The organism is Streptomyces sp. NPDC087906 (assembly GCF_055584925.1).
Map to the genome: position 1 here is coordinate 205,770 of NZ_JBVJLC010000012.1, position 41,673 is coordinate 247,442.

The window sequence follows — 41,673 nt, forward strand, 5'->3', positions numbered from 1 at the left end:
CGGCACGCCGATGACACACCGTCAGGTCATGGAGGCCCTCTCCGGGCTGCTCCTTGGCATGTTCGTCGCGATCCTGTCCTCCACGATCGTGACCAACGCCCTCCCCCACATCGTCTCCGACCTCGGCGGCGGCCAGAGCGCGTACACCTGGGTGGTGACCGCCTCGCTGCTGGCGATGACGGCGACCACCCCGCTCTGGGGCAAGCTCTCCGACCTCTTCAGCAAGAAGCTGCTGGTCCAGGTCGCCCTGATCATCTATGTCGCCGGTTCGGTCGTGGCCGGCCTCTCGGTCAACTCCGAGATGCTGATCGCCTGCCGGGTCTTCCAGGGCATAGGTGTGGGCGGTCTCTCCGCCCTCGCCCAGATCGTGATGGCCGCGATGATCTCGCCGCGCGAGCGGGGCCGGTACAGCGGCTACCTCGGCGCGACCTTCGCCGTCGCCACCGTCGGCGGCCCGCTGCTCGGCGGTGTCATCACGGACACCTCGTGGCTGGGCTGGCGCTGGTGCTTCTACGTCGGCGTACCGTTCGCGGTGATCGCCCTGATCGTGCTGCAGAAGACGCTGAACCTGCCGATCGTCAAGCGCAAGGTCAAGGTCGACTGGTCCGGCGCCTTCTCCATTGCCGCGGCCGTCTCGCTGCTGCTGATCTGGGTGACCTTCGCCGGCAACAAGTACGAGTGGCTCTCCTGGCAGACGTACGCCATGGTCGGCGGCTCCGTCGTCCTCGGCGCGCTCTTCGTCCTCATCGAGTCGAAGGCCAGCGAGCCGATCATCCCGCTGCGGCTCTTCCGCAACCGTACGATCACGCTGGCCTCGGTGGCCTCGCTCTTCGTCGGTATCGCGATGTTCGCGGGGACGGTCTTCTTCAGCCAGTACTTCCAGCTCGCCCGCGACAAGTCGCCGACCATGTCCGGCGTCATGACCATCCCGATGATCGGTGGTCTGTTCCTCTCCTCCACCGTCTCCGGGCAGATCATCACCAAGACCGGCCGCTGGAAGGTCTGGCTGGTCAGCGGCGGCTTCCTGGTGACGGCCGGGCTCGGCCTGCTGGGCACCATCCGCGTCGACACCCCGTACTGGCACATGTCGATCTACATGATCGCGCTGGGGCTCGGTATCGGCATGATGATGCAGAACCTGGTCCTGTGCACCCAGAACCAGGTGTCGGCCTCCGACCTGGGCTCCGCCAGCTCCACCGTCACCTTCTTCCGCTCGCTGGGCGGTGCGATCGGCGTCTCGGCGCTGGGCGCCGTCCTCGGCAACCGCGTCACGCACTACGTCAAGGACGGGCTGACCGCGCTCGGCCCGCAGGGCGCCGACGTCGGCAAGGCAGCCGGCAGCGACGGCACCATCCCCGACCTGGCCACCCTGCCCGCCCCGCTGCGGACGATCATGGAGGCGGCGTACGGGCACGGTGTCGGTGACGTCTTCCTCTACGCGGCCCCCGCGGCCCTGGTCGCCTTCCTGGTGACGCTGTTCATCAAGGAGATCCCGCTGCGGACCCGCGCGGTCGGCGACGTGGCGCAGGAGGCCGCGGCGGCGAAGGCCGCTGAGGCTCCCGTACCGGCGGGTGTCGGTGCGCCGGTGGACTCCGCCGGCTCCGCCGCTGTCGGCGCCGTACCGGCTCAGGCGACTGCGCCGGACCCGGCGGTTTCGTCGGCGGTTTCGTCGGCGGTCTCGTCGGCGGTCTCGTCGGCGGCGGAACTCGATCCGCAGGGCGGTACGCCCGTGCGGGGCGTGGTGCGCGGCGCCGAGGGCGCTCCGGTGCCCGCCGCCGCCGTCACCCTCATCTCGCTCGGCGGCACGCAGCTCGCCCGCGCGGTGGCGGGCTCCGAAGGCACGTACGCGCTGGGCGCGCCGGGCTCCGGCTCGTACGTCCTGATCGCCTCGGCCGACGGCTTCCAGCCGCAGGCGGCGACGGTCGTCGTCGGTGACGGGCCGCTGGCGTACGACGTGCTGCTGTCCGGTACGAGCGGGCTCAGCGGCTCGGTGCGCGGCGCCGACGGCGGGCTGCCCGTCGAGGGCGCGATGGTGATCGTGACCGATGTGCGCGGTGATGTGCTGGCCACCGGCAAGACCGTCGAGCAGGGCGAGTTCGCGTTCGGCGAGCTGGTCCCCGGTTCGGTGACCGTCGCCGTCAACGCGACCGGTTTCCGGCCGCTGGCCCTGCCGGTCGAGATCGGCGGCCAGGGCGTCACCCGGATCGAGGCGGTACTGCAGTCCGGTGCCTTCGTGCAGGGCACGGTCAGGGCGGGCGCGGCGCGGCGTCCGCTGCCCGACGCGCGGGTGACGCTCGTCGACGCGGCGGGGAACGTGGTCGCCACGTCGACGACCGGTGAGGACGGCGCGTACGGCTTCGCCGATCTGGACGCGGGCGAGTACACGGTCATCGCGACCGGCTACCCGCCGGTGGCCGGCTCGTTGACAGTGGCGGGGCGCGGGGTCGACGACCACGACATCGAACTCGCCCACCCCGGCGCGTAGTCGGGTCTCTTCCTGAAGGGAGACCGGGGCAGGCCGACCTTGTGGCCGCCTGCCCCGCGCGTCACCGCGCCACCGCGTCACCGCGCCACGCGTCACCGCACCACGCGCCATGGCGCCACGGCGTCACCGCGTAAAGAAAGAGAGAAAACGGGATGGGACTTCGCGCACAGGTTCGGACGCGGGACGGCTGGGCCGTTCAGCACGCGATCGTGACCATGACCGACATGACCGGCTCGCAGGTGCTGCGGGCGACGGCCGACGACGACGGAGGCGTGGCCGCCGATCTGGCGCTGGCGCCGGGTCCGTACACGGTGGTCGTGACGGCCGTCGGCTACGCGCCTGCGGCGGCGACCGCGCTCGTCACGGCGAGCGGCAGGGCCGAGGTCGGCACGGTCGTGCTGGCCAGGCAGGGCGGCTCCGAGCTGCCGCCGCCCGGCAGTTGGAGCCTGGACCCCGCGCACTCGTCGGTGAGCGCGGTCGCGCAGCATCTGGGGATCTCCAGCGTGCACGGCCGGTTCAAGGAGTTCGGCGGCCGGATCGAGATCGTCGAGGCGGGCGGCGGGTACGAGCAGTCGCGTGTCGACGCCGTCATCAGCGCGGCGAGCATCGACACCGGCAACGGGCTGCGGGACAAGCACCTCAGGTCGCCGGACTTCCTGGACGTCGAGCGCTTCCCCGAGATCAGCTACCGCAGTACCGGGCTGACCCCGGCGGGCCAGGACCGCTGGACGGTGCACGGGCAGTTGGCGCTGCACGGCGTACTGCGCGACGTGGACCTGGACCTGCGCTACCTGGGCAGCGGACCGGACCCGTGGGGCGGGGTGCGGGCGGCGTTCCGCGCGAGCACCGAGCTGCGCCGCGAGGACTTCGCGATGAACTACAACCAGGTCATGCAGGCGGGCATCTCGATGATCGGGACGACGCTGCGGGTGGAGCTGGACATCCAGGCGGTGCAGGGCGACCTGCCGCCGATGTGACGCCTGCCGTCACTGTTACGCCTGCCGCCACTGTGACACCTGCCGCCACTGTCGCACGGGTCCGTCGTAGGCTGCGCGGCATGGCACCGAACATCGCAACGAACACATCGGTCGACCGCGACGAGCTGCTTGAGTTCGTCCGGCCCAGGCACCGCGCGATCCTGCTGACCACCCGCTCCGACGGCCGCCCGCAGGGCTCCCCGCTCACCTGCGGCGTGGACGACTCGGGGCGGATCGTCATCTCCACGTACCCGGAGCGCGCGAAGACCCGCAACGCGAAGCGGGACGAGCGGGTGAGCGTGATCGTCCTGTCGGACGACTGGAGCGGGCCCTGGGTGCAGATCGACGGGACGGCCGAGGTGCTGGACGTACCGGAGTCGGTCGAGCCGCTCGTGGAGTACTTCCGGAACATCTCGGGCGAGCACTCGGACTGGGACGAGTACCGGGCGGCGATGGTGAAGCAGGGGAAGTCGATCATCCGCATCACCCCGGAGCGCTGGGGCCCGCTGGCGACCGGCGGCTTCCCCGCGCACCTGGCGCCGAAGGAGTAGCGCGGTCGGGTACCGCCGCTCGGGTATCCAGGGTGGTGCGTGCGGGGGCGTTCGGTGCGTGCGGGGGCTGAGCTCTGCCGTCAGCCCCGCGCGCGCATCGCCTCGATGCCGGCGATGAGCAGTTCGAGCGCGAAGGTGAAGTTCCGCTCGCGCATCTCCTGCACCGTGTCGCCGTCGCGCGGCGCCATGATGTTGCTGGCGCTCTCGAAGTCCCGCTGGAACGCGGGCTCTTCGCTGATCGTCCCCATGGCCAGGTGGAAGTACTCTTCCTGGCTCAGTCCCGCGTCGGCGCAGCGCTGCACGAAGTGGCCCTCGATCGTGCCGAATCCGTACACGAACTGGAAGACGGCCGCCAGCGCGCCCGCCTGTCCCTCGGTCCCGAGTCCGGTCCTGCTGAGGACTCCCTGCACGGCCGACGTGAAGACCGTCGCGTGCGGGCCGATGTTCAGATACCGGCCGACGAGCGGCGAGACCCAGTGGTGGCGGACCAGCACATCGCGGTAGCTGGCGGCGAGTTCGCGCATCTGGTCGCGCCAGTCCGCCGACTCGTCGGTCAGTTCGGGGACTTCGACCTCACCGAAGACGGCGTCAAGGGCCAGCTCCATCAGGTCGTCCTTCGTATCCACGTACCAGTAGAGGGACATGGCCGTCACGCCGAGTTCCGCCGCGAGCCGCCGCATGGAGAACTTGGCGGGGCCTTCGGTGTCGAGCAGCCGTACGGACTCGGCGGTGATCCGGTCGCGGTCGAGCCCGGTGGACTGCTCGGCGCCTTCCGCCTTGCGCGCGCCGCCACTGCCGCGGCGGCCGTGCTGCTTCCCCTCCAGCCAGACGCTGGTCCGGGGGGCCCGCTTGGTGCGATCGGCTTCCGACACCATGGATGAGCCTCCTCGGTTCCTGTCTGCCGGACGGGCGCCGCCGGAATCCGGACGTCCGCTGCTGAGATGCTATGCCGCTCCTGTCAGTGATAGTGCCCGCTCAGCGCGGCTCAACAGCAAGGACGCCGGTCCGTCGCGGACCGGCGTCCTCGGTGGCGTGCTGTCAGCTACTCGTGACGGTTACTTCTCACGGTTACTTCTGCTGGGTGAGGTCGTAGAGGGTCGTGCCGTCGACGGTGACTTTGTGGAAGGTGGCGGCCACCCAGGTGGTGATGGCCGAGCTGGCGGCGCCCCCGGGACCGCCGCCGCCCGCGTTCTCCCCGCCGCCGGTAGCCCCGGCCAGGAAGTAGTGCACCTTGCCGTCGGACACGTACTGCTTGAACTGCGCGAGGGTCGGGGACGGGTCGCTGCCGTTGAATCCGCCGATCGCCATGACGGGCCGCTGGGTGGCGAGTTGGTAGCCGGCGGCGTTCTGGGAGCCGATGGCAGCCGCCGCCCAGGTATAGTCGCCGGCGTTCTTGAGGAGCGCGGCCTTCACCGGGGAGCTGACCTTCGTACCGCCGAGCAGTCCGCCCATGCCGCCGCCCATTCCTCCGCCCATGCCGCCGCCCATGCCGCCGCCACGGGGGCCCGTTGCGGTGCCGCCGGGCGCCTGGCCCGCGCCCGGAGTACGGCCCTGCCCCGGGCCGGGGGCCTGCGCACCCCCGGCCTGCGGGCCGCCGGTCTGTGAGCCCCCGGTCTGCGGGCCGACGCCGGGACCGCCACCGCCGGGGGGCCTGCCGCCGCCTCCGAAGCCGCCGCCGGGGCCGCCCCGGGCCGAGGCGGGGCCTGCCGTGATGATCGACCCGGTGTGCGGCGTACCGACCGTGGACAGCGTGTACGCCAGCGGCCCGGCCAGCGAGGCGGCGACGGCGAGGACCGCCACGGCGAGGACCGCGCGCCGCCCGAGCAGGACCGTACCGAGCAGCGCGGCCGCCGCGAGCAGCCCGCCCACCAGCACCGCCCAGCGCAGCCACGGCAGATAGTCGGGGGTCCGGTCGAGGAGCACGTACGACCAGACGGCGGTGCCCGCGGTCGTCACGGTCAGCGCCAACGAGCCGAGCAGCCGGCCCCGTTCCTCCCACAGGACGGTGGCGCCCATCCCGACGAGGGCGGCGATGTAGGGGGCGAGCGCGACCGTGTAGTACTCGTGGAAGATGCCGGCCATGAAGCTGAAGACCGCCATGGTCATCAGCAGGGCGCCGCCCCACACCAGGAACGCGGCGCGCGCCGTGTCCGTACGGGCCGCCCTGCGGGTCACCAGCAGACCGGCGACGAGAAGCAGCAGCGCGGCGGGCAGCAGCCAGGAGATCTGGCCGCCGACGGTCTCGTTGAAGATCCGGCCGAGGCCGGTCTGACCCCAGCCCCTGCCACCGCCTCCGCCGGGGCCGCCGCCTCCGCCGGGGCCGCCTGCGGCGCCTCCGCCCGGGGCGCCGCCACCGCCGACGCTGCCGGTCTCGTCGCCGCTGATCCGGCCGAAACCGTTGTAGCCGAAGGTGAGTTCGAGGAACGAGTTGTTCTGCGAGCCGCCGATGTACGGGCGCGACGACGCCGGCCAGAGCTGCACGATCGCCACCCACCAGCCGCCGGAGACCACCAAGGCGACGGTGGCCAGGGCGAGTTGACCCAGCCTGCGGCGTACGGGAGTGGGTGCGCACACCGCGTACACCACGGCGAGCGGCGGCAGGATCAGGAACGCCTGGAGCGTCTTCGTCAGAAAGGCGAAGCCGACGGCGACGCCCGCCCACAGCAGCCACTTCGTCCGCGCGTCCTCCAGCGCCCGCAGGACGAAGTAGACGGTGGCGGTCATCAGCAACGCGAGCAGCGCGTCAGGGTTGTTGAAGCGGAACATCATCGCGGCGACCGGTGTCAGCGCCAGCACGAGGCCCGCCGTCAGCCCGGCGGTCGCGCTGAAGCGGCGGCGCACGGCGGCGTACAGCAGCGCGACCGTTCCGACGCCCATCAGCGCCTCGGGCACCAGGATTTGCCAGGAACCGAGGCCGAAGAGGCGTACGGACAGGGCCATCGGCCAGAGCGCGGCCGGGGGTTTGTCGACGGTGATGGAGTTCGCGGCGTCGGACGAGCCGAAGAAGAACGCCTTCCAGCTCTCGCTGCCCGCCTGGACGGCGGCGGAGTAGAAGGAGTTGGCGTAGCCGGACGAGCCGAGGTCCCAGAGCTGGAGCAGCGCGGCGGCCAGCAGGAGCGCGAGGAGGGCGGGCCGCACCCAGCGGGCGTCGTCGGCCCTGCCGCGCCAGAACCGGCCAGCGGCGGACGCGGCGGAGGCGGAGGCGGCCCGGGGCGGGCCGCCGTGGCGGTGGTGGGTGATGGTCGTGGTCATCGCGCGTTCCTCGGGTCGGGAGCGTGGGTGTCGACGCGGTCGGGATCGTCTGTGGTGGTCCGGCGGTCGGGGCCGTCTGTATTGGTCCGGCGGTCGGGGAAGACCCAGGCGCGCAGCAGCAGGAACCGCAGCACGGTCGCAGCGAGGTTGGCGGCGATCAGCACGGCCAGCTCGGTGGAGTGGGAGGGGGAGCCGGCCGCGGCGTCGAGCGCGGCGAGCGAACCGCTGGTCAGGGCCAGTCCGATGGCGAAGACGACAAGGCCCTGTGCCTGGTGGCGGGCGGCGCGGTCCCGGCCGCGCACACCGAAGGTGAGTCTGCGGTTGGCGGCGGTGTTGGCGACCGCGGAGACGAGCAGTGCGGCGGCGTTGGCGAGTTGTGGACACAGGGTGGCGCGGAAGAGGGAGTAGAGCAGAAGATAGAAGAGCGTGGACAGGGCGCCCACGAAGCAGAAGCCGACCAGTTGCCTGGCGAGTCCGCCCGGCACTCCCCCGATCCGGCGGTCCCTTGGGTCATCACCGAAGGGCCTCACGAGCCGGTCCAGCGGCAGCGCGCCCATCGCCAGCGCACGTCCCACCCGCCAGACGCCCTTGAGATCCTCGACGGCCGTGGACACGATCCGCACGCGGCTGTCGGGGTCGTCCACCCAGTCCACGGGCACCTCGTGGATCCGCAGCCCGGCGCGTTCGGCGAGGACGAGCAGTTCCGTGTCGAAGAACCACCCGCTGTCCTCGACCATCGGCAGCAGCCGTTCGGCGACGTCCCGCCGTATGGCCTTGAAACCGCACTGCGCGTCGCTGAAGCGCGCGGAGAGGGAGGATTTGAGGATGAGGTTGTAGGCCCGGGAGATGAACTCCCGCTTGGGCCCGCGCACGACCCGCGACGACCGGGCGAGCCGGGACCCGATCGCCAGATCCGAGTGACCGGAGATGAGAGGAGCGACGAGCGGCAGCAGCGCGTTGAGGTCGGTGGACAGATCCACGTCCATATAGGCGAGGACCGGCGCGTCGGAGTGTGACCAGACGGCCCGCAGTGCGCGGCCCCGGCCCTTCTCCTCCAGACGGCAGGCCCGTACGCGGGGCATCGTCGCCTCAAGTCGGGCCGCCACCTCGGCCGTGCGGTCGGTGCTCGCGTTGTCGGCGACGGTGATGCGGAAGCTGTACGGGAAGGTGCGGGCGAGGTGGTCGTGCAGCCGCCGCACACAGGGTTCGAGGTCCCGCTCCTCGTTGTGGACGGGGATCGTCACATCGAGCATGGGGGCGGTGTCCGCACCGACCGGGAGGTGTTCCCGTGCCGGGAGGGTGCCCCAGGGCGTATCGGTTCGCATGCCGTCGACACTCGCCAAGGGCGCTGTCAGGGCTGTGTGGTGAGGCTGTGCCCAGGCTGTGAGTTGCGGGATTCGCGGCCGGTTCCGGCAGCGGACGGCTCGGCGGCGGACGGCTCGGCAGCGGTGTCGGCCGGCAGCCGGACCGTGAAGACGGTCCGTCCGGGCGCGCTCCGTACGTCCACGCTGCCGCCGTGCGCGGTAACCACGGCCCGCACGATGGCGAGACCGAGGCCGGTCGACCCGGCGGCGCGGGAGCGTGAGGCGTCGCCGCGCGCGAAGCGCTCGAAGACGCGCGGCAGCAGGGCAGGCGGGATACCGGGCCCGTCGTCCTGTACGTCGAGGACGACCCACCGGCCGGCCTCGTGACGTACCCGCGCGGTGACGGTCGTGCCGGGCGGGGTGTGCGTACGGGCGTTGGCGAGGAGGTTGACGAGCACCTGCTGAAGACGGGAGGAATCACCACGGACGACGGCGCCCGGAGGCGCGGCTCCGGCGGCGGAAGGGACAGAGGCGGCGTCCTGGGCAAGGGGAGGGGCAGGGGCAGAGGCGGCGTCCGGGAGGTCGAGGCGCCAGTGGTGGTCCTGGCCTGCGACGCGTGCGTCGCTGACCGCGTCCACGACCAGGGGGGTGAGGTCGACGCTCCCGTACGACTCGCTCGCCGGCAGCCGGCCGGCGTCGAGCCGGGCGAGGAGCAGCAGATCCTCGACGAGCCCGGTCATCCGCTGCGCCTCGGACTCGATGCGGCCGAGGGCGTGCCGGGTGTCGGGGCCCGTCTCCTCGTCGCCGCGTCGGGTGAGTTCGGCGTACCCCCTGATCGAGGCGAGCGGGGTGCGCAGTTCATGGCCGGCGTCGGCCACGAACTGGCGTACGCGCGTCTCGCTCTCCTGGCGGGCGGCGAGCGCGGAGCCGACATGGCCGAGCATGCGATTGAGCGCGGCGCCGACCTGCCCGACCTCGGTGCGCGGATCGGCCTCCGCTGCCGGTACGCGTACGAGCGGGGCCACCTCGCCGCTGTGCAGGGGTAGTTCGGAGACGTGGGTGGCGGTCGTGGCGACCCGGCGCAGCGGTCGCAGCGCCACGCCGACGAGCACGGCTCCCGCGATGCCCGCCGCGATCAGTCCTGCGACGGTGACGCACACCTCGACCAGGACCAGGGTGCCGAGGGTGTTCTGGACGGAGGTGAGCGGTACGCCCACGAGAAAGGAGCCATGGCCGCTGCTCACGTACACGACGCGGTAGTCGCCGTGGCCGGGGAGCCGCAGCGTGTGCGGGGCGCCGTCGCGGGCGACGCCGGCGAGGGCGGTGTCCTGGTCGGCGGTGAGGGGCTGCCCGGCGATACGGGGGCCGAGGCCGCCGGTGTTCTGCTGGGTGCTGATCAGGGCGCGGCTGATCGATCCGGCGTCGGACAGTTCGGCGCCGACCGTGCCGACGGGCGCGCCGCCGCCCGTCACGATCTTGAGCGCGTCGTCCCGGTCCGGCAGCCTGACCGGCGCGTCAGGGCCGGCGCCACCGGGCGGTCCTGCGGCCCGCGCGGCTATGGCGTGGACCTGCTGGTCGAGCTGGTCGTAGAGGTACGAGCGGAAGGCGATCGTGGTGACCGTCCCGATCACGGCGGCGACCACGGCGATCAGCGCGACCGCCGACACCACGAGCCGGGTGCGCAGCGACCAGCGCCCGCGGGTGCGCCTGGTCCCTGTGCGGGTGCGTGTCCGCGTGCGGCCGGGCCGTATGCGGCTGGTCACTGAGGTGCGAGGCTCGGCTCGCCGGGCTTGATCAGATAACCGGCGCCGCGCCTGGTGTGGATCATCGGCGGGCGGCCCGCGTCGATTTTCCGTCGGAGATAGGAGATGTACAGCTCGACGACGTTGGCCTGGCCGCCGAAGTCGTACGACCACACCCGGTCCAGGATCTGTGCCTTGCTGAGCACGCGGCGCGGGTTGCGCATGAGGTAGCGCAGCAGCTCGAACTCGGTCGCCGTCAGATGGATGGACTGGCCTGCGCGGGTGACGTCATGGCTGTCCTCGTCGAGGGTCAGATCCCCGACGACCAGCAGTGACTCCGATCGTACGGCGGCCGCGCCGGACCGCCGGATCAGACCGCGCAGCCTGGCCACGACCTCCTCCAGGCTGAACGGCTTGGTGACGTAGTCGTCGCCGCCCGCCGTCAGCCCCGCGATCCGGTCCTCGACCGCGTCCTTGGCCGTGAGGAAGAGGACGGGCACGTGCGGGAGATCGCGGCGCAGCCTGCCGAGGACGGCCATGCCGTCCATGTCGGGCAACATCACGTCGAGCACGACGGCGTCGGGCCGGAAGTCGCGCGCCGAGGTCACCGCCGACGCTCCGTCGGCCGCGCTGGCCACCTCCCACCCCTCGTACCGCAGGGTCATCGAGAGCAGTTCGGTGAGGGAAGCCTCGTCGTCGACGACGAGTATCCGGACGGGGCTCCCGTCCGGCCTGAGCATTTCGGTGCGCCCGCGGGGCGAGGTGATGGTCATGCTCCATACCCTGGGGACGCCCTCTGAGAGGGTTCTTGCGCCTTTCTGTGAATTGCCTGAGAAACGTGAGGACGCTCAACCCGGCTGCGGGTGACGCCGTTCGCGGTCCGCCCACGGCGCCGCCGTGCCACGTGCGTGCGTCGCCCGGAAGCGGGCCGGCGGGACGCCGTACCGGGCGACTTCCAGATCCTGCTCACCGACGAAGCCCCGGTGCTGTTCGGCGAGTGGCGGCGGCTCGTACGGTCGCGGCTGACGGCACCGGCCGCCGACCGCGCCACACGTGCCCGTACGGTCCTGCGCACGGGCGTGGACGGGCTGCCCGCCGGCTTCCGCCCGGTGCTGCGCTGGGAACCTTCCGTGCTGGAGGCCGACTACCCGGTCACCCGTGAACTGCGGCGCGGGGGACGGGGCTTACTGCTGCAACCGTCGTTCTTCTGCTGCCGCAGACCCGTCACCCTCGCGTTACCCGACGCGACACCGGTCCTGGTGTACCCGATCCAGCACACCCTCGGCTGGGCGCGGCGGCGCAGCCCGGCCGACCGGCGAACTCGCCGCGAAGTTCGACATCTCCGGTGCCGCCGCCAGTCAGCACACCGCGCTGCTGCGACGGGCCGGACGGCCCTCGACGCCTGAACCACTACGGGTGGACAGGGCCGTTCGGGGCGGTTCCGTCCGCCGGCAGGCCGAAGAGCCGGGCGCCGTTCTCGTAACAGACCGCCCGCAGCCAGGGGTCGCCGAGGCCCAGCGCTTCCAGGGCCTCAAGCTGATGGACGTACGGGTAGGGGATGTTGGGGAAGTCGGACCCGAGCAGGATCCGGTCCCCGAGGTCGGCGAGGCGGCCCTTCGCCTCCTTCGGGAACGGCGCGAAGCCCTCGGCGAAGTCCGTGAACGCGATGGTCGTGTCCAGGCGCACCTCCCGGTAGCGCGCCGCGAGTTCCAGGAAGTCCGTGTACTCCGGCATGCCCAGATGGGCGATCACGAGCGGCAGCCGGGGATGGCGTGCCAGCAGCCGTGCCACCGGTTCGGGTCCGGTGTACTTGCCTGCGGCGGGGCCCGAACCGCAGTGCATCACCACCGGCACGGCCGCGTCGCTGAGCAGCCCCCACACTCCGTCGAGCCGCTCGTCGTTGGGGTCGTAACCCCCCACCTGCAAGTGCGACTTGAAGATCCGCGCGCCGCCCTCGACCGCCTCGCGTACGTACGTCTCGACGCCGTCCTCCGGGAAGAGCGTCGCGGTCTGCAGGCAGTCGGGGGTGCGGGCGGCGAAGCCGGCGGCCCAGCCGTTCAGCCAGTCAGCCATGCCGGGTTTGTGCGGGTAGAGCAGCGAGGTGTACGCGCGCACGCCGAACGCGCGGAGCAGGGCGACCCGTTCGGTCTCCTCGTGCCGGTAGGTGATGGGCCACTCCATCCCGACGAGCGGCCCGGCGGTGTCGAAGTACTCCCACACCTTCTTGAGGACGCGTTCGGGCATGAAGTGCGTGTGGACGTCGACGAGTCCGGGCAGTCCGACCCGTGCGCGGAACCGCCGTACGGCCTCGACCTCGGCCGCGCCGCCCGCCGCCACCGTGATGCCGTCGGCCGTGACCGCACCCGCGGTGACCGCACCCGGCGTGACCGCGCCTGCAGTGCCCGCGCCCGCCGTAACCCCGCCCGTCTCTTGATCGTTCATGTGCTCCACCTTCCGACCAGGACCGGCGCCGTGTCCACCGAACGCGGAAGTGAGGTCAAAAGAGCCCGTCCTGCCCGGTGGGAACGACATCCGCGCGCAACTCCCGTACGGGAACGGTCAGCGAGCCGCCCGGATCGGACGAGACCAGTTCCCAGCCGCTCATCAGCCGGGTGTCGAGGACGACGAGCCCGCCGTCGGATGTGGCCAGATGCAGATCGGGTCCGGCGGCGGCGACGAGCCGTCCCGCGACGTGTCCGCCGTCGACCAGCTCGCCGACCACACCTGTCGAAGGCGCGAGGCCGTCGAGCCGGTGGCGGCCGTCGAGGCCGTCGAGGCCGAAGGCGTCCGCATGGTCCACCGGGTCGAACCCGGCGCGTTCCAGGGTCTGCGGCCACGTGTCGAGCGCGACCGCGCGGGCGTGCAGCGCGCCGACCTCGGCCGCCCGTTCGCCGCGCGGCGGCAGCGCCGTACGGACGGCCCGCTTGCGCTCGTACGGGATACGGTCCGGCACGCCGAGCGCGGTGCGCAGCACCTCCTCGGTCCGCCGGGCGGCCATCAGCGGCCCGCGCCCCAGCCAACTGAAGGTGACAGCGCCCTGTTCCAGCAGCCGGGCCGCGCCCCGCGCCTCGGCGGTGATCCCGACCTTCACCAGACCGGGGCCGAACCACGCGAGATAGACGCGGTAGGGGCGCGGATCGTCGGAGGTGTCGGCGGCGACGGAGTGCGCCCGATCGAGCCGCGCGCACTCGGGGCACTGCCCGCCCGTACTGCGGCCCGGCACGACGGCGCCGAGGGGGCAGACGTTGCCGCGGGCGCCGGGGCAGCGCCGGGCGCCGACGGCGCGGAAGGCCAGCTCACGCCCGTACACCAGCTCGCTGGCACGGGTCCGCACCCGGCTGCCGTCGCCGCTCACCCACTGGAGCGCGGGCGCCCCGCCGGACCACCGCAGCCCGGCCGCCCGCCAAGCGCCACTCACGCTGTGCCCCCTCCGTACTGAGGGATCCACTCTAGGGGGCGCGCGGGGCGCGGAGCCGAGCGTCGGAACGCGCCGCAGGAGCGATGGGGCTAGCGTCGAAAGGGAGAAAAGCCGCACGTCACACCCACGGCAGGGAAGCCACCACCCAGCACGCCCACCACCCAGCACGCCCACCGCACTGACGAAGCCCACCGCACTGACGAAGGACGCGATTCCCATGAAGCATGTGAAACTCGGCGACCTCGACGTCGCGCGTATCGGCCTCGGCTGCATGGCGATGTCGGCGTACTACACGGGCGCCGGCTCTGACGACGCCGAGGCGATCCGCACGATCCACCGGGCGATCGATCTCGGAGTGACCCTGTTCGACACCGCCGAGCTCTACGGCCCGTACAAGAACGAGGAGCTTGTCGGCCGCGCGCTCGCCGGCCGGCGCGACCAGGTGGTGCTGGCGACGAAGTTCGGCGTCCTCTCGCACCGCGACGGCGTGGAAGGCGGTCTCGACAGCACGCCGGAGAACATCCGGCTGGCCGTGGAGGGCTCGCTCAAGCGGCTCGGCACCGACCACATCGACCTCTACTACCAGCACCGGGTGGACACGAACACCCCGGTCGAGGAGACGGTCGGCGCCCTCGCCGAGCTGGTCGCGGCAGGCAAGATCCGCCATATCGGCCTCTCGGAGGCCGCCCCCGCGACGATCCGCCGCGCGCACGCCACCCACCCGGTCACGGCGCTGCAGACCGAGTACTCCCTGTGGGCGCGCGAGCCGGAGGCCGAGCTGCTGCCGCTGGTACGGGAGCTGGGCATCGGCTTCGTACCGTACTCACCGCTCGGCCGCGGCTTCCTGACCGGCGGCGTCCGCTCGACGGACCAGCTCGCCGCCGACGACTTCCGCAGGACCGATCCGCGCTTCGCGAACATGGCGCAGAACGTCCACATCGTCAACGAGGTCGAGGCGGTGGCCGAGGCGGCGGGAGCGCGGCCGGCGCAGGTCGCGCTGGCCTGGCTGCTGGCCCAGGGCGACGACATCGTGCCCATCCCGGGCACGAAGCGGGTCTCCCGGCTGGAGGAGAACGCGGCGGCCGACGCGCTGACCCTCACCCCTGACCAGCTCGGCCGCCTGAACGCGCTCGCACCGCCGACGGGCGACCGCTACGCGGACATGACATCGCTCAACAACTGACACGGGCCTTGCGGGGGCGGTGCGGTGGCGGCGTACCGTTCGTCGGGAAACGAACGGCGAGCGAGTACGCGGCGACACGCGCGCCGGCTGGGCGCGACGGCTCAGCGCGCCGCAGACGACGTACGCGAACGGAGGCACGGACGCCATGGCGGCACCGGAAGCACGGCCGGCGGCCCACCACCGCGCACCCCCCGTCCACACGGACCCCGCCGAGGTCACGCTGGAGACCGCGCTCCTGGCTCTCGCCGACCCCGTACGCCGCATCCTGGTACGCGAACTGGCAGCCGCAGCCGACTGGGAGCGCCCCTGCGGCAGCTTCGACGTACCGGTCACCAAGGCCACGCTGAGCCGCCACTTCGCCGTACTGCGCGACGCGGGCCTCCTGGAACAGCGCGACGCCGGCGCGAAGCGCCTGAACCGGCTGCGCCGCCCGGAGTTCGAGGCGCGCTTCCCGGGCCTGCTGACCTTGGTGCTCTCCTCGACAGAGAGCTGACCGCCCAGGCCTGAAACAGAGAGCTGACCGCCTAGGCCTGAGCGCCAGGGTCGGTCAGCCCGGCGGCGGTCTGGGTGAGGTGCTGGACCAGCACCTCGGCCGCGGTGTCGGCATCACCGGCCAGCGCGGCCTGCTCGAGCCGGCGGTGTTCGGCGACGCCGTCCCGGCCGGGATTACGGTGCGCCGACCAGCGACGCGCCAGCTCGCTCGCGGTCCACATCCGGTCGAAGGTGTCCATCAGGACGGGGTTGCCGCACCCCTCCAACAGGGTGCGGTGGAAGACCCGATGGGCTTCGGCCCACGCGCCGCTGTAGTACTCGCCCTCCTCCGGGAGGTAGACGGGGGTACGGCTCAGCCGGTGGTGTGCGGCACGCACCCGGGCCTCCCAGCCGACGTCGCCGCGCTCGACGGACATGCGCAGCAGGACGGGTTCGACGGTCCGGCGCGCCTCGGCGATCTCCTGCCAGCGGCGGTCGGAGAAGGCGGGCACGGCAAACCCCCGGTTCGGCAGCCGATCGGCCAGCCCGTCACCGACCGCCCGCACGAGCGCTTCCCGCACGACGGCCAGGCTCACGCCCTGCTCCTTGGCGAGGTCCTGCGGCTTGAGGGCGGCGCCGGGGGCGTGTTCTCCGCGCATGATCGCGTCCCGCAGGCGTAGGTAGACCTGCTCGGAGAGCATCTGCTTGCCCTGCGGGGGCTGGGTCGTCTGGGTCATGAGGTCAGAATAGACGATGGAAAGAATAATCGATTATAGTGAGCATCATCGATCGGAACCCTTGGTGTCCGATCAACGCACACCCACGAAAGGCAACGAGCACATGACCGAGAACGACCCCTTCGCCCGCCTCCCCGAGGCGGCCGACTTCACCGTCACCAGCACGACCGTCACCGAAGGAGCGGCCCTGCCCCCGGCGCAGTTGTCCGGCATCTCCGGTGTCCCCGGCGGCCAGGACGTCTCCCCGCAGCTCTCCTGGAGCGGCGCCCCCGAGGGCACGAAGAGCTACGCCGTCACGGTCTACGACCCCGACGCCCCCACCGGGTCCGGGTTCTGGCACTGGGCGGTCGCCGACATCCCCGCCACCGTCACCGACCTGCCGGCGGGCGCGGGCGACGACACCGGCGCGGGCCTGCCCGAAGGCGCCTACCAACTCCCCAACGACGCCCGCGCGTCCCGCTACATCGGCGCGGCCCCGCCGGCCGGCCACGGCCCGCACCGCTACTTCACCGTGGTGCACGCACTCGACGTCGAATCCATCGGCGTCCCCACGGACGCCACCCCGGCGGTCCTCGGCTTCACGATGGCCGGCCACATACTCGGCCGAGCGGTCCTGACGACCACAGCGGAAACAGCAGCGGCGATGAGTTGAAGGCGAGCCAACCGTCTACAAGGGAAGAGCCCCACCGAAGAGCCCGAGGAAAGGTAATAGCCATGAACGTGGCGCGCGTACTGATGGTCGCACCGGTACGGGACATCGAAGCGGCGGTGACCTGGTACGAACGCCTCCTGGGCCGCCCGGCCGACACCCGCCCCATGCCCTCCCTGGCCGACTGGCACCTCACCCAAGGCGGCTGGCTCCAGGTCTTCGAGGACCCCCAGCACGCGGGTTCCACCCTCCTCAACCTGGAGGTCCCGTCCCTGGACAAGGCCCTGTCAGACCTCACCACCCGAGGCCTGACCACAGGCCCAGTCCAACAGGGCGGCAAGATCACCCGCATCGCCTCCCTGGAAGACCCGGACGGCAACCGAGTCACCCTCCTGGAAAACCCAGTGACCTGACAGGTCGTCTAGACCCGCTTCAGACTGCGGTCCAGGATCACCCGCAGCCGATCCACGCCTGCGGCGTCCCGGGCTCCCCGTTTCGGGGCGGCCGCGCGGGGTTGCTGTGCGGGGTTGCTGTGCGGGGTTGCTGTGCGGGCAACGCAAGAGGCCCCTCGGATTTCTCCGGGGGGCCTCTGAGCTGCTGTGCACTCGGCAGGATTCGAACCTGCAACCTTCTGATCCGTAGTCAGATGCTCTATCCGTTAAGCTACGAGTGCTTGGCGTTCCGGGGGTTTTGGCCCCGGGCGGCGTTGCTTGAACAACATTACATGACCTGTGGCGCCAGGTGAAATCCGTTAGTCGGACCGCTGCTGACCTGCGGAGACGCCTTAAACGTACCGAAGCCCCGGCCGGGTGGCCGGGGCTTCGGTGGTGGTGCGGAGGCGGAGGGATTTGAACCCTCGATGGGTGTTAAGACCCAAACCGCATTAGCAGTGCGGCGCCATAGACCGGACTAGGCGACGCCTCCAGCACGTCCGCGCGGGCGCGGACGGTGCGTGCAGATGATGACACAGCCAGGTGGGGTGCCACCAATCGCTCCACACGGTACTAGGCAGTCGGGGGCAGGGCAAAGCCGGATCGGGTGCGCAACGCCGGGGCCGTACGCGCGTTAGAGAGGGCGGGCGACGTCCGCCCGTCCGGCACACGCCATCCCCGACAGGAGCCTCCATGTTGCGTCGCAGCCGTCTCGTCCTCACCGCCGCCGCCTCCCTCTCCGCGCTCGCCGCCCTCGCACCCGCCGCGTCGGCGGCCTCCGCGGTCCCGCAGGCCGCCGCCGTACCCGCGCGGCTCGGGCTGCCGTTGCCGCTGCCGCTGCTCCAGACGCAGGACAAGCTCGACCTCACCGTCACCGACCCCGCCGTGCAGAAGACGGCAGGCGTGTACGAGTTGACCTGCGGGCCCGCCGGCGGGACCCATCCGCGGGCGCAGGCGGCCTGCGACCGGCTGGAGGAGCTGGCCGACGGCGGGCGGGATCCGTTCGCGCCGGTGCCCGAGGGGCAGATGTGCACCCAGATCTACGGCGGCGCCGCCACCGCGCGCATCACCGGCACCTGGCACGGCCGCAGCATCGACGCCAGCTTCAACCGGTCCAACGGCTGCGAGATCGCCCGCTGGCAGGGGCTTGAGCCCGTTCTCCCCAGCGCGCGGGGGTGAGGACAGGCAGCGCCCCGCCCCAGGGCGCTCCTGCGGCCACCTGCCGAGGGGTGTGCGGGCGTTCGTACAGGGCATTCGCACAGAACCTTGATGAGAGCTCCTTCTCATCCGCAGCCGCGCCCGCGCCCGCAGCCTTTAGACTCCCTCCAGTGACAGGCTGAGACCATAGGGGCAAGATGGGACGCGGCCGTCCGCAAGGTGCAGTAGGTCAGGGAGGAAGCGTCGTCGTGAGCAGCAGGCCATCCCGAGGCGCTGCTCGCCTCGCGGCGATACTCGACGCACTCCCCGACGGCTTGGTGCTCGTCAACGCCAACGGCACGGTCGTCAACGCCAACACCATCGCCCTGGAGATGTTCGAGACGCCCGGTACGGCGCTGGTCGGGCGCGGGCTGCTGGACCTCCTGCCGGAGTTCGACTCCAAGCTGATCCCCGGTTCCATGCGCCGCCCCGACTCCGCCGACGCGCGCGGCCGTACGAAACCGACGCGGATGACCGCGCGGCGCACGGACTCCAGCGAGTTCCCCGTCGAGGTCACCAGCGCGGGCCTGGAGGACGGGCGCGACGCGTACAACGACATCCACAGCTACTCCGGCGACGAGCTGCTGATGCTGGTCGTCAGGGACCTGTCCGGGACCGTCGACACCGAGGCCGAGCTGGCCCGTTCGCAGCGGCAGACCGAGATGATCCTGCGCGCCGCCTCGGAAGGGGTCGTCGGTACGGACACCGACGGCCGCGTCGTGCTCGTCAATCCGGCGGCGGCCCAGATCCTCGGCTTCCGCGCCACCGACCTCGGCGGCCGCGAACTGCACACGCTCGTCCTGCACTCACGCGCGGACGGCGAGCCGTTCCCTTACGAGGACTCCCCGCTCGCCGACACCCTGCGCTCCGGCCGCAAGCACCGGGTGCGCGGGCAGGTGCTGTGGGCGAAGAACGGTTCGGCGGTGCCCGTCGACCTGACGACGGCGCCCGTACGCGACGGCGACCAGCTCGTCGGCGCCGTGATGACGTTCACCGACCGGCGCGCCCACGAGGAGCTGCTGAAGCAGCACACCGACGAACTCACCGAGGCGAAGGAACGCCACGCCGCCGAGCTGAAGGACATCACCGAACGGCTCGGCGCCGAACTGGCCGAGACGACCGAACGGCAGACGGCCGAGCTGGCCGACCGCAGCGACCGCTACGCGGCCGAGATCGAGGAACTCACCGAGCGGTACGAGTACGTCGCCGCCCGGCACGCCCAGCTCACCGCCGTGCTCGGCGGGGCCCTGCGCGGCCCGTTGGAGGAGCTGCGCGGCGAACTCGCCACGCTCGCCGCCGACCAGGCGGGCCAGCTCTGGCCCGAGGCCAACCAGATCCTGCACCATCTCGCCGCCGGCTACTCCCGGATGACGACGCTGGTCGACAACGTCCTCGGCTACCAGCGGCTCGACGACGGCACCGAACAGCTCACCAAGATGACGGTGCTGCTCGACGGTGTCGTCGCGGCGGGCGTCGAGGGCGCCATCGAGCTGATCGGGCCCGGCCGGGCGCAGTTCGCCGTGCACGCGCCGCCGATCGAGGCCGAGGTCGACCCGGGCAGGCTGGCGACGGCGCTCGCGCATCTGGTCGCCGACGTGGCCGGGGTCGACTCGACGGGCCGGGCCCGGATGATGCCGGCCGGCGGTTACGTCGACTCGACGATCGTGGTGGCGGCGGCGCAGCGCGGCAATGTCGTACGGATCGAGGTGCGCGGCCCGTTCCCCGGCGGCGACCCGGTGCACGAGCCGATCGTGCGCGGGATCGTACGGGCGCACGGCGGCGTGCTGCAGACGCACGAGGTGCCGGGGATGAGCGGCAGCGCGTACGTCCTGGAGCTGCCGCTCGGCGAGGGCTCGGGTACGGTCCCGCAGCCCGCGCAGGCGCAGGTCCCGCAGGCGCAGGTCCCGGAGCAGTCGGTGCCCGCTGTGGCGGGTTCCGGCACGGGTGCGGGTACGGGTGCGGGTACGTCGGGTGGCGGCCGGCGGCGTGCGCGACGCGCGTCGACGGACGCCTTCCTGGACGCTCCCGCGGAGGAAGTCGCCGGAGAGCCGACGGGCCGCCGCAGGGCCCGCGCGGCGCAGCCGGGCCAGGAGACGCCGGCCGGCGGAGTCGGCCCGGTGCCTGGCCAGGACACCGGCGGTGGCGGGGCGGTCAGCGGGGGCGGTACGGGTCGCCGGCGCGGCCGGCCGAACCCGGCGGAGGAAGCAGCGGCACCGCCCGGCGCCCTGCCCGGCGCACCGCTAGGTCCCGTCGGCGCCGGCCCGGTCGGTCCGGGTCAGGTTGGTCCCGGCCCGGTCGGTCCGGGTCCCGTGGGCCCCGGTCCCGTCCCGCCAGGTCACGGTGGCCCCGGCCCCGGGTCCGGGCTCGCACTGCCGACGGCCCCGGCCTCCGAGGGCTCCGTCGTCACGTCCGCCGAGGGCGCGCATCCGACGGGGCGCGCGGCGCGCGGCGCCGCCGTACCGCCGCGGGGTGTGCCCGTGGACGCCGCTTCGGCGGGTACGGCTCCGGCCGGACACCGCGCCCAGCAGCACGGTGGCCAGAACGCCCTGCCGGCCCTGACCGCAGGACCCGTCACCGCAGGACCCGTCACGGCCGCCCCCGGCCAGCACACGACCGGCCAGCACACCGGTCAGCACAGCACCGGCCAGCACGGCACCGGTCAGCACAGCACCGGCCAGGAAGCCGCGGGGCACGCCGCGCCCGGACGCCGGGCGCGCCGCGCGCTCGCCCCGGCGCAGGAGCGGCACGTACCGCCGCCCCCGGCACCGACCGATGCCGTACGTTCGACGTTCGCGCTGCCGCCCGCCGAGGCCGACCGCGCCCCGGCCGCCGGGCCAGGGCCCGTACCCGGCTCCGTACCCGGGCCCCGGACCGGTGCGGGACCCGACGCCTCGCTGCCCGGCCGCCACGACATCGCACGCGTCGAGCCGGACGAGGACCACACCCCGCCGCAGGCGCACCCGCTGCCCGCGCGGCGCCCGCTCGACCCCAACGGCTGGTCCACCCCGAGCGGTCCGCCGGAGGCGGCCGTCCCGCCCGACACCGCCCAGGCGAACGCCGCTCCCGGCATGCCGACCTCCAGCGGCTTCGGCACCCTGGGCGGCCGGCCCGGCTGGCCGGACCCCGCGCCCGATGACGGTGACAACGGCCCGGACACGTCGGGCCCGCAGTCCTCGGTAGGGCCGCCGACGGCCGACTCGTCGGCCCCGCATCCGCCCCGCGCGGCGCACCAGCCGCTGCCGCCCGCGCAGCCGCTGCCCGAAGAGGCACCGGCGGCGGACTCGGCGCAGGGGCGCGCGTTCAACGTGCGTACGCTCGGCCAGGGCGTCCCCTTCGCGCAGCAGATCGCCAAGAAGCAGGCCCAGGCCCAGGCGCAGAGCCACAACCAGGCGCAGGGTCAGCAGGTCCAGAGCCTGCACCAGGCCCAGGCGCACCAGACCCAGGCGCAGCAGACTCAGCCGCACCAAGCCCAGGGCCAGCCGATCCAGGGCCAGCACGTCCAGGGCCAGCACGCACCCGCCCCGCACGCACCCGCCCCCCAGGCTCCCGGCCAGCACGTTCCCGCCCAGCACCCCGCCCCGGACCACTCCCTCGGCGGCCAGGGCCAGGCCAGCCAGGCCGGCCAGTCCGGAACGCTCGGCTCCGGCAGGCGTCGCAAGCTCGGCTCACGCGCCGACGGCGAGTCCGCAGAGCCGGACGCCAGGTCGCACCCGCAGTCGCCTGACCAGCCCGCGCAAGGCGGCGGCTCGCGGCTCGCGGGCGGCCGTCCCGAGGGCAGGTCGTACGCCATAGGCGCCCCCGACGAGGGCGCCGAGGGCCCCGAACCGCTGGACGGCCCCGGTGGCGCCGTCGAGGTGGCCAACCGGCCCCAGCCGCAGCCCGTCGACGACGAACTGCCCCCGGAGCCGCTGGACAACCCGCGCCGGCTGCTCGTCTGGCCCGCCCCCGACGTCTCCACGTCGCAGGCGCTCAGCGACCGCGGCTACCGCCCGGTCGTCGTGCACTCACGCGAAGAGGTGGCGGCGCAGATCGCCGCGTTCCCCGCCGCCCTCTTCGTCGACCCGCTGACCGGTCCCATCACCCGCACCGCGCTCCAGTCGCTGCGCCAGGCGGCGGTCGCCGCCGAGGTCCCCGTCCTGGTGACGGCCGGGCTCGGGCAGGCCACGAGGGAAGCGGCGTACGGCGCCGACCCCGCCGTCCTGCTCAAGGCGCTCGCGCCGCGCGACAGCGAACAGCACCCGTCGCGCGTGCTGTTGATCGAGGAGCACGAAGAGATCGCCCTCGCGCTGACGGCGACGCTGGAGCGGCGCGGCATGCAGGTCGCGCGGGCGGCCGACGACAACGAGGCGGTCGCGCTGGCCGCCCAGATGCGGCCGAACCTCGTGGTCATGGACCTGATGCAGGTACGCCGCCAACGCGCCGGAATCATCGACTGGCTGCGCTCGAACGGCCAGTTGAACCGTACGCCGCTGGTCGTCTACACCTCGGCCGGCATCGACCGCGCCGAACTGCCCCGGCTTACCTCGGGCGAGACCGTACTGTTCCTCGCCGAGCGCTCGACGAGCGTCGACGTGCAGTCGAGGATCGTCGAGCTGCTGGCGAAGATCGGTACGAACTAGCATCGGTACGAACTAGCCTGGGGGCACAAGCGGCAGGGGCACAGGCGGCAGGGGCACAAGCGGCAGGGTCTCAGACCCCGCCCCAGCCGTACGCACGCGTCAACGGCAGCCGTACGAGCAGCCGTTGCTCGCTCACCATCGCCTCGCGGAACTCGGCCCAGTCGGGGTGTTCGCCGCGCAGCGCGCGGTAGTGCTCCACGAGCGCGTCGGCCGACGCGTCGTCGCCGCGCCGCGTGACGGCGCCGAGTTCGGCCACGCCCTCGCCGACGGCGTACGCACCGAAGTCCGGCGACGTCACGTAGTAGCTGGCCCGCGGGTCGCGGCGCAGGTTGCGGGTCTTCGCGCGGTCGTCGGTGACCGAGATCAGCAGGACGCGGATCTCCGGATCCCAGAGGTGGCCGACGTTGGACAGTTGCGGCCGTCCGTCGCGCTTCAGCGTCACCAGGGCGCCGGTGGGGGTGGCGGCGAACAGGCTCCAGATGTCGGACATATGAGCGCTCCCTCGTCTCGGGCCCACGGCGAGGACGTCTGGGCCCGTCGCGGGCTCGTCGGAAATGAGACGGGCGGCGCCCCCGAAGAGCACCGCCCTCTCGAACGCTACGAACCTACAGCCGCGTCACGTCCAGCTCCCCGTTCGCGTACTGCTTGCGGATCACCTTCTTGTCGAACTTCCCGACGCTCGTCTTCGGCACCGACTCCACCAGCACCCACCGCTCCGGCACCTGCCACTTCGCGACCTTGCCGACGAGGAACGCCTTGAGCGCCGCGTAGTCGACGGACGCGTCCTCCTTGAGAACGACGGTCGCCAGCGGCCGTTCGCCCCACTTGTCGTCCGGTACGGCGACGACCGCGGCCTCCGCGACCTCCGGGTGGGCCATGATCGCGTTCTCCAGCTCGACGCTGGAGATCCACTCGCCGCCGGACTTGATGACGTCCTTCGCGCGGTCGGTGAGAGTCAGATAGCCGTCGGGGCTGATGACACCGACATCGCCGGTACGCAGCCAGCCGTCGGCGCTGAACTTATCCTCGGGCACCAGCTCCTCGCCGCCCGCGCCGCCGTAGTACGCGCGGGCGACCCACGGGCCGCGCACCTCCAGCTCGCCCGCCGACTCGTTGTCCCACGGCAGGAGGTCGCCGCCGGGGCCCACCAGCCGCGCCTCGACGCTCGCGGGGAAGCGGCCCTGCGTAATGCGGTACGGCCATTCCTCCTCGGCGGTGAGTCCTGCGGGCGGGTTGGACGTCGTGCCGAGCGGCGAGGTCTCCGTCATACCCCAGGCGTGGCAGAGCCGTACGCCGAGCTTGTCGTACGCCTCCATCAGCGCCGGCGGGCAGGCCGAGCCGCCGATGGTGACGCGGGCCATCGAACTCAGGTCGCGCGGATGCGCGGTGACCTCGGCGAGCAGTCCCTGCCAGATGGTCGGGACGGCGGCGGCGTGCGTGGGCCGCTCGCGCTCGATCATCTCGGCGAGCGGGGCGGGCTGCAGGAAGCGGTCGGGCATCAGCATGTTGATGCCGGTCATGAACGTGGCGTGCGGCAGGCCCCAGGCGTTCACATGGAACTGCGGCACGACGACCAGGGTCGTGTCCCGGTCCGTCAGACCCATCGACTCGGTCTGGTTGACGTTCATCGAGTGCAGATAGATCGACCGGTGCGAGAAGACGACGCCCTTGGGGTCGCCGGTGGTGCCGGAGGTGTAGCACATCAGCGCGGCCTGGCGCTCGTCCAGCTCGGGCCAGGCGAAGCTCTCGAAGGCCGCGGAGTGGCGGGCGAGCAGTTCCTCGTACTCGTGCACCTCGGCGGCAGCGCCCTCCAGGACCGTACGGTCGCCTGCCCCTGACACGATGATGTGCTCGACGGTCGGCAGGTCGTCGAGGAGCGGGGCGAGCAGCGGCAGGACCGTGCCGTTGACGATGATGACGCGGTCGGCCGCGTGGTTGACGATCCAGCTCAGTTGCTCGGCGGGCAGCCGCAGATTGAGCGTGTGCAGGATCGCGCCCATGGACGGGACAGCGAAGTACGCCTCGACGTGCTCGGCGTTGTTCCACATGAGGGTCGCGATCCGCTCGTCGTCCATGACGCCGAGTTCGTCACGTAGCGCGTTCGCGAGCCGCGTCGCGCGCCCGCCGATCTCGGCGAAGCTGCGGCGCTGCGGTTCACTCTCCCCGGTCCAGGTGGTGACCTGCGCCTTTCCGTGGATGGTCATCCCATGGCGCAGGATGCGGGTCACAGTCAGCGGTACGTCCTGCATGGTGCTCAGCACGGCGTCCTCCCGGTCGGCGATAGCGCTACGTGGCAGACAATGCCTGCGAGGATTCTGCGCACGTACCGCTTGGTATGTCACTACCCGGGAGTAGATGGGCCGCGTCACGCCGTCTGTCAGGGCTGCCGCTGCCGCAATCCGCTGCCGCTGCCCAGCGGGCGGCTGCTGCGGTCGCTGCGGCTGCCCAGTCGGCGGCTGCTGCTGTCGCCGCCTGTTTCCCCTGACGCCTGCTCCCCCTGACCGCCGCCGGCTCCCCCTGACGCCTGCTCCCCCTGCCGCCTGCGGGCCGGGCCTGCCCCGGGTGCTACCGGACCGGCGACAGCTCCGGGTCCTCGCGCAGCTTGCCGAGGGCGCGGGACACCGCGCTCTTGACCGTACCGATCGAGACGCCCAGCACCTCGGCGGTCTGGGCCTCGCTGAGATCCTCGTAGTACCGCAGGACCACCATCGCCCGCTGCCGGTCGGGCAGCCGCAGCACCGCGCGCCACATGGCGTCGTGCAGCACCTGCCGCTCGGCGGGGTCCGGCTCGGGCACGCCGGTCGGTTCGGGCAGCTCTTCGCAGGCGAACTCGTCGACCTTGCGCTTGCGCCACTGCGACGTGCGGGTGTTGAGGAGAGCCCTGCGCACATACCCGTCGAGCGCGCGATGGTCCTCGATCCGGTCCCACGCCACATACGTCTTGGTGAGCGCGGTCTGGAGAAGGTCTTCGGCGTCGCTCGGGTTGGCGGTGAGCGAGCGTGCCGTACGCAGCAGGACCGGCCCCCGGGCCCTGACGTACGAGGAGAAGGAGGCGTAGGGCGGGCGGGCCGCGTGCACGGGGGTCCGCTGGCGCGGAATGTGCCCCGAGCGAGCCCCCGCTCCGGCGGCTTCGGAGGAAGTCGTGCAGACAGACGTGGTCATGGCTCCACGCTAGGAGGGGGCGCCTCGCGGGGGATCGGCCCCAGGTCCCGAAACGATGTCCGCCCTAGGGTGTAGGGCTGGTGCCTGCCCCACCTCCTGAAGGTGGAGGTGGCGTGGTCCTGGCTCTCGGGGTAGACCCCGAGGCGGCGGGCGGCGCCACGCAACGTACCGCGCCCGCCGTACGGCGCTCGACGTAACGAACGAAGAGGCGCTCGACGTACGGACGAGAGGCGCCCGCCGTACGGACGACGAGGTCTGCGCGACGGCGCCTCGGCACCGTCGCGCAGACCTTCGTTCATTCCTAGCTCACCCTTCGGCCCCCCGGCCCCCCTGGGTATCGGACCGGCTGTCACCAGAGATTGGTGAAGTTCACGGTGGTGTTCGACTGCTTGATCGCGGTGAAGGCCGAGCCTGTCACGCTCGCGGTGTTGTTCTGGTTGGAGGCCCCGGCGCCGGACGCCACCTGCTGAGTGGTGGTCGAATTGCCCGAGTTGTTGCCACCCACACCGCTGCCCAGGATCGTCGCCACCGTCGCGTTCGAGCCGTTGCTGGCCGCTCCGCCGTTGTCGGCGGTGGCCACCCCGGTGAACAGGGCGGCAGCGAGGGGGAGCGCGGCGACTGCGGCGATGACGCGGGCGGTACGGATGCTTGCCATGTCTTTTCCTCCAGGAACGAGAAGAACGAGAAGTACGGCTTTTTCCAGGGAAGTTGGCCGACCGCCCCGGACGTTGGCTCGACGTCGCGACCTCAGAATTGCCCACCGAATCCCTCTCGAACCACCCCTCAGCCGCCAATTCCCCCGCAAGCGTGATGACATGTCGATAAACCCCTGTCGCCCCGACAAAACCGCCGCGTGTGCTTGTGAACGGGTGAAACAGGACGCCGTCCGGGGCGCCGCAACGGAAGAAGCGTTCCGGCAGATTTCCGGCCAACCTCTTTCCGGCCGCTGCCGAGCGCCCCCGGATTCCCCTTCCCTTATTCGAACGAGTGTACGAACATAGAGGTATGGCCACCACCGTCCGGCACTCCGCCACCCTGGCCCTCGCTCACGCGCTGTCCGCCGCCGAGCGCGGTCTCCCCGTCATCCCCTTGTCCCCCACCAAGCTCCCGGCCCTGCGCTCCCCCCACCGCGGCGAGCCCGAGCCCGTCCTGTGCCGCGGCGAGTGCGGCCTGCCGGGCCACGGCGTGTACGACGCGACGACCGACCCGGACGGCGTGCGCGCGCTCTTCGCCGCCGCGCCCTGGGCCACCGGCTACGGCATCGCCTGCGGCCGGCCCCCGCACCACCTCATCGGCATCGATCTCGACATCACGGACGAGGACCGGACCTCGCACACCACACCCGACTCGGTGGCCGCGCTCCAACAGATCGCCCTGCAGCACCTGTTCACGCTGCCGGAGACCGTCACCGTGCTCACCCCGAGCGGTGGCCGGCACATCTGGCTGAAGGGGCCGCCGAACGTGGTCGTGCCCAACTCGGCGGGCCGGCTGGCCCCCGGGATCGACGTACGCGGCGCGGGCGGCTACCTGGTCGGCCCCGGCTCGGTGAGCGCACGCGGCGCCTACCGGCTGGCCTCCGGTACGGAGGACCTGGCGCCCGCACCCTGCCCGCGCGCGCTGCTGCGCCTGCTCGCTCCTCCCACTCGGCCGAACCACACCGAAGGGGCGCGGGGCGCCGAAGGGGCGCGGGGCGGCAGCCCCGTACCGCAGCCGCAACAGGGCTACGGCCTGGTGCAGTTCGTCCTCGCGGCGCACGAGGGGCAGCGGAACACGCGGCTGTTCTGGGCGGCCTGCCGGGCGTACGAACACGGCTTCGGCGCGGAGTTGGCGGGGAGCCTGGTCGAGGCGGCTGTTCGAACGGGGCTGAGCGAGCACGAGGCGCGGCAGACGATCGCGTCGGCGGCGCGTCTGACGTCGGGCGGGTGACGTCGGGCGGATGAGACTCGGCGTATCGCGTACCGCGTACCGCCGTACCTACCTCACGGCCGGAACTCCACGAGCGGGTCGACGACGACGTCCCGCCAGCGGGCGCTGTGTCCGTCGGCCTGGACGCGGTAGTAGACGGTCTCGCGGCGAGCGTCCGCTCCCGTACCGCTTCCTTCGTGGCCGCCGATGTTGTGGGCGAGCAGATAGTGCGCGAGGAGCACACTGCCTGCCGTGCCGACCGCCTGCGTCGGCTCGCCGAGGTCGATCTTCGGATACGGACCGGGGTTCATCTCGTCCAGCCGGGTGAGCGCGTCGGCGCCGCGCTCGGCCAGATACCGGCCGAAGCCCAGATGCGTCCTCGGCCAGATCCACAGGTTGCCGCGGTCCCGTACGACCTGGTCGGTCAGCCACACCCCGGCCAGCAGCGAGAATGTGGCCGCCGGCTGGCCCGGCCGCAGCCCGTCCACATGCGGACCGCCCGGCCAGTGCGGCCAGGGCGGAACGGTCGTCGCGAGCTGGGCGAAGTCGGGCTCCTCCGGAGGCAGTTCGGGTCGCAGCAGTTGCGCGGCGAGGTCGCCTACGCCGACGTCCCGGTAGAAGTCGAGCAGCGGATGCCCCTCCGCGCCGAACCTCGGCCAGAGGAAGTACGGCCCGACATGGCCCTCTTCGTGCGGTTCGGCGGCGAGCATCGTCTCGACGACGGCCCGCCCACGGGCGATCTGCGCGCTGCTCAGCACATCGGGCACCACGACAAAACCCTGCTGCCGGAAGGCCGTTCGCATCTCGTCCGTGAGTGGCGTCATAGCGCCCGAGTGCACCAAACCAACGCCCTTGCGCACAACTGATATTGGCGGGGGCGGCGCGCCCCGACCGGCTACCGGCCGAGGCCCGGGGACGCCGTGACGTCGCCGTTCACCGTACGCAGGGTGATGGTGCGCTTCGCCGAAGCGGGCGGCGGCGGGACGGTCGGGACGGTGATGCGCGGCCGCCCGTTGCCGGTCGTCGCGTCGATGTCGTACGGAGCCGCGTCGTGCGGGACGGTGAGGTCGACGGAGCCGTTGGTGGTCCTGGCGTTGACGTCGGTCGGGGACGTGGCGCAGTCGAGGACGACATCGCCGTTGACGGTCCCCGCACCGAGGTGGGCCGCGCGCAGACCGGTCACCCTGATCGAGCCGTTCCGGGTGGTCAGTGTGACGGAGGCGCGCGTACTGCCGGACTCGACGGCGGTGACGTCGCCGTTGACGGTGGTCAGATGGAGATCGCCGGTGAGGCCGCCGACGTCGATGCCCGCGTTGCGCGCGGAGACGGTGACGGCGGTGCCGTCGGGGACGGTGACGGTGGGCATACGCGTACACCCGGCCCCGTCGTCCCGGTCCGGGTCGTCCCCGTCCCCGCCGTTCCCGCCGTTCCCGCCGTTCCCGCCGTTGCCGCCGTTGCCGCCGTTGCCGTCCGCATCTCCGTCGTCCGCCTGCCCCTGTCCGGGGCAGGCGAGGTCGAGGACGCTGGTGGAGTCGTGGTGCGACCAGTGGGCGGTGATGTGCCCGTCGAGGGAGACGTCGTGGGCGTCCGTCGGCCTGAGCCGTACGCCGTTCTCGGTATCGATGACGAGCCGGCCGCCGGCCGGGATGGTGGCGGCGGACGCGGCGGCCCCGTTCCCGCCGCCGCGCCCGTCGCCGGGGACGCCCCCGTGCCCGTCCCCGCAGCCCGTCAGCAGCCCGGCGGCGGCCAGAATTCCCAGCGAGATTGCGGCCGTTCGACCTTTGCTCATGCCAGTCGTCTGCCCGCCGCCGCCGCTGTCAGCACACCTTGGATGAGACCTTTGCCGAGTTGTACGAGCAGGTGTCGGCGACGGCGCCGTTCGCCTTCTTGAACGTCGCCTTGTCCTTGTCGTTGTTCCAGACGTACGCGGCCCGCCCCTGGTAGCGGTGCGCGGACGTGTTGGTGCCCTTGCCGGTGTGCACGGTGACGGTCTTGCCCTTGCCGAGCGTGAACGTACCGAAGGTGTACTTGTGCGCGGACGCGTCCACCAGCGTCCAGCCCTTGAGGCTCACGGCCTTTGTCGTGGTGTTCTTGATCTGCACGTACTCGGCGTTGAGGCTCGTGTTGGAACGCGTGTCCGAGCCCGGCGAGTTGTAGTAGATCTTGGTGAGATGGACCGACCCGGCGGCCGCCTGCGCCTGGGCCGGCAGCAGCGCGGCCCCGGCGAGAGCCGTCGCTGCGACGGCGGTGGCGATGGTGCGTATGTTGAGCATGAACGTCCTGTCCTAGAGCCGGGGCACCCCCCACGGGTCCCGGCGGAAGCTCAGAGTACGAACAACACACGCACACCGAGGCGCAGTTACAGAATCCGGACGTCAATCGGATAAACCCGGCGGCCGACCGCCGGGCCTGCCGGGCCTGCCGGGTCCGCCGGGTCCGCCGGGTCCGCCGGGCCCCTCAGGCGTCGACAGTCCCGGATGCCGACTCCGGTCGAACGCCTGCCGGAACTGCGGGAAGCGCACGGACTTCGGATCCAAGACCTCCACCAGGGAGGTCAGTTGCTGCTGAATCCCTTCGATACGGGCGAAGGACGGCCCGGCGTCGTCCGCCAGCCGGTCCACATCGTCGAGCGGCTGCCGGAACCACTCACGGAACTCCTCGTCCGCGTCCAACCGCGCGCAGAACTCCACATACCCCAGACACCGCCGCCCGCCGGGCTCCCCGCCCGGGTGGATCATCAGCTCACCGATCGCCCGCTGATGCGTACGGAAGAGACGTAACTCGTTGCCGTCCGGCGAGATCTGGCTGAGCGCGGACCCGATCTCGGAGATCTTGACCATGACATCGCGGTTGACACGGGAGCGGCCGAGGTCGAGGAACTGCACGTCGCGCCGGAGCATCTCCACCCAGCCGAGATACTCGGCGAGCACGAACACCGTGCTGCGGCGCACGTACTCGCCCTCCTCCGGGGTGCCCCGGGACAGGAAGGAGCTGAGAAATCCGGCTCCGGGCCCGGGTGTCCGGTCGAGCACATGCCCGCGCAGAATGTTGAACAGCCTGCTCTGCAGGTCGAAGGCAGCCCACGCGAGCGAGGCGCCGTACTGGTCCATGAGATTGCGCTGCTCCATGGTCCGCAGCCGCCGCTGCTGCCAGTAGCCGAGTACGGCTGCGGCTGACGCACTGACCACGGCCACAGCGGCGGACAGCAGAGTCACCAGATCCATGGTGACGAACCCCCTTACGTGCACGATGAGCGGTCACCTGTTGTTGAGCAACTGCCAGGTGGTGAGAGCGAGTTTGGCCCGGAGCAGGCCGGTGGGTTCGGTCAGGTCGATGCCGAGGGCCTTGCCGATCTGGTCGAGGCGGCGGGCGATGCTGCTGTGGTGCAGATGGAGGATTTCGGCGGCCCCGCGTTGCGAACCGGTGGTGAGGTAGGCGTCCAGCGTCTTGAGATCCTCCGGATTGCCGACGACGCGGGCGAGCGCGGCCACATCCGCGTTGGCCAGCGCCGCCTCCGCGGGGATCTCCGCCAGCAGGGCCAACGCCCCCAGGTCGGCGTAGTGGACGACCGGCCGCTGCGGGGTGGTGAAGCGCAGCGCAACGCGGGCCTCGCGCCAGGACCGTTCGGGACTGTCGACTCCATCGGGACCGTCGGCCCCATCGGGACTGTCGGCCGCGCCGATGCCGGCTCGTACACCCACCGGGAACCTGCCCCGGTCGACAGCACCGGCCAGGATGACCCCCACCTCGCCGACCCGTGCCGCCTTCACCGGGCGGCCGGCGCAGACCAGGGCGCCGAGTTGGTCGAGCGGGAGCCGCGAGCGTACGGCGACGACGTGGACCGGAGCCCCAGCCGCGAACCCCAGCAGCCGCAACGCCCGTGCGCGCGCCGCCTCGTCGCAGTCGGAGCTGACGACGAGTTCGACGAGGGCGGGATCAGCCATGGTGGTGGCGGCAGGACCGTACCGCTCGACGACCGCGGCGACGGCGATGGCGAGCCGGTCCAGGAGGACGGGATCGAGGAGGGCGGGCGGCCCGGGTCGCTCCAGCCAGACCGTACCGATCTCCTCGTCGTCGAGGATGATCGGAGCGACGGTAGAGGCGAGTTGGGGCGGCCGGGCCGCATGAACAACCGCAGGCGCGACCGCAGGTACGGCCGCGTGGGCGACCACGGGGACGACTCCAGATACGACCCCAGATACGGGCCGGGATACGGCCCCGGATACGGCCAACTCGTCGCCGTCGGCGGAGACGCGGATGGACCGCCCCGTACCGTGCAGCCGAATCCCGGCGACGCACTCGGCCAGTCCCGCCGAGGCGCGGGCGAGCGCGGGGAGATCCACCCGGCGGCGCATGAGCGTGTCGTAGAAGGCGACGACGCGGATCGCGCCCTCGACGTGTGAGTCCAGTTGCGACAGCCGTTCGGCCAGTGCCTCCATGACAGGAGGATAGGACCGCACGGCGGCGAAGCAGAGGCGCCGAACGGTGCGCGATCCGGGCGCGATGCCCGGCACATGGCGGCTGACCCGGCGAAGGGCGACGATGAGGATGGTCGGCATGGATCCCGAACTCGAACCTTTCATCCCGCTGCTCCCGGAAACCGACATGACCGACCCGGTCGCCACCCGCGCGAAGTTCGCCGAACGCGCCGCGGCGAGACCGGCCCCCGAGATCCCGGGCATGCAGATCGAGGACCGCACGGTCCCCGCGACGGTCCCCGGCGACCCGGACGTACCGGTACGCGTCTACCGCCCGCAGCAGGCCCACGGCGCCGTGATCTGGCTGCACGGCGGCGGGTTCGTCTTCGGCGACCTGGACACCGAGCACCCGTGGGCCACCCGCATCGCGGACGGCTCGGGCGCGGTGGTGATCTCGGTGGAGTACCGCCGCTCCCCTGAACACCCGTTCCCCGCCGCGCTGAACGACGCGTACGCCGTACTGAACTGGACCGCCGAACACGCCGCCGAACTCGGCGTCTCCCCCGACCTGATCGCGATCGGCGGCCACAGCGCGGGCGCGGGCCTGGCGGCCGCCGTGGCACTGCGGTCACGCGACGAGCAGGGCCCGCCGATCCGCTTCCAACTCCTCAACCAGCCGGGTCTGGACGACCGGCAGGAAACCTGGTCCCAGCGGAACTTCACGCACACCCCCTGGCACGACCGCGCCAAACTCACCGCGACCTGGCGCTACTACCTGGCGGACCACCCACCCACCCCGTACGCAGCCCCGGCCCGCGCCACGGACCTGTCCGGCCTCCCACCCGCGTACATCGCGAGCGCCGAGTTCGACCCGCTACGCGACGAGGAGATCAACTACGCCCTGCGCCTGCTCCAGGCGGGCGTCTCGGTAGAACTCCACCAGTGGCCGGGGACGTTCCACGGCTCACAGGCGATCCTCTCGGCGGAGATCTCCCAACGCCAGATAGCGGAACTGTCAGCAGCCCTCCGCCGAGCCCTGACGACCTGACCACCTGACCACCACGCGCGCGCAGACTAGGCGTGCATCACTCAGGGGGTACGTGGCCGCCAATAAGCCCCGGAAAGACGACGCGGCCGGCCCCGGTCGTCCGTACCGGTGTATCCCCTGCCGGCTCGACGAGGGTCGCGAGGTCGTTCCATGCCTGCCACGCCCTCTTCCACAGGCCGGGCAGTACCGCCGACTGGACGGCGCCTCGCGACCGGCTCTGCGCTTGGTTACGTTGGCGCCATTCACCGTCGTTACCCCGCCGACGGCTGTTGACGGGCGGTGATGTGGCCAGTTGGAGCAGATGCTCCAACGCCAGCCCGCAGATGGGGTCGCCCATGTCGCTGACCGCCTGCTGCTCCCCCGCAGAGGCATCGGCGACCAGGTCGGGCCACCGAAGGACAACTACCTTCGCCCACAGTTCCGGAGGCACCGTGTTGGCCAAGTGGTGGCTCTCCCCGATCGGAAGGTCTCGAAGGCGTCGCTCGGCCTTCTGCGTCTGTCCTACGTAACAGAGCCCCGCTCCAGGAATGAAGACTCCGTACAGAACCGGCCCTGCCGTGGCCGGCGCCTCGCCGATCGGGTCGGTCAGCAACTGACCGACCCGATGGGCGAACCGGTAGCGACGTTCCTGCCAGTGGGCCAGACGCGTTGCATCGGCCATGAGTGAGTGGAGGGACGTCCGCCAGGCGTCGAACGCGTCCTCGTCCTGTTGATCAGCCACCGGACCAGTCTGTGGCAAGGGAGTCTGTTCGTCACCCCAGTTCAGAGGGGACTTGCGGGGCTAACCCCCGGCTGCATGAAAGTTCGGCGCGTCAGATCCGTACGGACAAGGGAGAAGCCCTGTGCCTACCGACAAGAAGTCGCGCGCCGAGCAGCAGAACCAGAACAAGAACCAGAAGACGGAGCAGCCAGAGCCGTATGCGGAGGTCCGGGTCGGCGAGTCCCGGCTCACTCTGACGAAGCCGACTCTGTGCCGCCTCGCGGGAGTTGGGATCGCCCTCGCGCTCTTCGGGCTGCCGCACGCGCCCTGGATGCTCTGAGCCGTGCCGCGTCCCCGAAGGCTGGCAAGCAATGCGCCTTCGGCGACGCGGGGGGGGGCCGACCGACACCACGGTGCGCTTCGCGGCAGTTACGTCACCAGGTGAGGGCGTCGGCCATGTTCGCCTGCCAGTACGTCACGGCGGTGTCGTCGGCGATCCGCGTCCCCGCCGGGAGGGTGATCGGGGCAGAGGCGGCGCCCACCGAGCCCTGGTTGTCGCGGCCGGGGAAGGAGACGGTCAGCTTCTTCGCCGGGGTCTTCGGGTTCCCGTCGCCGTTCAGCGAGATCGAGGCGTAGGCCGCCTCTCCCGGCGCGAGCGTGACGACGGCCTGCGGCTGACTCTCGTCGATGATCTGGGCCGCGGCCTGGGCCTCGTCGAAGCGGAGGAAGGGGGCGTAGTAGGCGTTGCAGTTCTTGCCGCCGGTGTTGACGACCGTCAGGAGCAGGTGGTTGATGGGCCGGGTCACCTGGCTGATCTTGACCTTGGTGTTGGAACCGGTGCAGGTGACGTAGTCGGTGCCGGCGCTTCCCTTGCTGTCGCCGCTGCCCTTGCTGCTGACCTGGTCGGCGGGCGCGGGCTGCTTGCTGTCCGTGCCGCCCGTGGCGGCAGTGGACCCCTGGGTGGGAGCGTCGGTAGCCGACGACTCGTGCCCGGCAGACGCACTCGGCCCCGAGGACGCCGCAGTTTCCGCCGAGCCCTCTGCGGCCCCGGCCGACCCTGCCGACCCGGCCGACCCGCCCGACCCGCAAGCGGTGAGCGCGAGGGACGCCACGAGAGCGGCGGCGGAAAGAGTAATGGCGCGGTTACGGATAGTACGCATACGGATGCAGCCCCGTTTCGATGAGGTGAGGGATATCGAGATGGTGGTGACGTGGTCAGTGACGGTTGACGATCGTGATCACGACCGTCGTGCAGACGATCAGGACGATGACGGCCAACCAGTCGACCGGACTGATACGGAGTCGGGTTCTGATGACTGCTCCCCGTTCGGTTGGTGCTGCACTCACCTTGCGGGGCGGCCGGAAGCGCCCGCAACCGACAGCGGACAATGGGGGATGCTGGAACGCTCACGCATAACCTGACCTGGGGATATGCAGTCTCCCTGGAACGCGTTCCTGGGACGGTCCCGCAGGGACGACGAGGAGGAACAAACGGGTGGCGACGACCGAGGCCGACGCTTTCGCGGAACTGCTCAGGAAGCTGAAGGACCGCTCGGGACATAGCTACGGCGTCCTCGCGGCCAAGCTCCATGTGAGTACGTCCACGCTGCACCGCTACTGCAACGGGGACGCCGTACCGACCGACTACGCGTCGGTGGAGCGGCTCGCCCGGCTGTGCGGGGCGAACGCCGACGAGCTGGTCGAGCTGCACCGCCGGTGGATCATCGCGGACGAGGCAAGACGCAGGGCTCGCTCGGCGACGCCCGCCCCGGAGCCCCCAGCCCCGTCCAAGCCCAACGCACCAGCACCAGCACCCGCACCCGCCCCGACCCCGGCGAAGCCCCCCGCCGACGACCATCAGCCCGGCGACTCCGAACCCCGCACGAAACGCCGCCGCCTCCACCTGACCCTCGCCGCGGTGGCGGTCGCGGCGGTCGCCGTCCCGGCGGTCGTCTACGGCATAGGGGCAACGGCGGAGACGGACGACCGCGCGGCGGCGACGGCGGTATCGGAAAGCCCGGAGCAAAAACCCGGCGACGACACCTCGCCCTCGCCCTCACCCTCCGCATCGCGCAGCAACCAAAAGAAGACACCGTCCGCGGCCCCACCCTCCGCCGCCGTCCCGCACCCCTCGCAGCAGAAGCCGGACCCGCCGGCTTCCCACCAGCCGGGCACCGCGGTGCCGGTGGCGGTGTCCACCCGCCCGTACGCCTTCGAGGACCCGTGCAGTCAGCACTACCTCATCGACAGCCCACCCGCGCAGGTCCCGCCGCCCCCCACCGAACAGGACGCCCCCGGCTGGGTCGGCGCACTCGGCGGGGTCGCGAGCGACAACCAGTTCATCGAACTGACAGTGCAGGGCACGGGCAGCGACACCGTCGTACTGACGGCCCTGAACGTGCACATCGTGAAGAGCGACGCCCCCCTCGCCTGGACGGACTACGCGATGGGCGTCGGCTGCGGCGGAGGCGTCTCCACCAAGTCCTTCGCCGTCAACCTGGACGCCGGCCGCCCCAGCACCGCCCCGAAGGCGGGCCAGCGGGACTTCCCGTACAAGGTGAGCGAGTCGGACCCGGAGGTCTTCTACATCTCCGCCAGCTCAAAGACACGCGACGTGAGCTGGTACCTGGAACTGGAATGGTCCAGCGGCCCCCGCACCGGCAAGCTCCTGGTCAACGACCACGGCAAACCCTTCCGCACCAGCGCCTCGACGAACCGCCCGAGATACGACTACCCCCTGGGCGGCTCAGAATGGAAACCAGCCCAACCAGGCTGACAACGAGCACGGCCCGAGAAGGCAGAACAAGCCGGAATCGAACCGACGTCCTCGCGATTTCGGAGACCGCGCGACACCCCCTGCGCTACCGCTCGGCCCCGCCCGTCCGCCGCTGAGCGATCCGGAGCAAACACCGCCGTAAGGCGGTTTGCGCCAACCCTCACCAAGTGGCGAGGGTCGCTGAACAATGCTCTGCGATCGCCTCGCGATCCACCGGGGCATCCTCTGAGATGTGCAGTGGAGATCCGTCCAGGGTGCTGTACAGACTGTGGCCTACCAGGCTCGGTGCGATGCACACGGCCAAGCCCGGTGTGATGGTGAGCAGGCCGCTGTCGAAAAGTCGGTGGATGTCCGCACGCAGCATCAGCCCTTCTTCGACACGATGCCGTTCCGTGCTGGCGAATGGGCGGAGGTGCGCCGCCTCCAGAACCTCTGCCGGAGCCGCGCCTGTAACCGCGCAGATGAACCCGTATTGACGGATCAAGGCCCTGCGAAAGGCATCCTGACCACGTCGAGCCGCTGCTGACGTTCGGCGGCGCCCTCCCGGTAGCTCGAAGGGGTGAGGCCGGTGAGAGTCCGGCGCCCTTCGTCGGCCGGGAAGTCGGACACCGAGAGAGGCCACTGCTTCCAGAGTCCGCTCCCTGTCCATGGCCTTGATGGACTGCTGGTCGGACTTGCTCAAGCTGAGCTCGGCCAACTGCGTCTTGTCCAGGCAGCCTTCGAGAGGTTGCCAAGTCCCCCCGTAGTGAGCCCTGTAGCCCGTGACCCGCAGCGTTTCGACGGCCGGCTCGTCGAACTTGGTCGCGCAGGGACTACATCGATAGCGAGGCCGTTCGGTGGTGCGTTCCTTGAAGCCCGTACTGCGGCATTGAGGACACCTACTACGAAGCTTCTCCTGGCCAGGCAGCACTTGCAACGCTTCCACGTAGGCGACGCCAAGGGCCTCACGCCCGCTCCGTATGACTACCAGATCGCCGACGGCAACGCGGAGATGGTTCCCCACGGTCGAGTCATAGCTGTAGGACTCCTCCACGACATCTTCGTAGCCCGTGTTCCCCTGGAACTGCCGCTCCTCGCCCGCGATAAGGAACGACCAGGCTCTACCACCAGCCTCTGTCGCCAAGTTCTCCACCCCAGTCATGGGGTGATCATACGAGCGACACTGACACGTGCGTTCGAATGCTCGGATCTGCGTGGTGCTGAGCTTCACAGGGGTCGAGGAACGCTGCTGCTCGGCACGCCCTTCTTCCACCGAGCCCAATGCGGGTGGTCGGTCTACGACCACGGCCATGTCGGGCTCCACTTGACTACCAGGACAGCGGTCGTGTGGGTACTTGGTGAACTAGAAACCGCCGCCGGCAACCGCCGGACTCCGTGCACCTCGGGCAAGAGCTACGCAACAGGTGACTCCGCACGCAGCTACGGATCAGAACGATGACCGTGCCCCTCCCGGCCCGACGAGCAGGAAAACACGGGGACTGTCGGGCGGCGCGCCAGAAAACGGTCCCTGACCGGTTCGCCCGGTCAGGGGCCGTTCATCTGCGGTGGGTGTGGGATTTGAACCCACGGTGACATCGCTGCCACGACGGTTTTCAAGACCGTTCCCTTAGGCCGCTCGGGCAACCCACCTTTGCCCCGCCTACCAGCGGTGGAGCGGCTACAGCCTACCGGCTGCGTGACTCGGGTGCGCATGCCTGGGCCACAGGGGGGCCACGGGGCGGGGGCTTCAGACTCGGTCTAGTTGGGGGGTGTTGTCCAGGATGGCCAGTTCGGTTTCGGTGGCCTGGAGTTTCCAGTCCGGGACGACCGTGGCGTACGTGGTGACGTCGTGCCAGCAGCCCTGGGTGTGGAAGAGCTGGCGGAGGGTGGCTTCGGGGCGGAGGCCCGCCGCGTGCATCACCTGCGGCATGTAGTGGTGGTCGCTGCGGTGGCCGGCCCAGATGCGGTGCAGGTTCAAGCGGCCGAAGCCGTAGGCCATCAGCAGGCGGCCCGCTTCGTGGCCGTGGCCGGTCACCGGGGCGCCGGGGAGCAGGGCGAGGCTGGTGAGCATCGCGTTGCTTCCGTAGTCCTCGACGAGCATGCCCATGGTGCCGACGAGGGCGTCGTCGTCCAGGGCGCAGACCGCGAGGGTGTACTTGCGCCGCGGGTGGGTGTGGGGCTGGGCGAGGCTCTGGGCGAAGGTGTCGTGGGCCTTCTCCGCGTCCATGCGGTCGATGCCGAGGAAGCGGGTCAGGACGCGGTGGGTGAGGATGCTCGCGAACGGGTCGTGGTCGCCGGCGTGCAGCTCGCGCAGGCGCAGGTGGTCTCCTCGCAGCTCGGGGACGCGGTTCACAGGGTGGCTCCGTGGGGTGTGGGCAGGGCGGCGGCGGTCCGGGCGGGGATGTGGGAGTCGAGGTCGAGGGAATGGCGGCCCGAGGGCACGGGTTCGCCGAGCAGGATGCGGCGGGCGGTGTCGGTGACCAGGGCGGCGCCGAGCATGACGCCGCCGGCGAGTTGGGGCCAGCTTGAGAGGGTGTGGCCGACGCGGGAGAGGGCGTCGGTCATGGCCGGGCTCAGGCGTTGGTCGTCGACGACGCGGAGCAGGAACCGGAGCGTCTCGGCCTGGTCCAGGCCGCGTACGTCGGCTGCGGTCGTGTCGCCGGTGCGGCCGTGGAAGAGCGGGCGGTCCGGCTCGGTGTCGAAGCGCTCGATGTCGAGCAGCCCGCGGTCGTTGGTGTCCATGAGGACGGGGATCCGCCGGCGGCGCGCGTGCTCGCGGGCGGCGACCTTCACCCACGGGGTGTCGCACTCCTCGATCAGCAGATCCAGGCCCCGGCCGCCGTGGTCGCCGCCGTCGTCGCCACCGCCAGCGCCGCCGCCGTCGCCGCCGTCGAAGAAGTCGTCGACCGTTTCCTCCGTGACGCCGCCGCGGTAGACCTCGATGTCCAGGTAGGGATCCAGCTCGTACATCCGCCGGGCGCACAACAGGCTCTTCTCCAGGCCCAGTTCGTGGACGCCCGCGCGCAGCCGGTTCAGGTTCGACAGGCTCAGCCGGTCGAAGTCCGCCAGCCGGAAGGCGCCGCCGACACCTTCCATCGCGCAGGTCAGCGCGGCGCTGCTGCCGACCGAAAGGCCGATGACACCCACCCGCCGCCGGAGCAGCGTCCGCTGCTGCTCCCGGGTGATCTTGTCGCGGTTGCGGTCGAAGCGCACCAGACGGAACTCGGCTTCGGGCAGTACGTGGACCAACTGGCCCGACCACGGGTACCAGGCCCATCTGCCGTACGCGTCGGGCCGTCCGCCCGTCGTGTCGGCGACGGCGCCGTCCAGGGCCTGCGGAGTAAAGGTTTCTCCAGGTGCCAGGCAGCGCACGAGTTCCGCGACCTGGTCCTTGATCCGGTCATGGATCCCGCGCACGAGCGGCGAGTCCCGGAGAGTGGCCAGAGCGGCGGCGTCAGCGGCGTCCGCCGGGTCCAGCAGCATCGGACGAAACGATTCGCTCAGTTCCGGGTCCGACGCGGAGTGGATGGTGTCGATCACGGCGAGGACGCTAGCAAGCAGGCGATCTTGGACGACGGCACGTCACCCTCGGGGGCACACTCGAATTGATCTTCTACTTGGTCTCCGCGGGCGGGGCGGGCGCGGCGGATGGGGCAGGTGCGGCGGAGAAGGTCGTGTCCGTCGGGGTGCAGGTGGGGGGTCCAGGCATCTGCCGCGGGCCGTTGGCCTGTTGGGTCAGGGATTGGGCCGGCGCCACGTTCTTGAACAGCAGTGTCGTCCGGCCCGCCGGGGTGCCCGAGGTGTCGGTGAAGGCCATGGTGACGCGGTACGTTCCTATGCGCGCCGCCCGGCTCGTCACCCGTACTCGCGCCGTGGGAAGGCCGGTTGCCCCGTCGCGCCGGCAGGACGTGACGGTGACGTCCTGGTCCGGGTAGCGCAGGTGCTCGTGGTTCTGCCCTGTCGCGTAGATGTACAGAGCGATCAGCACCGCCGGGGCCAGGACGAGCAGCACGCCCCCCGTCACGATCAGGGCTTTGCCCCACGCAGGGAGGCGACTTGGTGGCGGGGGCTGGATGTGCGGCGGGTGGGCCGGGTAGGTCGGGCAGGTCGGGGAGATCGGGGAGGTCGGGGAGGTCGGGTACGGGCCTGCTCCCGGCGGTCTCGCGGGGGTCAACCTCGGGGGCGTTTCTGCTTCGTGGCCGCGTAGGCGCGGAATTCGTGCAGGGTGTAGAGCATCCAGCACCAGCCTCTACCCTCGTGCCAGTCCGCGTGCAAGACCACGGGCTCGTCCAGGTGTTGGGCTTTTCTGCGGGCCGCTGTCAGGGCCGCGAGCAGCTCCAGGTGCAGATCCGGGGGGAGTTGGTCGCCCGCGCGGTCGCTACGCATCGCGACGAGAGCAACGCCTGGGCGGTCCAGGCCTGTTGTCTGGGCGACCAGGGTGGTGCGGGACGCGCGGTCGATGCTGAGGCTGCGGATCTCGTCCGCGTGGACCAAGTCGTACGAGTCGGGCGGCAGATGGTCGTAGAGCCGTCCCTCTCTGTTCGTTGCCACCCAGACGTCAGCCATTGGCTCATCCTCGCGCTGTGTCGGCTACTGACCGTCAGGTACTGACCGTCAGCTATCGCCCTTGCGCTCGCCCAGGGTCAGTTGGACGGTCGACTGCTTGCCG

The 41,673-nt window shown here is 71.3% G+C and carries 38 protein-coding genes and 3 tRNA genes; 14 read left to right on the forward strand and 27 right to left on the reverse strand.

Features of this window, described 5'->3' with window-relative positions; genetic code table 11:
* Positions 1–10: 10 nt before the first annotated feature.
* From ACZ63I_RS29165 to ACZ63I_RS29175, 3 genes are all read left to right on the forward strand, one after another.
* Positions 11–2,485, forward strand: a complete 2,475-nt coding sequence (locus ACZ63I_RS29165; RefSeq protein ID WP_469342208.1) for an MFS transporter — start codon at positions 11–13, stop codon at positions 2,483–2,485.
* Between the two features lie 152 nt (positions 2,486–2,637).
* Complete coding sequence (locus ACZ63I_RS29170) at positions 2,638–3,462, forward strand: YceI family protein (protein ID WP_469342148.1); 825 nt, start codon at positions 2,638–2,640, stop codon at positions 3,460–3,462.
* An 80-nt stretch (positions 3,463–3,542) separates the two neighbouring features.
* Positions 3,543–4,013 carry a PPOX class F420-dependent oxidoreductase gene (locus ACZ63I_RS29175; protein ID WP_041987056.1) on the forward strand — a complete coding sequence of 157 codons (471 nt, stop codon included), beginning with the start codon at positions 3,543–3,545 and terminating at the stop codon, positions 4,011–4,013.
* 80 nt (positions 4,014–4,093) lie between these two features.
* Here ACZ63I_RS29175 and ACZ63I_RS29180 read toward each other — a convergent pair whose 3' ends face one another.
* From ACZ63I_RS29180 to ACZ63I_RS29200, 5 genes are all read right to left on the reverse strand, one after another.
* Complete coding sequence (locus ACZ63I_RS29180) at positions 4,094–4,888, reverse strand: TetR/AcrR family transcriptional regulator (protein ID WP_469342149.1); 795 nt, start codon at positions 4,886–4,888, stop codon at positions 4,094–4,096.
* A gap of 193 nt (positions 4,889–5,081) precedes the next feature.
* On the reverse strand, positions 5,082–7,265 hold the full coding sequence (locus ACZ63I_RS29185; protein WP_469342150.1) for an ArnT family glycosyltransferase: 2,184 nt from the start codon (positions 7,263–7,265) through the stop codon (positions 5,082–5,084).
* On the reverse strand, positions 7,262–8,590 hold the full coding sequence (locus tag ACZ63I_RS29190; protein WP_469342152.1) for a bifunctional glycosyltransferase family 2/GtrA family protein: 1,329 nt from the start codon (positions 8,588–8,590) through the stop codon (positions 7,262–7,264). Before ACZ63I_RS29190 ends, ACZ63I_RS29185 begins: the two co-directional genes overlap by 4 nt.
* 26 nt (positions 8,591–8,616) lie before the next feature.
* Positions 8,617–10,320, reverse strand: a complete 1,704-nt coding sequence (locus ACZ63I_RS29195) for a sensor histidine kinase (RefSeq protein WP_469342209.1) — start codon at positions 10,318–10,320, stop codon at positions 8,617–8,619.
* A gap of 8 nt (positions 10,321–10,328) precedes the next feature.
* Positions 10,329–11,084 (reverse strand): response regulator transcription factor, encoded by a 756-nt coding sequence (locus ACZ63I_RS29200; protein WP_469342153.1) that lies wholly within the window; start codon positions 11,082–11,084, stop codon positions 10,329–10,331.
* A gap of 135 nt (positions 11,085–11,219) precedes the next feature.
* Between ACZ63I_RS29200 and ACZ63I_RS29205 the strand changes: the two genes are divergently transcribed.
* On the forward strand, positions 11,220–11,717 hold the full coding sequence (locus tag ACZ63I_RS29205) for a hypothetical protein (protein ID WP_469342154.1): 498 nt from the start codon (positions 11,220–11,222) through the stop codon (positions 11,715–11,717).
* 4 nt (positions 11,718–11,721) lie between these two features.
* Here ACZ63I_RS29205 and ACZ63I_RS29210 read toward each other — a convergent pair whose 3' ends face one another.
* Both ACZ63I_RS29210 and ACZ63I_RS29215 read right to left on the reverse strand, forming a co-directional pair.
* Entirely contained in the window at positions 11,722–12,753 is a 1,032-nt protein-coding gene (locus ACZ63I_RS29210; RefSeq protein WP_469342155.1) for an amidohydrolase family protein, read from the reverse strand.
* Positions 12,754–12,808: 55 nt separating this feature from the next.
* Entirely contained in the window at positions 12,809–13,729 is a 921-nt protein-coding gene (locus ACZ63I_RS29215) for a DUF2797 domain-containing protein (protein WP_469342156.1), read from the reverse strand.
* 217 nt (positions 13,730–13,946) lie between these two features.
* Between ACZ63I_RS29215 and ACZ63I_RS29220 the strand changes: the two genes are divergently transcribed.
* Together ACZ63I_RS29220 and ACZ63I_RS29225 are read left to right on the forward strand one after the other, a co-directional pair.
* Entirely contained in the window at positions 13,947–14,912 is a 966-nt protein-coding gene (locus tag ACZ63I_RS29220) for an aldo/keto reductase (RefSeq protein WP_469342157.1), read from the forward strand.
* A 145-nt stretch (positions 14,913–15,057) separates the two neighbouring features.
* Positions 15,058–15,405 carry an ArsR/SmtB family transcription factor gene (locus tag ACZ63I_RS29225; protein ID WP_469342158.1) on the forward strand — a complete coding sequence of 116 codons (348 nt, stop codon included), beginning with the start codon at positions 15,058–15,060 and terminating at the stop codon, positions 15,403–15,405.
* Between the two features lie 31 nt (positions 15,406–15,436).
* Here ACZ63I_RS29225 and ACZ63I_RS29230 read toward each other — a convergent pair whose 3' ends face one another.
* Complete coding sequence (locus ACZ63I_RS29230; RefSeq protein ID WP_469342159.1) at positions 15,437–16,120, reverse strand: GntR family transcriptional regulator; 684 nt, start codon at positions 16,118–16,120, stop codon at positions 15,437–15,439.
* A gap of 103 nt (positions 16,121–16,223) precedes the next feature.
* Here ACZ63I_RS29230 and ACZ63I_RS29235 point away from each other — a divergent pair, with 103 nt between their 5' ends.
* Both ACZ63I_RS29235 and ACZ63I_RS29240 read left to right on the forward strand, forming a co-directional pair.
* Complete coding sequence (locus ACZ63I_RS29235) at positions 16,224–16,772, forward strand: YbhB/YbcL family Raf kinase inhibitor-like protein (RefSeq protein ID WP_469342160.1); 549 nt, start codon at positions 16,224–16,226, stop codon at positions 16,770–16,772.
* 62 nt (positions 16,773–16,834) lie between these two features.
* Positions 16,835–17,182 carry a VOC family protein gene (locus tag ACZ63I_RS29240; protein ID WP_469342161.1) on the forward strand — a complete coding sequence of 116 codons (348 nt, stop codon included), beginning with the start codon at positions 16,835–16,837 and terminating at the stop codon, positions 17,180–17,182.
* 187 nt (positions 17,183–17,369) lie between these two features.
* On the opposite strand, the gene ACZ63I_RS29245 is transcribed toward ACZ63I_RS29240, so the two are convergent.
* A tRNA-Arg gene (locus ACZ63I_RS29245) sits at positions 17,370–17,442 on the reverse strand.
* A gap of 160 nt (positions 17,443–17,602) precedes the next feature.
* A tRNA-Ser gene (locus ACZ63I_RS29250) sits at positions 17,603–17,693 on the reverse strand.
* Between the two features lie 200 nt (positions 17,694–17,893).
* Between ACZ63I_RS29250 and ACZ63I_RS29255 the strand changes: the two genes are divergently transcribed.
* Positions 17,894–18,379: an SSI family serine proteinase inhibitor gene (locus tag ACZ63I_RS29255; RefSeq protein ID WP_469342162.1), complete on the forward strand. Its 486-nt coding sequence runs from the start codon at positions 17,894–17,896 to the stop codon at positions 18,377–18,379.
* Between the two features lie 227 nt (positions 18,380–18,606).
* On the forward strand, positions 18,607–23,016 hold the full coding sequence (locus ACZ63I_RS29260; RefSeq protein ID WP_469342163.1) for a response regulator: 4,410 nt from the start codon (positions 18,607–18,609) through the stop codon (positions 23,014–23,016).
* A gap of 70 nt (positions 23,017–23,086) precedes the next feature.
* Here ACZ63I_RS29260 and ACZ63I_RS29265 read toward each other — a convergent pair whose 3' ends face one another.
* The 4 genes from ACZ63I_RS29265 to ACZ63I_RS29280 all read right to left on the reverse strand — a co-directional run bounded on the left by ACZ63I_RS29265 (position 23,087) and on the right by ACZ63I_RS29280 (position 26,833).
* Complete coding sequence (locus tag ACZ63I_RS29265; RefSeq protein ID WP_469342164.1) at positions 23,087–23,506, reverse strand: PPOX class F420-dependent oxidoreductase; 420 nt, start codon at positions 23,504–23,506, stop codon at positions 23,087–23,089.
* A gap of 115 nt (positions 23,507–23,621) precedes the next feature.
* The gene (locus tag ACZ63I_RS29270) at positions 23,622–25,277 is read right to left on the reverse strand and encodes a long-chain fatty acid--CoA ligase (RefSeq protein ID WP_469342165.1); all 1,656 of its coding nucleotides are present in this window, start codon (positions 25,275–25,277) and stop codon (positions 23,622–23,624) included.
* A gap of 304 nt (positions 25,278–25,581) precedes the next feature.
* A complete protein-coding gene (locus ACZ63I_RS29275; protein WP_469342166.1) occupies positions 25,582–26,178 on the reverse strand; it encodes a SigE family RNA polymerase sigma factor in 597 nt (198 codons plus the stop codon).
* Positions 26,179–26,527: 349 nt separating this feature from the next.
* Positions 26,528–26,833 carry a hypothetical protein gene (locus ACZ63I_RS29280; RefSeq protein WP_469342167.1) on the reverse strand — a complete coding sequence of 102 codons (306 nt, stop codon included), beginning with the start codon at positions 26,831–26,833 and terminating at the stop codon, positions 26,528–26,530.
* Between the two features lie 350 nt (positions 26,834–27,183).
* Here ACZ63I_RS29280 and ACZ63I_RS29285 point away from each other — a divergent pair, with 350 nt between their 5' ends.
* Positions 27,184–28,104 (forward strand): bifunctional DNA primase/polymerase, encoded by a 921-nt coding sequence (locus tag ACZ63I_RS29285; RefSeq protein ID WP_469342168.1) that lies wholly within the window; start codon positions 27,184–27,186, stop codon positions 28,102–28,104.
* 53 nt (positions 28,105–28,157) lie between these two features.
* Here ACZ63I_RS29285 and ACZ63I_RS29290 read toward each other — a convergent pair whose 3' ends face one another.
* The 5 genes from ACZ63I_RS29290 to ACZ63I_RS29310 all read right to left on the reverse strand — a co-directional run bounded on the left by ACZ63I_RS29290 (position 28,158) and on the right by ACZ63I_RS29310 (position 32,522).
* Positions 28,158–28,907 (reverse strand): phytanoyl-CoA dioxygenase family protein, encoded by a 750-nt coding sequence (locus tag ACZ63I_RS29290; RefSeq protein ID WP_469342169.1) that lies wholly within the window; start codon positions 28,905–28,907, stop codon positions 28,158–28,160.
* Positions 28,908–28,978: 71 nt separating this feature from the next.
* On the reverse strand, positions 28,979–29,872 hold the full coding sequence (locus ACZ63I_RS29295) for a DUF4097 family beta strand repeat-containing protein (RefSeq protein WP_469342170.1): 894 nt from the start codon (positions 29,870–29,872) through the stop codon (positions 28,979–28,981).
* A gap of 28 nt (positions 29,873–29,900) precedes the next feature.
* Positions 29,901–30,356, reverse strand: a complete 456-nt coding sequence (locus ACZ63I_RS29300) for a lamin tail domain-containing protein (RefSeq protein ID WP_469342171.1) — start codon at positions 30,354–30,356, stop codon at positions 29,901–29,903.
* 102 nt (positions 30,357–30,458) lie between these two features.
* A complete protein-coding gene (locus tag ACZ63I_RS29305; protein WP_469342172.1) occupies positions 30,459–31,307 on the reverse strand; it encodes a hypothetical protein in 849 nt (282 codons plus the stop codon).
* A 33-nt stretch (positions 31,308–31,340) separates the two neighbouring features.
* Positions 31,341–32,522, reverse strand: a complete 1,182-nt coding sequence (locus ACZ63I_RS29310) for a helix-turn-helix domain-containing protein (protein ID WP_469342174.1) — start codon at positions 32,520–32,522, stop codon at positions 31,341–31,343.
* Between the two features lie 118 nt (positions 32,523–32,640).
* On the opposite strand from ACZ63I_RS29310, the gene ACZ63I_RS29315 reads away from it, so the two are divergent.
* Positions 32,641–33,549: an alpha/beta hydrolase gene (locus ACZ63I_RS29315; RefSeq protein WP_469342175.1), complete on the forward strand. Its 909-nt coding sequence runs from the start codon at positions 32,641–32,643 to the stop codon at positions 33,547–33,549.
* A 37-nt stretch (positions 33,550–33,586) separates the two neighbouring features.
* Here the strand turns inward: ACZ63I_RS29315 and ACZ63I_RS29320 are convergent, their stop codons facing one another.
* Positions 33,587–34,270 carry a hypothetical protein gene (locus tag ACZ63I_RS29320; protein ID WP_469342177.1) on the reverse strand — a complete coding sequence of 228 codons (684 nt, stop codon included), beginning with the start codon at positions 34,268–34,270 and terminating at the stop codon, positions 33,587–33,589.
* A gap of 121 nt (positions 34,271–34,391) precedes the next feature.
* On the opposite strand from ACZ63I_RS29320, the gene ACZ63I_RS29325 reads away from it, so the two are divergent.
* Complete coding sequence (locus ACZ63I_RS29325; protein WP_469342178.1) at positions 34,392–34,589, forward strand: hypothetical protein; 198 nt, start codon at positions 34,392–34,394, stop codon at positions 34,587–34,589.
* A gap of 94 nt (positions 34,590–34,683) precedes the next feature.
* Here the strand turns inward: ACZ63I_RS29325 and ACZ63I_RS29330 are convergent, their stop codons facing one another.
* On the reverse strand, positions 34,684–35,409 hold the full coding sequence (locus ACZ63I_RS29330; RefSeq protein WP_469342180.1) for a DUF4232 domain-containing protein: 726 nt from the start codon (positions 35,407–35,409) through the stop codon (positions 34,684–34,686).
* 335 nt (positions 35,410–35,744) lie between these two features.
* Between ACZ63I_RS29330 and ACZ63I_RS29335 the strand changes: the two genes are divergently transcribed.
* Positions 35,745–37,025 (forward strand): helix-turn-helix domain-containing protein, encoded by a 1,281-nt coding sequence (locus ACZ63I_RS29335; protein ID WP_469342181.1) that lies wholly within the window; start codon positions 35,745–35,747, stop codon positions 37,023–37,025.
* Between the two features lie 160 nt (positions 37,026–37,185).
* On the opposite strand, the gene ACZ63I_RS29340 is transcribed toward ACZ63I_RS29335, so the two are convergent.
* The 6 genes from ACZ63I_RS29340 to ACZ63I_RS29365 form a co-directional block, all read right to left on the reverse strand.
* Positions 37,186–38,166, reverse strand: coding sequence for an HNH endonuclease (locus ACZ63I_RS29340; protein ID WP_469342182.1), 981 nt, complete (start codon positions 38,164–38,166; stop codon positions 37,186–37,188).
* Between the two features lie 401 nt (positions 38,167–38,567).
* Positions 38,568–38,654, reverse strand: a tRNA-Ser gene (locus ACZ63I_RS29345).
* Positions 38,655–38,751: 97 nt separating this feature from the next.
* On the reverse strand, positions 38,752–39,357 hold the full coding sequence (locus ACZ63I_RS29350; protein ID WP_469342184.1) for a GNAT family N-acetyltransferase: 606 nt from the start codon (positions 39,355–39,357) through the stop codon (positions 38,752–38,754).
* A complete protein-coding gene (locus ACZ63I_RS29355; RefSeq protein WP_469342186.1) occupies positions 39,354–40,544 on the reverse strand; it encodes a ThiF family adenylyltransferase in 1,191 nt (396 codons plus the stop codon). The genes ACZ63I_RS29350 and ACZ63I_RS29355 overlap by 4 nt, the downstream gene beginning before the upstream one ends.
* Positions 40,545–40,617: 73 nt before the next feature.
* On the reverse strand, positions 40,618–41,028 hold the full coding sequence (locus tag ACZ63I_RS29360) for a hypothetical protein (protein ID WP_469342187.1): 411 nt from the start codon (positions 41,026–41,028) through the stop codon (positions 40,618–40,620).
* A 146-nt stretch (positions 41,029–41,174) separates the two neighbouring features.
* Positions 41,175–41,570: a hypothetical protein gene (locus ACZ63I_RS29365; RefSeq protein WP_469342189.1), complete on the reverse strand. Its 396-nt coding sequence runs from the start codon at positions 41,568–41,570 to the stop codon at positions 41,175–41,177.
* Between the last annotated feature and the right edge of the window lie 103 nt (positions 41,571–41,673).

Bases quoted from the DNA above. Each gene is read 5' to 3' on its own strand.
- ACZ63I_RS29165 (WP_469342208.1), top strand. From the start codon at position 11: ATGACACACCGTCAGGTCATGGAGGCCCTCTCCGGGCTGCTCCTTGGC.
- ACZ63I_RS29170 (WP_469342148.1), top strand. From the start codon at position 2,638: ATGGGACTTCGCGCACAGGTTCGGACGCGGGACGGCTGGGCCGTTCAG.
- ACZ63I_RS29175 (WP_041987056.1), top strand. From the start codon at position 3,543: ATGGCACCGAACATCGCAACGAACACATCGGTCGACCGCGACGAGCTG.
- ACZ63I_RS29180 (WP_469342149.1), bottom strand. From the start codon at position 4,888: ATGGTGTCGGAAGCCGATCGCACCAAGCGGGCCCCCCGGACCAGCGTC.
- ACZ63I_RS29185 (WP_469342150.1), bottom strand. From the start codon at position 7,265: ATGACCACGACCATCACCCACCACCGCCACGGCGGCCCGCCCCGGGCC.
- ACZ63I_RS29190 (WP_469342152.1), bottom strand. From the start codon at position 8,590: ATGCGAACCGATACGCCCTGGGGCACCCTCCCGGCACGGGAACACCTC.
- ACZ63I_RS29200 (WP_469342153.1), bottom strand. From the start codon at position 11,084: ATGACCATCACCTCGCCCCGCGGGCGCACCGAAATGCTCAGGCCGGAC.
- ACZ63I_RS29210 (WP_469342155.1), bottom strand. From the start codon at position 12,753: ATGAACGATCAAGAGACGGGCGGGGTTACGGCGGGCGCGGGCACTGCA.
- ACZ63I_RS29220 (WP_469342157.1), top strand. From the start codon at position 13,947: ATGAAGCATGTGAAACTCGGCGACCTCGACGTCGCGCGTATCGGCCTC.
- ACZ63I_RS29225 (WP_469342158.1), top strand. From the start codon at position 15,058: ATGGCGGCACCGGAAGCACGGCCGGCGGCCCACCACCGCGCACCCCCC.
- ACZ63I_RS29230 (WP_469342159.1), bottom strand. From the start codon at position 16,120: ATGACCCAGACGACCCAGCCCCCGCAGGGCAAGCAGATGCTCTCCGAG.
- ACZ63I_RS29235 (WP_469342160.1), top strand. From the start codon at position 16,224: ATGACCGAGAACGACCCCTTCGCCCGCCTCCCCGAGGCGGCCGACTTC.
- ACZ63I_RS29240 (WP_469342161.1), top strand. From the start codon at position 16,835: ATGAACGTGGCGCGCGTACTGATGGTCGCACCGGTACGGGACATCGAA.
- ACZ63I_RS29255 (WP_469342162.1), top strand. From the start codon at position 17,894: ATGTTGCGTCGCAGCCGTCTCGTCCTCACCGCCGCCGCCTCCCTCTCC.
- ACZ63I_RS29265 (WP_469342164.1), bottom strand. From the start codon at position 23,506: ATGTCCGACATCTGGAGCCTGTTCGCCGCCACCCCCACCGGCGCCCTG.
- ACZ63I_RS29275 (WP_469342166.1), bottom strand. From the start codon at position 26,178: ATGACCACGTCTGTCTGCACGACTTCCTCCGAAGCCGCCGGAGCGGGG.
- ACZ63I_RS29280 (WP_469342167.1), bottom strand. From the start codon at position 26,833: ATGGCAAGCATCCGTACCGCCCGCGTCATCGCCGCAGTCGCCGCGCTC.
- ACZ63I_RS29285 (WP_469342168.1), top strand. From the start codon at position 27,184: ATGGCCACCACCGTCCGGCACTCCGCCACCCTGGCCCTCGCTCACGCG.
- ACZ63I_RS29290 (WP_469342169.1), bottom strand. From the start codon at position 28,907: ATGACGCCACTCACGGACGAGATGCGAACGGCCTTCCGGCAGCAGGGT.
- ACZ63I_RS29295 (WP_469342170.1), bottom strand. From the start codon at position 29,872: ATGAGCAAAGGTCGAACGGCCGCAATCTCGCTGGGAATTCTGGCCGCC.
- ACZ63I_RS29300 (WP_469342171.1), bottom strand. From the start codon at position 30,356: ATGCTCAACATACGCACCATCGCCACCGCCGTCGCAGCGACGGCTCTC.
- ACZ63I_RS29305 (WP_469342172.1), bottom strand. From the start codon at position 31,307: ATGGATCTGGTGACTCTGCTGTCCGCCGCTGTGGCCGTGGTCAGTGCG.
- ACZ63I_RS29310 (WP_469342174.1), bottom strand. From the start codon at position 32,522: ATGGAGGCACTGGCCGAACGGCTGTCGCAACTGGACTCACACGTCGAG.
- ACZ63I_RS29315 (WP_469342175.1), top strand. From the start codon at position 32,641: ATGGATCCCGAACTCGAACCTTTCATCCCGCTGCTCCCGGAAACCGAC.
- ACZ63I_RS29330 (WP_469342180.1), bottom strand. From the start codon at position 35,409: ATGCGTACTATCCGTAACCGCGCCATTACTCTTTCCGCCGCCGCTCTC.
- ACZ63I_RS29340 (WP_469342182.1), bottom strand. From the start codon at position 38,166: ATGACTGGGGTGGAGAACTTGGCGACAGAGGCTGGTGGTAGAGCCTGG.
- ACZ63I_RS29365 (WP_469342189.1), bottom strand. From the start codon at position 41,570: ATGGCTGACGTCTGGGTGGCAACGAACAGAGAGGGACGGCTCTACGAC.